The organism is Rhodoblastus sphagnicola, from assembly GCF_002937075.1.
Classification (GTDB): domain Bacteria; phylum Pseudomonadota; class Alphaproteobacteria; order Rhizobiales; family Beijerinckiaceae; genus Rhodoblastus; species Rhodoblastus sphagnicola.
Window position 1 is genome coordinate 1 of the sequence record NZ_NHSJ01000112.1, and the last position, 50,779, is coordinate 50,779.

The 50,779-nt window shown below is 62.5% G+C and carries 53 protein-coding genes and 3 pseudogenes; 13 read left to right on the forward strand and 43 right to left on the reverse strand.

From position 1 onward, the window contains the following. Positions 1–367: 367 nt before the first annotated feature. From CCR94_RS18165 to CCR94_RS18190, 6 genes are all read right to left on the reverse strand, one after another. Positions 368–553, reverse strand: a complete 186-nt coding sequence (locus CCR94_RS18165; protein WP_104469724.1) for a light-harvesting protein — start codon at positions 551–553, stop codon at positions 368–370. A gap of 12 nt (positions 554–565) precedes the next feature. Beyond that, on the reverse strand, positions 566–691 hold the full coding sequence (locus CCR94_RS18170; protein ID WP_104509251.1) for a light-harvesting protein: 126 nt from the start codon (positions 689–691) through the stop codon (positions 566–568). 221 nt (positions 692–912) lie between these two features. Continuing rightward, positions 913–1,617: a hypothetical protein gene (locus CCR94_RS18175; protein ID WP_184421929.1), complete on the reverse strand. Its 705-nt coding sequence runs from the start codon at positions 1,615–1,617 to the stop codon at positions 913–915. Then, a complete protein-coding gene (locus tag CCR94_RS18180; protein WP_104509252.1) occupies positions 1,617–2,126 on the reverse strand; it encodes a hypothetical protein in 510 nt (169 codons plus the stop codon). Before CCR94_RS18180 ends, CCR94_RS18175 begins: the two co-directional genes overlap by 1 nt. 32 nt (positions 2,127–2,158) lie before the next feature. Then, complete coding sequence (locus tag CCR94_RS18185; protein WP_104509253.1) at positions 2,159–7,249, reverse strand: N-6 DNA methylase; 5,091 nt, start codon at positions 7,247–7,249, stop codon at positions 2,159–2,161. A gap of 111 nt (positions 7,250–7,360) precedes the next feature. Next, complete coding sequence (locus tag CCR94_RS18190) at positions 7,361–8,314, reverse strand: ArdC family protein (RefSeq protein WP_104509254.1); 954 nt, start codon at positions 8,312–8,314, stop codon at positions 7,361–7,363. Positions 8,315–8,846: 532 nt separating this feature from the next. Between CCR94_RS18190 and CCR94_RS18195 the strand changes: the two genes are divergently transcribed. Both CCR94_RS18195 and CCR94_RS18200 read left to right on the forward strand, forming a co-directional pair. Next, entirely contained in the window at positions 8,847–9,326 is a 480-nt protein-coding gene (locus CCR94_RS18195; RefSeq protein WP_104509255.1) for a Ros/MucR family transcriptional regulator, read from the forward strand. A gap of 721 nt (positions 9,327–10,047) precedes the next feature. After that, complete coding sequence (locus tag CCR94_RS18200) at positions 10,048–13,434, forward strand: bifunctional diguanylate cyclase/phosphodiesterase (RefSeq protein WP_158254826.1); 3,387 nt, start codon at positions 10,048–10,050, stop codon at positions 13,432–13,434. 215 nt (positions 13,435–13,649) lie between these two features. Here the strand turns inward: CCR94_RS18200 and CCR94_RS18205 are convergent, their stop codons facing one another. The 16 genes from CCR94_RS18205 to CCR94_RS18280 all read right to left on the reverse strand — a co-directional run bounded on the left by CCR94_RS18205 (position 13,650) and on the right by CCR94_RS18280 (position 19,186). Then, positions 13,650–14,234 (reverse strand): DUF7007 domain-containing protein, encoded by a 585-nt coding sequence (locus CCR94_RS18205; RefSeq protein WP_104509257.1) that lies wholly within the window; start codon positions 14,232–14,234, stop codon positions 13,650–13,652. 28 nt (positions 14,235–14,262) lie between these two features. Continuing rightward, on the reverse strand, positions 14,263–14,487 hold the full coding sequence (locus tag CCR94_RS18210; protein ID WP_104509258.1) for a hypothetical protein: 225 nt from the start codon (positions 14,485–14,487) through the stop codon (positions 14,263–14,265). A 30-nt stretch (positions 14,488–14,517) separates the two neighbouring features. Beyond that, positions 14,518–14,769 carry a hypothetical protein gene (locus tag CCR94_RS18215; protein ID WP_104509259.1) on the reverse strand — a complete coding sequence of 84 codons (252 nt, stop codon included), beginning with the start codon at positions 14,767–14,769 and terminating at the stop codon, positions 14,518–14,520. A gap of 5 nt (positions 14,770–14,774) precedes the next feature. Further along, entirely contained in the window at positions 14,775–15,095 is a 321-nt protein-coding gene (locus CCR94_RS18220) for a hypothetical protein (protein WP_104509260.1), read from the reverse strand. Between the two features lie 3 nt (positions 15,096–15,098). Continuing rightward, positions 15,099–15,722: a hypothetical protein gene (locus CCR94_RS18225; protein WP_104509261.1), complete on the reverse strand. Its 624-nt coding sequence runs from the start codon at positions 15,720–15,722 to the stop codon at positions 15,099–15,101. 2 nt (positions 15,723–15,724) lie between these two features. Beyond that, complete coding sequence (locus CCR94_RS18230; protein ID WP_104509262.1) at positions 15,725–15,937, reverse strand: hypothetical protein; 213 nt, start codon at positions 15,935–15,937, stop codon at positions 15,725–15,727. Continuing rightward, positions 15,934–16,173, reverse strand: coding sequence for a hypothetical protein (locus CCR94_RS18235; protein WP_104509263.1), 240 nt, complete (start codon positions 16,171–16,173; stop codon positions 15,934–15,936). The genes CCR94_RS18230 and CCR94_RS18235 overlap by 4 nt, the downstream gene beginning before the upstream one ends. After that, a complete protein-coding gene (locus tag CCR94_RS18240) occupies positions 16,170–16,430 on the reverse strand; it encodes a hypothetical protein (RefSeq protein ID WP_104509264.1) in 261 nt (86 codons plus the stop codon). The genes CCR94_RS18235 and CCR94_RS18240 overlap by 4 nt, the downstream gene beginning before the upstream one ends. Next, entirely contained in the window at positions 16,427–16,699 is a 273-nt protein-coding gene (locus CCR94_RS18245; protein WP_104509265.1) for a hypothetical protein, read from the reverse strand. Before CCR94_RS18245 ends, CCR94_RS18240 begins: the two co-directional genes overlap by 4 nt. A gap of 106 nt (positions 16,700–16,805) precedes the next feature. Continuing rightward, a complete protein-coding gene (locus CCR94_RS18250) occupies positions 16,806–17,237 on the reverse strand; it encodes a hypothetical protein (RefSeq protein ID WP_104509266.1) in 432 nt (143 codons plus the stop codon). Between the two features lie 191 nt (positions 17,238–17,428). Further along, positions 17,429–17,818, reverse strand: a complete 390-nt coding sequence (locus tag CCR94_RS18255; protein WP_104509267.1) for a hypothetical protein — start codon at positions 17,816–17,818, stop codon at positions 17,429–17,431. A 54-nt stretch (positions 17,819–17,872) separates the two neighbouring features. Then, positions 17,873–18,100, reverse strand: coding sequence for a hypothetical protein (locus tag CCR94_RS18260; RefSeq protein WP_104509268.1), 228 nt, complete (start codon positions 18,098–18,100; stop codon positions 17,873–17,875). A gap of 3 nt (positions 18,101–18,103) precedes the next feature. Further along, positions 18,104–18,346, reverse strand: a complete 243-nt coding sequence (locus CCR94_RS18265) for a hypothetical protein (RefSeq protein WP_104509269.1) — start codon at positions 18,344–18,346, stop codon at positions 18,104–18,106. A 2-nt stretch (positions 18,347–18,348) separates the two neighbouring features. Further along, entirely contained in the window at positions 18,349–18,711 is a 363-nt protein-coding gene (locus CCR94_RS18270; protein ID WP_104509270.1) for a hypothetical protein, read from the reverse strand. 2 nt (positions 18,712–18,713) lie between these two features. Beyond that, a complete protein-coding gene (locus CCR94_RS18275; protein ID WP_104509271.1) occupies positions 18,714–18,908 on the reverse strand; it encodes a hypothetical protein in 195 nt (64 codons plus the stop codon). A 2-nt stretch (positions 18,909–18,910) separates the two neighbouring features. After that, positions 18,911–19,186 carry a hypothetical protein gene (locus CCR94_RS18280; RefSeq protein WP_146090090.1) on the reverse strand — a complete coding sequence of 92 codons (276 nt, stop codon included), beginning with the start codon at positions 19,184–19,186 and terminating at the stop codon, positions 18,911–18,913. 225 nt (positions 19,187–19,411) lie between these two features. On the opposite strand from CCR94_RS18280, the gene CCR94_RS18285 reads away from it, so the two are divergent. Together CCR94_RS18285 and CCR94_RS18290 are read left to right on the forward strand one after the other, a co-directional pair. Further along, entirely contained in the window at positions 19,412–19,687 is a 276-nt protein-coding gene (locus CCR94_RS18285) for a prevent-host-death protein (RefSeq protein ID WP_104509273.1), read from the forward strand. Between the two features lie 9 nt (positions 19,688–19,696). Continuing rightward, the gene (locus CCR94_RS18290) at positions 19,697–20,131 is read left to right on the forward strand and encodes a type II toxin-antitoxin system PemK/MazF family toxin (protein ID WP_104509274.1); all 435 of its coding nucleotides are present in this window, start codon (positions 19,697–19,699) and stop codon (positions 20,129–20,131) included. A 69-nt stretch (positions 20,132–20,200) separates the two neighbouring features. Here CCR94_RS18290 and CCR94_RS18295 read toward each other — a convergent pair whose 3' ends face one another. From CCR94_RS18295 to CCR94_RS26135, 12 genes and pseudogenes are all read right to left on the reverse strand, one after another. Continuing rightward, on the reverse strand, positions 20,201–21,112 hold the full coding sequence (locus tag CCR94_RS18295; protein ID WP_104509275.1) for a DUF5983 family protein: 912 nt from the start codon (positions 21,110–21,112) through the stop codon (positions 20,201–20,203). 61 nt (positions 21,113–21,173) lie between these two features. Then, on the reverse strand, positions 21,174–21,431 hold the full coding sequence (locus tag CCR94_RS18300) for a hypothetical protein (RefSeq protein WP_104509276.1): 258 nt from the start codon (positions 21,429–21,431) through the stop codon (positions 21,174–21,176). A 65-nt stretch (positions 21,432–21,496) separates the two neighbouring features. Next, positions 21,497–21,880: a hypothetical protein gene (locus CCR94_RS18305; protein WP_104509277.1), complete on the reverse strand. Its 384-nt coding sequence runs from the start codon at positions 21,878–21,880 to the stop codon at positions 21,497–21,499. Positions 21,881–21,985: 105 nt separating this feature from the next. Continuing rightward, complete coding sequence (locus CCR94_RS18310) at positions 21,986–22,534, reverse strand: hypothetical protein (protein ID WP_146090091.1); 549 nt, start codon at positions 22,532–22,534, stop codon at positions 21,986–21,988. 371 nt (positions 22,535–22,905) lie between these two features. Then, positions 22,906–23,465 (reverse strand): annotated as a pseudogene (locus tag CCR94_RS26470) (divalent metal cation transporter). Further along, the gene (locus CCR94_RS18320; protein WP_104509296.1) at positions 23,384–24,535 is read right to left on the reverse strand and encodes a GGDEF domain-containing protein; all 1,152 of its coding nucleotides are present in this window, start codon (positions 24,533–24,535) and stop codon (positions 23,384–23,386) included. Before CCR94_RS18320 ends, CCR94_RS26470 begins: the two are co-directional and overlap by 82 nt. A gap of 344 nt (positions 24,536–24,879) precedes the next feature. Next, positions 24,880–25,236: pseudogene (locus tag CCR94_RS18325) on the reverse strand (TSCPD domain-containing protein); the annotation flags it as partial. A 103-nt stretch (positions 25,237–25,339) separates the two neighbouring features. Beyond that, the gene (locus tag CCR94_RS18330) at positions 25,340–27,460 is read right to left on the reverse strand and encodes an ATP-dependent helicase (protein ID WP_244594127.1); all 2,121 of its coding nucleotides are present in this window, start codon (positions 27,458–27,460) and stop codon (positions 25,340–25,342) included. A gap of 14 nt (positions 27,461–27,474) precedes the next feature. Further along, a complete protein-coding gene (locus CCR94_RS18335; RefSeq protein WP_184421931.1) occupies positions 27,475–28,167 on the reverse strand; it encodes a phosphohydrolase in 693 nt (230 codons plus the stop codon). Then, the gene (locus CCR94_RS18340) at positions 28,164–29,102 is read right to left on the reverse strand and encodes a DUF3991 and TOPRIM domain-containing protein (RefSeq protein WP_104509279.1); all 939 of its coding nucleotides are present in this window, start codon (positions 29,100–29,102) and stop codon (positions 28,164–28,166) included. Before CCR94_RS18340 ends, CCR94_RS18335 begins: the two co-directional genes overlap by 4 nt. Before the next feature lie 245 nt (positions 29,103–29,347). Further along, positions 29,348–29,890, reverse strand: a complete 543-nt coding sequence (locus CCR94_RS26130) for a helix-turn-helix domain-containing protein (protein ID WP_338053007.1) — start codon at positions 29,888–29,890, stop codon at positions 29,348–29,350. Positions 29,891–29,894: 4 nt separating this feature from the next. Further along, positions 29,895–30,599, reverse strand: a complete 705-nt coding sequence (locus CCR94_RS26135) for a methyltransferase (RefSeq protein WP_244594128.1) — start codon at positions 30,597–30,599, stop codon at positions 29,895–29,897. Positions 30,600–30,912: 313 nt separating this feature from the next. Here CCR94_RS26135 and CCR94_RS18350 point away from each other — a divergent pair, with 313 nt between their 5' ends. Beyond that, positions 30,913–31,707: a DUF1186 domain-containing protein gene (locus tag CCR94_RS18350; protein WP_146090092.1), complete on the forward strand. Its 795-nt coding sequence runs from the start codon at positions 30,913–30,915 to the stop codon at positions 31,705–31,707. Between the two features lie 85 nt (positions 31,708–31,792). On the opposite strand, the gene CCR94_RS18355 is transcribed toward CCR94_RS18350, so the two are convergent. Further along, a complete protein-coding gene (locus CCR94_RS18355) occupies positions 31,793–32,254 on the reverse strand; it encodes a hypothetical protein (RefSeq protein WP_146090093.1) in 462 nt (153 codons plus the stop codon). A gap of 472 nt (positions 32,255–32,726) precedes the next feature. Between CCR94_RS18355 and CCR94_RS18360 the strand changes: the two genes are divergently transcribed. The 6 genes and pseudogenes from CCR94_RS18360 (at position 32,727) to CCR94_RS18385 (ending at position 36,163) form a co-directional block, all read left to right on the forward strand. Beyond that, positions 32,727–33,110, forward strand: coding sequence for a type II toxin-antitoxin system RelE/ParE family toxin (locus CCR94_RS18360; RefSeq protein ID WP_104509283.1), 384 nt, complete (start codon positions 32,727–32,729; stop codon positions 33,108–33,110). Further along, a complete protein-coding gene (locus CCR94_RS18365; RefSeq protein ID WP_104509284.1) occupies positions 33,094–33,444 on the forward strand; it encodes a helix-turn-helix domain-containing protein in 351 nt (116 codons plus the stop codon). The genes CCR94_RS18360 and CCR94_RS18365 overlap by 17 nt, the downstream gene beginning before the upstream one ends. A 117-nt stretch (positions 33,445–33,561) precedes the next feature. Next, positions 33,562–34,014: pseudogene (locus CCR94_RS18370) on the forward strand (transposase); the annotation flags it as partial. Between the two features lie 60 nt (positions 34,015–34,074). Next, positions 34,075–34,392, forward strand: coding sequence for a nucleotidyltransferase domain-containing protein (locus tag CCR94_RS18375; protein ID WP_104509285.1), 318 nt, complete (start codon positions 34,075–34,077; stop codon positions 34,390–34,392). Further along, positions 34,389–34,775 carry a HEPN domain-containing protein gene (locus CCR94_RS18380; RefSeq protein ID WP_104509286.1) on the forward strand — a complete coding sequence of 129 codons (387 nt, stop codon included), beginning with the start codon at positions 34,389–34,391 and terminating at the stop codon, positions 34,773–34,775. The genes CCR94_RS18375 and CCR94_RS18380 overlap by 4 nt, the downstream gene beginning before the upstream one ends. A 227-nt stretch (positions 34,776–35,002) precedes the next feature. Next, entirely contained in the window at positions 35,003–36,163 is a 1,161-nt protein-coding gene (locus CCR94_RS18385) for an IS110 family RNA-guided transposase (RefSeq protein ID WP_104509287.1), read from the forward strand. 610 nt (positions 36,164–36,773) lie between these two features. Here the strand turns inward: CCR94_RS18385 and CCR94_RS18395 are convergent. Both CCR94_RS18395 and CCR94_RS18400 read right to left on the reverse strand, forming a co-directional pair. Continuing rightward, the gene (locus tag CCR94_RS18395) at positions 36,774–37,979 is read right to left on the reverse strand and encodes an IS91 family transposase (protein ID WP_104509289.1); all 1,206 of its coding nucleotides are present in this window, start codon (positions 37,977–37,979) and stop codon (positions 36,774–36,776) included. 10 nt (positions 37,980–37,989) lie between these two features. Next, positions 37,990–38,862 (reverse strand): tyrosine-type recombinase/integrase, encoded by an 873-nt coding sequence (locus CCR94_RS18400; RefSeq protein ID WP_104509290.1) that lies wholly within the window; start codon positions 38,860–38,862, stop codon positions 37,990–37,992. A gap of 604 nt (positions 38,863–39,466) precedes the next feature. Between CCR94_RS18400 and ltrA the strand changes: the two genes are divergently transcribed. Further along, positions 39,467–40,858: a group II intron reverse transcriptase/maturase gene (gene ltrA / locus CCR94_RS18405; RefSeq protein ID WP_244594129.1), complete on the forward strand. Its 1,392-nt coding sequence runs from the start codon at positions 39,467–39,469 to the stop codon at positions 40,856–40,858. Positions 40,859–41,167: 309 nt separating this feature from the next. Here ltrA and CCR94_RS18410 read toward each other — a convergent pair whose 3' ends face one another. The 4 genes from CCR94_RS18410 to CCR94_RS18425 form a co-directional block, all read right to left on the reverse strand. Further along, complete coding sequence (locus CCR94_RS18410) at positions 41,168–44,425, reverse strand: efflux RND transporter permease subunit (RefSeq protein WP_104509291.1); 3,258 nt, start codon at positions 44,423–44,425, stop codon at positions 41,168–41,170. Positions 44,426–44,432: 7 nt separating this feature from the next. Next, complete coding sequence (locus tag CCR94_RS18415; RefSeq protein ID WP_104509292.1) at positions 44,433–45,611, reverse strand: efflux RND transporter periplasmic adaptor subunit; 1,179 nt, start codon at positions 45,609–45,611, stop codon at positions 44,433–44,435. Positions 45,612–46,469: 858 nt separating this feature from the next. Continuing rightward, positions 46,470–46,874 carry a hypothetical protein gene (locus tag CCR94_RS18420; RefSeq protein ID WP_146090094.1) on the reverse strand — a complete coding sequence of 135 codons (405 nt, stop codon included), beginning with the start codon at positions 46,872–46,874 and terminating at the stop codon, positions 46,470–46,472. Positions 46,875–46,991: 117 nt separating this feature from the next. Continuing rightward, positions 46,992–47,417, reverse strand: coding sequence for a MerR family transcriptional regulator (locus tag CCR94_RS18425; RefSeq protein WP_104509294.1), 426 nt, complete (start codon positions 47,415–47,417; stop codon positions 46,992–46,994). A 63-nt stretch (positions 47,418–47,480) separates the two neighbouring features. On the opposite strand from CCR94_RS18425, the gene CCR94_RS18430 reads away from it, so the two are divergent. Further along, positions 47,481–49,715 carry a heavy metal translocating P-type ATPase gene (locus CCR94_RS18430; RefSeq protein ID WP_104509299.1) on the forward strand — a complete coding sequence of 745 codons (2,235 nt, stop codon included), beginning with the start codon at positions 47,481–47,483 and terminating at the stop codon, positions 49,713–49,715. A 278-nt stretch (positions 49,716–49,993) separates the two neighbouring features. Here the strand turns inward: CCR94_RS18430 and CCR94_RS18435 are convergent, their stop codons facing one another. Beyond that, the gene (locus tag CCR94_RS18435; protein ID WP_104509295.1) at positions 49,994–50,560 is read right to left on the reverse strand and encodes a recombinase family protein; all 567 of its coding nucleotides are present in this window, start codon (positions 50,558–50,560) and stop codon (positions 49,994–49,996) included. A gap of 36 nt (positions 50,561–50,596) precedes the next feature. Next, a partial coding sequence (locus tag CCR94_RS25730) for a hypothetical protein (RefSeq protein WP_206605859.1) occupies positions 50,597–50,779 on the reverse strand: 183 nt, incomplete at its 5' end.

Below are 50,779 nucleotides of genomic sequence, written 5' to 3' on the forward strand. Positions count from 1 at the left end.
TGTGGTGTCGTAGTCAATGGTGGACGGCGTGGTTCCCGAGGCTTGAGACATCTTCCTTCTCCTTGAGGTCATTCGACGGCCCAAGGATACTCGACCTTGGCCACCTTTGGCCCTCATAGGATCTTCACGAGAGCAGCCCTGTTTTATCTAACAGATCCACTACTTAACCGTGACAATTCGGCGTGTTGGCGCAGGACTGCAAGCGCTTGCGGTGCTTGCGGAGGGATCGGACAGCGCGCGCTCGTGAGCGTCGAGCGGCGCGCTAGGCGTCAAACGCAAAAAGACCGGCGTCCCACTGGGATACCGGTCGCAAAGGCTTGCTTCACATGCTGCGCAGAGGCGTCACATGCTCAAGCGATGTCGGGCATTAGCCGACGATCGAGGTCTCGATCGCAGCGGCCTTCTTCAGGCCACCCTGCCAGTAGCCCGGGAACCACGTGGTGTGCGACAGGATCGCAACGTGGACCAGGATGGCGATGACAGTGACGGAGCCCAGCAGCAGCGGGAGGCCGACGCTCGGGGACACAACGGTCCAGATCTTGCCTTGGTTCATATCAGAAGCTCCTCAATGCAGCCAGGGAGAGAAAGCGAACGCGAGAACGTGCGCGAAGATCGCGAGCACGAAGAACACGCGGGTGCCGTCGATGACGTGCTTGTGAAGTTCTTCAGATTCGGCAACGGTCAAAGCCATTGTACACCTCTCAAAGTGAACCACGTTTTATTCGTGCTATACCCGCACGCGGGTCGCCCGTGGCATGGCGTCGTTTGCTTATGGTGAGACCGAATGCGATCTCGCCGCTGCAGCGCTGAAGCCAATATACATGGACAAATTGTAATGTCAAATTAACTTGACGGGTTCGCCTGATCCGACGGCCGCGCGCCGCCGCTCTCTGCCGATAGGCGCGCATATTTCTATGCCGCCTCCTGATTTTCCAGGGCATTGCCGATTTCGGCGCCGCGCCGGCGCGCGACAACGCGGTCGGCGCGGTCAGCTTGGGCGAGGCGCTCAATCAGGGTGAGTTCGTGGTCGGAACAGGGGCCGGTGACTTCAAGATCGACGAAGTTGGCTGGATCGGGCGTCGCGCGCAGAAACAGGATGCCCGAGCCGAGATTGCCGCAATAGATCGTGGTGAGCCTTGGGGCGGTCGGAGAGGCCGGCGGTTTGCCGATTTGCTTGAAGGCCTCCGCGAATTTCGCCGGGTTGGGCGTTGTGCGCGCACGTATGGCGGGATGGAAAACCCAAGACGGGCGGTAGGGATCTTCTTTGCCGATTTGGATCTGCCGCAAGAGGTCAGAAAAATAGGCGTGATCCGGGGGATAGGGACAGTCGCGCCAAATCCGTCTGATTTGAAGCCGCACGGGCTCTGGAAACGAGAACAATCGTGCGCGCGTCTCCCGCCATTTCAAGGCATGATAATCGCGTTTGCTCTGTTCAACGCGATCCCAGGTGACGGCGCGCCGATCCATTTCTTCATCCGCGCTGTGTTGGTTTTCGGCGATTTCGTTCGCGTAAAGCGGCAGGGCTTCGCGTTCGAGGCGCTGTTTGCGGGTGAAGGCCGCGCGTTTGCGTGGCGTGTCTTCGTAAGGCGTAGGGCGGGGCCAACGGCGGAAACGCATCACTGGCCTCCTTCCAGCAGCGAGAAAAGGGAAGGTGAGGGCGTCGAAGACGTCGCCACCGGCTCGTGCCGCGCTTTGAGCTTGGCGAACAAGGCGAGATCGGTCTGGCGCTGTTCGATTGTCGTCTGCGATTGCAGCAGCGTGAGGACGTTGGAGGTCCTGAGACGTCCGATCACCGCGCGCTCGACGTCGCAATAGGTGTAGGTTGGATCGCCGAAACAGGGCCAGTTCACGCATTGTTCCAGAAACGCGATCTTGCCTTTCGCGGTCAAAAAGAAGGTCTCGTAGAAGCCTGTCCGATCGCAGTGCGCTATGTGGCCGAATGTGCTGGAAAGCCGGTTGTACATGGCGTTGTGGAATTTCGTGCGGGGAAAGTCCTGCGCGATGAATTTCAGCAAGGCATTGGCGAAGTCCGCCTTATCCTTGGCGGAATCCCATTTGGTCGGCGTGAAATCGCCAGCGGTGAAAGCTGGCGTGGTCAAGGCGCGCGTGAGGGCTGCGGAAAGCATCGCGATGTTCCTCATTTTAGAGTGGAAAGAATTCAAGCCGCCTCGGCGGCGGGCTCGATCGCGTCGGTCTCGGCGGTCGTGGCGGCGAGCGAAGCGTTCAATTCGCTCAGTTCGGCCCGCTTGTCGGCCAGCTCGTCGTTGAACTGGAACCGGGCGCCGATGCGCGAAACCAGCGAGGGCAGCCAGGCGTCGGCCTGGGCGATGGTCGCGTTCTCGTCCCGCAGATCGGTTTCAAACCGCGAGAGCACATGCTCGATGCGCGAAACCAGGCCGAGCGGCGTGAGGTCGCCGTCGGTCTCGATCGTTTCGTTCAATCCGGTGCGCGCGAGGACGAGGATCGGATAGCCGAACAGGCCCTTGGTGAACCGCAGGTCGAAGCCGCCGATGGCTCCGATCCGGTGCGGGCTGAAGCCTTTGGCGGCGCGGTTCTTGAGGACGTGCTTCAGCAGCAGCGATCCGGCGTCCTTGCGGTCGGTGAAGTTCCGCTCGTCGATGGTCATCGCGAAGGCCTCTCCGCGCGTCGAGCGGCGTTTGGCGATGTCGGCTTCAATCTGGGTGATGCGCAGCCGCGCGCGCTCGGCGTTGTTGCGCATGCGATCGATCTTGCCGCGCAGCATGATCTGCTCGTCGAAATGGTTGTCGCGCAGGCGCTCCAGACGGGCGATCTCCGCCTCGACACCGGCCTTGCGCATCAGCCGCTCGTCGCCGGATGCGATCGCCTTGGCGAGGCCGAACTGATTGGCCTGGGCGCCGACATCCTCGATGCGGCGGATCGAACGGTCGCCGGACATGGCCATTTCGATGAACCGGGCCTTGCGTTCGAGCGTTTGCCAGCCGGTGGCGTCGACGCTGCCCCTGGTCGCATAGGCGTAGAGTTCGATCTCGTCATTCTGGTTGCCCTGGCGCTCGATGCGGCCTTCGCGCTGTTCGACCTGAGAGGGGAGCCAGGGGACGTCCAGATGGTGCAGCGCGACGAGGCGCTGCTGAGCGTTGACGCCGGTGCCCATGGTTTCCGACGAGCCGATCAGGATGCGCTTTCTGCCGCTGTTCATGTCGTTGAACAGCCGCTGCTTGGCCGCCGAGCGCTTGAAGTCCTGCATGAAGGCGATTTCGGACGCCGGAACGCCGCGCGCGATCAGGGATTCCCTGATCCACAAATAGGCGGAAAACCCGCGCGATTCCGCGACGGACGGCGTGCCGAGGTCGGAGAAGATCATCTGGGTCGCGCCGGGGATCGGGTCGGATGTTCCGTCTGGCCGGAGATAGCGCCGCTCCGAGGAGTCGCGCCAGATCGCAAAGACCTTGTCGATCATCGAATTGAGCTTGTTTTCCGGCTCGTTGGGATGATCGGGGTCGGTGAAGCGCAGGTCGATCGCGGCGTGGCGGCCATCGGTGATGACCGACAGAAGGATGTCGTCGCCCTTCTTCGGGCGGCCGGTGCGGCCTTCGATCGCCTTGATGCGCTTGGCCAGCACCTTCTGATAGGTCTTGAACGAAGTTGTCGCCGGCGCGGTGATGATCTGGCGCTGGCCGGTGGCGATGCGCGGCAGTTTCAGGTTTTCACGCAGGTCGGATTTGAGCACGACATCGGCAAAGTCGCGGAACATCGAGATCAGTTCGGGAATGTTCACGAATTCCGCAAAGCGCGTGACCGGCTTGTAGAGACCGGACGGCTGCAATTCGAGGTCGGTTGTCGTTTCGCCGAAGGACGCAGCCCAGGCGTCGAATTCCTGAATGGAGCGTTCCTCGAGCATGTCCGGTTGGAAGAAGCGCTGGATCGTGTACATCTCGCCGAGCGTGTTGGTGATCGGCGTGCCCGACGCCGCGATCAACGCACGTTCGGTGCGGCGGTTCAGCGCCAGGAAGCGGGTTTTCACATAGAGGTCCCAGGCGCGCTGCGATCCGTCCGGGTCGATGCCTTTCAGCGTGCTCTGGTTGGTGGTGAACGTGAGTTTGCGAAACTCCTGCATCTCGTCGACAAGAATTTGATCGACGCCGAGTTCGGCGATGGTCAGCATGTCGTCCTTGCGGCTCTTGAGGGCTTCGAGCTTGGCCTCGATGCCCTCCTTCATGCGCTCCAGCCGCTTGATCGAAATCCGGTCTTCCTTGTCGATGCGGCTGATGAGCTCGGCGTAGGAGGCGAGCTGGTCGGCGATCAAGCCCTCCTCGAATTTCGCGGGGGTGGCGATGAACTTGAACGCCGAATGGGTGATTATGATGCAGTCCCAATTCGCCGTCGCGGCGCGGGCCAGGAAGCGCTGGCGCTTGTCCTTGGCGAAATTGGTCTCGTCCGCCACCAGGATGCGGGCGGTCGGGTAGAGCTGCAGGAATTCGCGCGCCGCCTGCGCCAGGCAATGGCCGGGCACGGTCAGCATCGGCTTGGTGATCAGGCCGAGCCGCTTCTGCTCCATCACGGCGGCGGCGAGCGTGAAGGTTTTGCCAGCGCCAACAGCATGGGCGAGATAAGTCGATCCGGCGGATAGAATGCGCCAGATGCCGCGTTTCTGGTGCCGGTAGAATTTGATCACGCTGGAGGCGCCGGGGATCGTCAAATGCGATCCGTCGAAGCAGCGCGGCACGAGATTGTTGAAGCGCTCGTTGTAAAGCTTCGCCAAGGTTTCCGCGCGCTCGGCATCGGTCCAGATCCAGTTCTCGAACGCCTGCTTGATTTTGGTGAGCTTGTCCTTGGCGGCCTCGGTGTCGGCGGCGTTGAGGACGCGCTTCTTGACGCCGTCTTCCTCGAATTCGTCGTAAATCTGGGGGATGCGGGAATTGAGCGCGTCGGTGACGAGTTCGCCGGCGTGGCGGCGCAGTGTGCCCCAATCGGACGTCGAGGCCGGGTTTTGCTGGAAGGCGCTGGCGGTGATGGTCCAGCAGGCGATTTCGACCGTGTGATACACCTGCGTTTTGACGCCGAGGATTTCCTCGCAGAATTTGGCGATGACGTCGGCGGGGATCCACGGCGCGCCGAGGCGGGCGGTGATCTCGGAGGGCTTGAGGTCCTCCGGCAGCGCTTCCTTCAAAGCCTCGACGTTGCGCTGAAAGCGGGGATGCTCAATCGCGGCTTCGGTGGCGATCGCCAGGCGTTTGCGGATGTCGCCGGACAGATAGGCGTCGGCGGTGCGCCAAAGTTCTTTTTTTGTTCCGCTCGCAGCAGGATCGAGGAAAATGCGGTCGCCCAGGTCGGCGATTGCCGTCTCGCGGGTGACGCCCAAGAGTTCGGCGATCCGGTCGACGTCGACCATGCCGGTTTCGTGCAGCACGACGGCGAGCGCGTCGGCCGCGCTGGTGATTTCCGGCGTGGTCGGCGGATGCAGCACGCGCTGGCTGAAGATCGGACCTTGGCTGGCGTGGCCGCTTTCCACGTCATAGTCTTCGATCGAGGCGACCAGCCAGACGTCGGGATCGTCGAGGAAAGGCTGGAGATTGGGGCGGCGCACGGTTTCCCGGACCTCGCCCTCGGCGGTGGTGGTCTCGGAAATCGTCGTCAGGTTGATCGGCCCGAAGTCGCGCTTGAAATGGGCATAGGCGGAGCGCAGCCGCACCTGGGCGACGCCCCAGGGCAGATCGGCGGCCTGCGCGCGCAAAACCTCGCGCACGGCGTCACGGACCTGGATCAGGCCGCGAATGATGCGGGCGTGTTTGGCCGGAATGCCTTCCGTGCCCTTGCCCTGGCGAATCGCGATCGGGACCGGCCTGCCATTGACGATCTGCGCCAGACTGTTCTTGACGACGAGATAGCTGCCCTCCTTGATCGTGGCGCCCTCGGCGGCGGTTCCGACGTCGACCGTTTCGCTGTCCAGGTCGAGCAGGTCGTTCAGCTCTTTCGGGAGCTGCGGCCGTGGCGCGTAGATTGCGGGCGGAACAATGTAGAGCGCCTCGATCAGGCGGCGGAACAGCGCCGGTTCGTTGGCATGGGTGGGCAGACAGGTGTAGGTCGGGCCATAGGCGCTGGTGGTGCGCGCATGCTTGCCGAGCGCCATGGCGGGATGCGCCACGAAATATTGGTTGATGCGCAACTCGTTCTCGCCGTCCTCGGCCGGCAGGACCGCATCGAGTTCGATCCAATTCTCGGCTTTGGCCGGCTGGTCCGCCTCGCGCTTCTGGAAGATCAGCACGTCTACCACGACATCGGTCCCCGCGCCGGCGCGCATGGCGCCTTCCGGCAGGCGGACGGCGCACAGCAGGTCGGCCATGGAGGCGATGAAGGACCGCGCCGTGGCGTCGGTCTTGTCCATGGTCCAGCGGCTCGTGACGAAGGCCGCGACGCCGCCGGGGCGCAGGCGTTCGATCGACCGCGCGATGAAGTAGTCGTGCAGCGACAGATTGAGCGCGCCGACGGGGTCGCTGCCCCGCACGGTGCGGGTGCTGAACGGGGGATTGCCGATCACCAGGTCATAGGCGTCGGGAAGGCGCGCCTTGGTGAAATCCTCGTTGCGGATTTGGGCGTTCGGAAAGAGGAGTTTCGTGATCCGCGCCGTGATTGGATCGAGTTCGACGCCGGTCAGGGTGGTCTTGTCGGCGAGCGCCTCGGGCAGGAGGGAGAAGAACAGTCCGGAGCCGCAACCGGGCTCGAGCACGCGGCCTTCGGAAAAGCCCATGCGGCGCAGCGCCTTCCACATGGCGCGAACGATGAATTCCGGCGTGAAATGCGCGTATTGGGTGACGCGCGCGAGGCTCGCGAGTTCCGCCGGCGAAACCAGTTGCTCGAGCTCCTGGCCGATAGTCTCCCAGCCTTTCGGCAGGGCATCGTCGGCCGAACGGCGGAAAAGATTGTTCGCGAGATCGCCGGCGCCGAACGAAATGAACCGCGCCAACTGGCTTTGTTCGTCGGGCGTCGCGTTCCGCGCTTCCCCCTCGATCTGCTGCATCAGGCGGATGGCCGCGAGATTGTCGGCGGCGCGGGACTTCCAGTCGGAGGCGAGAGGCCGCAGGCCACGCAGCCGGAAGTTTCGCGCGCGCGTGGTCACTGGCGCGGGGCTGGTGGCTTCATCTTCTGCTTCGGGCTCGGCGACGTCGGTGGCTTCGCCGAGCGACAGGCCGGAATAGAGGCCGAACGCGCCGGTGCTGAGCGAAGTGGTGTCGAACAGTGGCAGGGTCATTTGATCAATGGATTTTTTCATCGGTCCGAGGCCTTTCGAATGCGTGTGATCGCGCGGCGCCGCTGGGCGCCGTCGCGATGTGTCTGGGTTGGGGGGGTGAGCTTGAGGGCCGGCGCGGTCTGCTTGGCGCGATCAGGCGGCCAGAGCCTCATCGGAGGCTTGGGCTGGCAGGGCGTCGTCCGTCGCATTCTGGTCGTCGTCGCCGGCGGCGTGGTCAGGATGGTGCGACAGCATCCATTCGGCGATGCGGTTGGCGTCTGCGGCGGCGCGGAAAATCTCGCGCTTGTCGTCCTTCAGCACTTTGACCCAGGACTCGATGTAGCTGGCGTGATTGGGCACGTCGCAGGGCAAGTCGAGAGTGTTGCCGACGAAAAGGCTTGCCAATTCCGCGCGCAATTCCTCGCGCGAGTAGGCCGAACTGCCGAACCGGCCGGTGAGGTCGCGGTCGAGCCGATGTTTTGCGCCCGAAGCATGAGCGAGCTCATGGATCACGGTAGCCGCCCAGGCCGGCATGTCTTCAAAGGCCTGTTCCGGGGGCATTTGGATATGGTCGGTTGATGGACGATAGAACGCCCGGTCGCCGCCGATCTCAATGCGGACGCCGCTGTCCCTGAGGATCGTATCGACGTCGGTGATGCGTTCGATGACGGGCTTGGCCGCTTCGGGTAAAACGAAGTCGGGGATGCCGTCGATCTGCGAGGCGTGGAATACGGTGTAGGCGCGCAGCAATGGAATCGTGCGGTCTTCCTCGTTTTCTCCTTTGATGTTCAGCTTCTTGTAGAAGAAGACGATCGTGCCCTTTTCGCCCTTGCGCACCTGCCAGCCGCGTCCCTCAGCTTGCTTATAGGAGCACCAGCGCGGATCGCCGGATGTGAAGGTGTGCGGCGATATGGCGAGCGCCAGGGCGTTGATGCCGCGATAGGAGCGCCCCGTCGTCGGGTTCATGGGGCTGTTGGCTGAAGCGCATTTCGACGCGTCCCACGGCTTGCGCCACGGCAGGACGCCGCTCTCCAGCTTCGCGATGATGGTCTGGGTGAGTTCTTCGTAATGGTCGCGGCGAACGCTCGCGCTCCTGAACTTGCTCATCGGGCTGTCCTTTCCATATTCTGGTCCGAAAACAGCCTCTTGCGCCCCGCATCCCGGAGCCCGCCGCAAGGGCGCGAAGCGCCGGGCTTGACCCTTGCGACGGGCGACGGTGATGCGGTAGCGGGATTATTCTTCTTCTTTTTTGTTCAATTTCCTTATTCCTTCGAATCGTTCCGACGGCTCATCATTGCCCACGTCGTTCGCGCAGTGGTGGCGAAGTCGAGCTGGCAAAACACTGCCCTCAGCCGAAGGAATCAATACGCACCCGGGAAGCGGAAAAGGCGCTGGAGTCCCGGCGATATCATGAGAAACCCCGTTCACACTAAGTTGCTATTTCGCTTCGCGAGACTTTGATCGATTGACAGTTGGAACGCCGCCTCCTCGCTCGGTGACTGTCACCCGTTCAAAAACTCCTCCATTTGCTGCGAGGCTTTCGCTATATGATAATCCAGAAAACACTCATCAATTGAACATTCAACTATAAAACGTTAATTGAGTTCTGATACATAAATGTGATTCGGAGGAATCCAAAATGGCCGAAAATGAGAATACGCCGCTGGTAGCGCAAATTATTTCGTCTTATCTATCCAATAATACGGTCGCCCCGGCAGACCTCATGTCTGTGATCGAGACGGTCAAGAACGCCTTCGGTGTAGCCGGCGGAAAGGCAGTCGCGGCTGAGGCTGAAGAGCCGAAGAAAATGGAGCCGGCGGTTTCAGTCAAGAAGTCCATCAGCCCGGATGCGTTGACGTGCCTGTGTTGTGGTAAGCCGTTCAAATCCTTGAAACGTCATCTCCAATCGGAACACAACCTGTCTCCAAACGAATATCGCGCGACCTTTGGCTTGAAGGCCGACTATCCGATCGTGGCGCCGAACTATTCCGCCCAGCGATCCTCTTTGGCCAAGAGCGCCGGGCTGGGACGCAAGGCTGCCGAGGTCGTGAAGGCGACGAAGGGCGTGGAAAAAAAGCCCGTCAGGAAAAAGGCCGCGGTCAAAGCGGCGGCGGAATAACAGGATTCGGCATTCCGGGCTGTTGCCTTGGCGGTCCCGGCGCCAAATTCGTCTGAAACCGCGGCCAAGGTTGGGCGCTACGAACCTGTCTGCGATGCTGGGCGCCGGCAGGTTCGTTGTTGGCTACCAATGTCAACCGACGATAGGAAACGGCTCATTGCGGTCCTGCGACAAGACGGTCCCGCGCGGCGCGCTTTCGCTCGCTTAATAGACGTTTCAATAGCGAAACAGACCAGCGCTTTTGATTTGAAGCCGCAATTGGCTCCATAATCTAGCTTTTTTATTGTTTTGGCACGGAGGAGTTTGGATTCCACCTGTCATAATCACGGTCTGAGAAGTCGCGGGTAATGACCTCAATTCGAGACTTCACCGTGCCGGAGCAATAGGCAAACGTGGCGCCTGGGCCAGAGCGCAACTCCAAGAAGGGGCGCGGATGTGTGGCGCCGTCACAAAAAAAGGAAAAAGTTCAGACCTTAAATTGGACAATGAAACGAATTTTTACCAAATTCAGCAACTTATGGTTGCAGCATCTCCCGGCGCCCCCATCCCGCATGGCGACCGAAAACACTCGGCTGGCGTCATGCACATTTTTGGCCATTTCCAATTTCCGAATCCATGGACCCTTTCACTCTTGCGCGCCGCGCGTGTGGAGCTGCGCCCTGGCGTTCGCGCTGGAATGTGGCGGTCGCTCGCTTCGGGCGCGGTGGGGATCGCTATCATTATGGGCGCGACGACCCATCTGCTGCAGCGGCGAGAGGCGGCGCTGCGCGACGCCGAGCGCGAGTTGCAGAACATGGCGCACGTGGTGAGCCATTGGGTGGAGAGCGATGTCCGCGCGATCGAACTGCTCGAATCCAGCGTGACGGAATGGCTGCGCGCCGAGGGCGTCGGCGCGCCGGAGGCGCTGCGCGAACGACTCGCCGGCCGCGAAGCGCACGCGTCGCTGAGCGCCCGCGTCGCCGCCTTGCCGCAGGTCCGGAAGCTGTCGGTGGTCGACGCGGAGGGTCAGGCAGCCGCCAGTTCGAGCGCCTGGCCCGCTGAACCCATTTCGGTGGCGGCGCGCGACTATTTTCAGGTCCTGCGCGACGACCCCCGACGCGAAACCGTTATCAGCGGCGCGCTGGCGAGCCTGATCGATGGGCGCTGGATCATCAATATCGCCCGCCCCATAAGGACCGCCGATGGCGTTTTTCTCGGCGCCGTCGTCGCCAGCGTCGAACTGGCCTATTTCGAGGACGCCTTCAGCCGTGTCGAAATCGGCCCGCGCAGTTCGGTCACGCTGTACCGCAGCGACGGCTTGATGCTGGCTCGCCACCCGCGACTTGAAGGCCGCATCGGCGCGGTCGTTCCCGAGAATGAAGCATGGCGCCGGGCGCTGGGAACGGCCGATATCGTCCCCCTGCGCCACGTCAGTCCGCTGGACGGGGTCGACCGGATGTTGGGCGTCCGCGTGCTTGATGAATATCCCCTTTACCTCATCGCGGCCCGAGCGGTCGATGACATCCTCGCGCCCTGGCGTCGGGACGTCACCCGCTGGGTGATTGGTGTGCTGCTGCTGGAGTGCCTGCTTGGCGCGGGAGTCGTGCTGACCGGCCGCCAAGCCGCATCCAGGGAGAGCGAACGCGCGGCGCGCATCCACGAGCACCAGATGGCGCTCAACGCCGTCTTCGACAATGGCGCGACCGGACTGGTCGAGATCGAGGCGCCCTCGAGGAAACTCCTGCGCGCCAACGACCGCTTTTGCGAAATGACGGGACGAACGGCGGCCGAGTTGCTCCAGTTCACCCCCGGCGACATCGCCCATCCGGATGACCGGGATCAACTGGTCGAGTACTGGCGCAAAGCGGTCGAAGGCGCCGCCCGGGCCGATGTGGTGGTGCGCTGCGTCAAGCCCGATGGAACCGTGACCTGGTGCCGCGTCAGCATGGCCGTCTCCGCACGCGATGACCGGGGGCGCGCGACGCGCGGCCTGGCCATCGTGCAAGACGTCACCGAAACGCGGGAAGCGTTGGAGCGACTGCGCGCCAACGAAGCATTGCTGCGACTCGGCCTTCAAATCGGCCGCATCGGCGCCTTCCGGCACGACATGGTCACCGACCTGGTGGACTGCAGCGCCGAGGCCCGGGCCATGTATGGCATGCCCCCGGGCGAGGCGTTGCTCACGGCGGCGGAATGGTGGGGGGCGATTCTGCCCGAGGACCTCCAACGCCTGCGCTCCAGGATTGAAGCCAACAGCGCCGTCAAGACAGCCGACGAAGTCGCCACGTTCCGGGTTCGCCACATGGCCACCGGCGCCCTGCGCCATTTCGAGTCGCGGGTGCGCCGCGAGTACGCCGCCGACGGACGTCCGCTCGGCGCGCTGGGGGTCATCATCGACGTCACCGACGCCCGCCAGGCCGACGCGCTGCGGCAAATGAGTCTGGAGGTCGGCCGCATCGGCACGTTCCGCCTCGATTTCGTCAGCGGGCTCGTGGATTGCAGCCCGGAAACCCGCGCGATGTATGGTTTTCCCCAGGATGGCGAAAAGCTCGCGATCGAACAATGGTGGGCTCCCCTCCTGCGCGAGGATCGCGAGCGCCTCCACGCCAAAATCGAAGCCGGCGCGCTGGACCGCGGCGATGTTGGAACCGACACCTTCCGCATTCATCATCTCGAAGATGGCGGCCTGCGCCATTTCGAAGCCCGCACGCGCCGGGAGTATGGCGCCGACGGACAACACCTGGCCTCGCTGGGGGTGGTGATCGACGTGACCGAACGCCACGAGGCCGAGGCGCGCATCGCGCATCTCGCCCACCACGACGGCCTGACGGGGCTGCCCAACCGGACCTTGTTCCGCGAACGACTGGAAGCGGAGCTGGCCCGGGCGCACCGCGGGCGCGGCTTCGCCGTGCTGCTGATCGACCTCGACCGCTTCAAGGACGTGAACGACACGCTCGGCCACCCGGTCGGCGATGCGCTTCTACGCGAAGTCGCCGCGCGGCTGAAGGCGGAACTGCGCGATACCGATACGCTCGCGCGCCTCGGCGGCGACGAATTCGTCATTGTCGAGGCCGACACCGACGAGCCTCACAACGCAACCGCGCTGGCGCAACGGATCATCGCCGCCATCGAAAGGCCATTCGATCTCGAGGGCCATCAGGTCTGCGTCGGCGCCAGCGTCGGCATTGCCGTCGCTCCGTCCGACGGCCTGGACCCGGACGCCCTTGTGAAGGCGGCCGACATGGCCCTCTACCGCGCCAAGGCCGACGGTCGCGGCTGCCTCCGCTTCTTCGAGCCGGAGATGGACGCGCGCATGCAATTGCGCCGCGCCCTGGAGTCCGACCTGCGCCGGGCCCTGGCTGCGCAGGAATTCGACGTCTTCTTCCAGCCGATCGTCTCGGTCAGTTCACGTCGGGTGTCGTGCCTGGAGGCGCTGGTGCGGTGGCGCCATCCCGAACGCGGCCTGATCCCGCCCGACGCCTTCATTCCCCTTGCGGAGGAGATCGGCCTGATCGTCCCGCTTGGCGAATGGGTCCTGAACCGGGCCTGCGCCGAAGCCATGACTTGGCCCAGCGGTCCCAGGGTCGCTGTGAACCTGTCGCCTGTCCAGTTCGCCCACCGCGGCCTTGTCGACGGGGTCGCGGCGGCGCTGGCGAAGTCCGGACTTGAACCTGACCGACTTGAGTTGGAAATCACCGAGACGGTGATGCTGCAGGACACCGAGGCGACGCTGGCGACACTGAGACAGTTGAAAGCGCTTGGCGTTCGGATCGCGATGGACGATTTCGGCACGGGGTATTCATCGCTGAGCTATCTGCAGAGCTTCCCGTTCGACAAGGTGAAAATCGACCGCGCCTTCACCATTGGGCTTGGCGAATTGCCCCAGAGCGAAGCCATCATCCGCGCAGTGACGGCGATGTGTGCCGCGCTCGCGATGACTTCCACCGCCGAAGGCGTGGAAACGGAAGGGCAGTTCGCGGCGCTTTCCCGAGAAGGATGCGGCGAGGCTCAGGGTTACCTGTTCAGCAAGCCCCTCCCCGCCGCGGACATTCCGGCCTTGCTGGCGCGGTTGGAGCGCGGAGCTTCCGCCCAGTTGGAAGCCGCCATCGCCACCGCCATGGTCGCTTGATCCGGCTTGCGCTGGAAGTATCTGCGGGCGTGGAGCCTCCCCACGTTCCCGGCGGGAGGTGAACACTTCCGAGGCAATCGGTGTCGCCCGCCAAGCGGGGCGCTTCTTTGTCAGGGAGCCATGCGCGAGGGTCGTGGCCACACCACGTGTGCGCCATCTCCCAAGCTCAACCGCCGGCCTTCGCGTTGGGCCAGCCAATTGGCAGACGGGAGAAATCAGACTGCTTCTCGGGGACTGGGGTCCACGTAGGAGACGTCATCCCAAAGCGGCCTGGGACCGTCAAAATAAGGATATGTTCCGTTGGGAACGACGAAGCCGAACTGACCGGGCTTGTATTCCTCGCTGGGGATCAGGAATCGGCGTTCGGGACCGTGGCTTCCCTGGCCGCCCTTGATGGCGATGCAATCGACCATGCCGGGTCGGGTCTTCGATGATAGGGCGGCGACGACAACCCAATCGTCGGCGTGCTTTTTGGCGAAGAGTTGCCGCTGCAGGACGAAGGAGTCTTTCGGCTCAAGCGTTTCGCCGGTCACAGCCATGTAGGCGTGCGGATGCCACGCTTTGGCGGTGTTCCTGGCGCTCTCGACGTGCTCGGCGTCGAACAAGTCGGGAAACGTCATGGCGACGATCGCCCAATCGCAATCTTCTTCGTACCATCCGTCCTCACGACGCCAGGCGGTATGGATTTTTGCATTCTGGTCGGGAAGCACATGAAAGCCGCCGTGGGACGGCGTCTGGTAGAATGTGATTCCTTTGGCATAGGTTTGCTGTTCTTCGGATTCTCCCCAGGGCGTGTGCATCGGGGTCAACTCTTGTGCCTGGGTTTTGTTAATTCCGGTGGGTTTCGCAGGTGGATTCGAGGATTTCGAAGCCGGGGTGCGGCGGAACGCCGGGGTCGAGAAATTGGATGAGCGCCGCCTTGACGCCGTCGATCAGTTTGATGGCCTCTCTTGCGGTCATGGCGTTGGCGCGCATCGCATGGCGACGAGCGCCCTTGATGAGCGCGCGTTCGTCATTGATCCGGGCAAACAGCGAGAATTCGGCGGTGTGCATGGTCAGGTGTCCATCGTTCCAAATGGGTGATTATTCTTCGACGTCGGCTTCTTGAATGGTGAAGTGTTCGAAGTCGCGCTCCTCCATGTGATCCCAGTAAGCGGCGGCCGCCTCATTCGGGTTGTCGGGCTTCGGCTTTATGCTGGAGAGTTCGTGCTCCCACCATTTGAGCGCGATGGCGGTGCGCCAACGATGAGCGCCGGCCTCGCTCGTGAACACGCGTGTGTCGGAGCCGTGTTTGTGCTCGTAGGTCGCGACGACAACTTTGTCTCCGGTTTGCATGACCGTCACTCCCTCGAAAAACAGCGTTGGAATTCGTCGAAGATTGCGGTCATCGCTGGATTGTCGGTGTGATCGCTGATCAGCTCGTCGGGCGCGTTGCCGAACACCAGATCAATCATGCCGGCCGTCGCTCCGTCGCCGCCGCGCAGGCGCAACAGCGCCTCGCTGACGGCGGACGCCGCCTCGCAAATCTCGGGGATGTCGGTCGATCGTTTCACCGGCCAATCGCCGCCGTCATTCACCGAGATGGAATAGTCCTGCGCGATGATGATCGTGACAAGCGCTTGAAGCGCCTCTTGGTCGTTGCTGGGTTTGGTCAGGCGCATCGGTCAGGCCTCCACCGCGCTGGGCCAGCCGATCGGCAGGGCGGAAAGCTTGGAAAGCTCGGCGGCGACGGCTTCCGCCTCGGCCTTGGTCTTGCAATCGGTGATCGCCTCGCCGCTGTCGGGCTCCTTGTGCCGGGCATAGACGGTCCAGAATTCCGCTTCCTCGTCGGAGCACAGCCCGAGCGTGTGGCCGGGATCGTCGGGGTCGTCCTTGCAGCCGCCGATGGTGATGAACGAGAACTGCGACCAATCGGGGGGCAGACAGTTCGTGCAGCAATTGAACAGGCGGTTGCGTCGGTCCATGAGACGTGTCTGCTCGACTTCGGCGTTTTCCTCGGCGATCAGCGGCCCGATCAGGCCGCCAGGGGCGTCGGCCGCACGCACCCACCATCCCGCTTCGAGATAGCCGTGACCGGAGGCGTCGAAGACGTAGATCGAGGGATCCTGGCCCCTCTTGATCCAATCGGGGGCGTCAAATTCGCTGCCACAATCGTCGCAGGTGGTGTTGTCGTGGGTGCTGGAAAGCTCCCATTCTTGCTTTTCGTCCGACCAGCGCGCGGCGGCGTCGAACACGATGTCGTGGCTTCCGCAATGCGGACAGATCGGCGTCTTTTGTTGCTCGGTCATGGTCAATCCTCCCTGGGAGTGGAGCGCGGAACCGCGCGAACGGAAACCGCCTGAGTGAAGACCTCTTCGTAATTCGGGCCGTGGCAGAGGAAGCCGGATTGCTCGTTGATCAGCCACATCGGGCCGGCGTAGAGGTCGATCAGCGGCTTCTTGCCGCCGCCGGTCTTCACGCCGGAGCACGAAATGAGGACGAGGACGTCGCAGGGGCGGATCATCGCCGGCCTCTGCTCACCAAAGGTGTGGCGGCCACGCGGGCGGCGCGAACCTTTGGCAGAATGTCCGTGGTGACGTGGGCGTAATCGTTGTCCGCGCCGTGAAATTTCGGGCTGGCGAGATAGACTTCGATCTCGATCAGGAGAGCGCGAACATCGTCCAATTGGTCGGCGTAGGTGTCGCGTTCGGCGGTCATGCGCGCGGCGAAAGTGACGCGGGGCGTTGGGCTGGCGTTCATGTCTCGACTCCCTCTTGGCAATGGGCATAGAGCGCGCCGATCTCGGTATGGACGTTGGTGAGCGGGGCGACCCGCGTGCGGTGCTCGGCGAGCGCGGCGCGGAAGGCGTCATCGTCTTGCGGGTAATAGTCGCTCCCATGCGGATGGGTGGCGGCCAGCGCCGTCAGCGCGGCGCCAAGCGCAGCATAAGCCGCGCGATATTCGTCTCGGAGCGCAGCGGCGGACGAGCCGTTCAGGTGGAAGGTCGGGAGCTTCATTCTCCGGCCCTCCGGAAGATTGGGCCGGACTGCCGGTCGAGCCAGTCGGCGGCGTCACGAGCCAGGCGCGCCATGTGTCCGGCGCGGGCGGCTTCGCGCTGCTTGGCTGCGGCGAATGCGCGGAGCGAGTTTTGCCCGCTCTGTCCGCCCTGAAGCAGGATGTCCACCTTTCGGCCGTCGCCGGTGGTGATGCAGGCATAGGCGCTGGCGCCGATCAGATACAGGACGTGCGTGATCTCGTCCTCGGGCTGTGGAGTTGCTGTGTTCATGATTGGGTGTTCCTTCAGGCTTGCTGGCGAAGGGTCGAACGCGAGTGCGCCCTGGCGACGGGTCTGCGTCGGCCAGAGCGTGTCTTTGGCGCGTTGAAGGCTGGGGTTATCGCCCGTTGGCGGCGGCGGCCTTGGCGGCGATCGTTTCGGTGGGTGCGGATCTGCGGTCGACGAAGGTGAAGCACTTTTCGCCTATGGCGACGTGCCACTGCACCAGGTCGTGCGAAAGCCCTTCGGAAATATGGAACATTTCGACGCCGCGATAGCGTTGCCAGCGGCACGGCGGCAGGCAGTCGAGCGCATAGGTGAAGTCGGCCAGCGTCTCTTCGGTCGGCTCCGTGATCTGGCGCTCCGTCCAGGTCACGAGCATTGCGTCGAGTTCGGCGTCATTCACCACGCGAATGGGGAAGCCGCGTTCGACGCCATATTGTTCGGGGGTCAGGTCGCCATCGGCATAGGCCACAAAGCCGTCGGGCCTGATGTAGGATTGCACGTGGCCGGCGAACGGCGTGTCGGTGCGGATGATGTATTGCATCATTGGGCTGTCCTTCCATTTTTTGGACCTTGAACAGCCACTTGCGTTGCGCATCCCGAGCCCGCCGCAAGGGCGCGAAGCGCCGGGCTTGACCCTTGCGGCGGGCGACGGCGATGCGGTAGCGAAATTTTATTTTCTTTTTTTGTTCTATTTCTTCCGTCGGCCCAGGCTGGGGCGTGGCCGTTGTCACCCGTTCAGTATTCGGCCACGGTGAATTGCGCGGCTTCGCCGAATTCCTCGGCGACACGCGTGTAAATGTCGCTCAAGTTGATGCTGAAACTCTCGCCATTCGCGTGAATGGCGATGGCCGATCCGGCAATGTACCGGGCGGCTTCCGCTCCCGAAGCCATGATGACACAGACCTGGTCGTCGGCGAGGTGCGCGGCGATTTCGCTGTCGATGTCGATGGCGTCATCATCGTCGCAGCGGTGAGGAACGCCACCGGATTCGTCGTCCGAGACGAAGCCGAAAAGGTTGCCGCGCGTGATCAGCGTCACCTCGTATTGGGCGATCCACGCTTTGAACGTATCCTCGTCCTTCACCGCGAAATAGTTTGAACGACAATTGCCGTAAAAATTGGCCATTGTTTTTCTCCCGCGAAGCGCCGGCCGCCTGGGACGGCTCGGCGGTTGCTTGCTTTATTTCAGCAGGCCCATGAGCGCGATTTCCTCGGCGCCATAGACCGTGTCGTGTTCGCAGGACACGCAGCGATATTTCCGCGCGTCCGGCTCGCAGCACTCCCGCTCGGCTCCGCAGGCGAGGCAGAGGCCGTAATTGTTGGCGTTGGCCTCTTCGATCTCCTCGAGCGTGAACCGCTTGGCGATGATTTTGCCGGTGGTGGGGTTGTGTTCGATTTGGTGCATCATGGCTCACGCCTTCAATGTGGTGGGGGGGCCGATCAGGTTGCGGGCTTCGGCGGGAATGTGGTCGCGCACGACGTCTGTTTTCGTCGCCTTGCGCTCCGCGAAATCCATGGTCTCGCGGTAGCGCACGAAATGTCGCCGGCGATGCTCGATGACATGCGCGAACCAGTGTGCGACGAACATGCGCGGCCCCATGGGGTCGCGCGGGTCGATTGAGCAGAACTCGACTGTGACTTCGCAGGCGGGCATGGTCAGGCCACCGCCACTTCGCGGTAGCGGGCGACTTCCGCCAGCTTTTGCTTGATCTGTCTGTTGATCTTGTCGGCGCCATGCTGGGCGATGAGCGCGTCGATCAGCCATTTGGCTGCGTCCCGGTCGGTCGGCGCGCCGCCGCCGCGCGAACACATCATGCGAACAGCGGCGTCGTTGACGTCGCCGACGATCAGGCCGGTTTCGACGTGAACGAGCGAGGTCTGGCTATTGTGGACCTGGATTGCGAAGCGATGCTGGTAATTGCCGATGTAAAGCCTGATCGGCGTGCCCAGGCGGGGTTCGAACCTGATGACGCCGTTCTTGTCGGCGCAGGGGACGGAATAAGAGATGGGGCGCGCCATGGTCACTCGTGCTCCTCGCTCGGCGTCGAGGTGACATCACGCCCGGTGCGCAGGTTAATGATACGCTCGCCGTCGTAGCGTTCGGCGTTTGCCGCTTTCGCCGTTGGATAATGCCGAGCGAGATCAAGCTCGCTGGAAAAGCGCCCCTCGGTGGTCTGGAACGTGAGGGTGTCGATGTTCCGGATCACGAAGGACATGGTCAGCCCTCCGGTGTGATGATGATGAAGGAGGCGCCGTTTTCAAACAGCAACGCGTGGATGGCGCGCTCCGGCGTCGGGAAGGACTTTCCGCACCCGAAGTTGGGCGCGCTGGCCGACCAACCGTCGAAGCGGTCGAAGTGCAGGCGATAATTGGTTTCGCAATTCTCGCGGAACGGCGCGTTTTTGAGTTGCCAGCGCTCATCGCGGTGCGAGCAGGAAACACTGAATTTGTTCATCAGGCTGTCCTTTCCATTTTCTGGTCCGATAACAGCCACTTGCGCTTCGCATCCCGAGCCCGCCGCAAGGGCGCGAAGCGCCGGGCTTGACCCTTGCGGCGGGTGACGGCGATGCGGTGGCGAAAATCTCATTCTCTTTTGTTCGTCTTTTGTTGTTTCGCGATGCCCTGATGAGGATCCGCCTCATCCGCACATTTAGCGTAAGTCGCGCAAGTTGCGTTTTTCACGCAACTCATGTATATTTTTCTTTGAAAGGGAGACCTTATGGCTAAGATCGAAGCCGTTCCCGCTGCGGAATTCACGCGCAATTTCGGCCGCTATCGAATGCAAGCGCAGCGGGCTGCTGTCCCGGTGTCGAGCCACGGTTCGATCACGGGCTATTTTGTCGGCCCAACCGAATATGAAGAATTCCAGCGCTTTAAACAGCTCCGCCGCAGCTTCGCGACTGCGGAGCTGCCTGATGACAAAGTTGCTGAAATCAGCCGGTCGCGCATGGATGAGCGCCATGCTCATCTCAATGCTCTGTTAGATCAGAAATAACGGGGGCACATGCCCATCCCTTTGCCCGAGCCGGGCCTTGTAATCTCCTTTGCGTATCTCTGGCGCTACGAACATGAAAAAGGCCAAGACGAAGGGCGGAAAAACCGGCCCAGCGTGATCGTTTTGGCGGTCGAACGCGGAGAGAACGACGCAACCGAAGTTACAGTCCTCCCAATCACCCACACGCCTCCTGCCGACGAAGCCGGCGCCATTGAAATTCCACCGGCCTTGAAACGGCATCTGGGTCTTGATGATGAGCGCTCATGGGTTGTTGTCGTGGAAGGCAATCAGTTCGATTGGCCGGGCTACGACCTCAGAAAAGTGCCCGGCAAAAACGACCGTTACGACTACGGCTTCTTGCCTCCGGTCTTCTTTGAAAAAATCATAAAGGCATTCTCGGCGTGGCATGCGACGCATAAATCAAGAATGGTTCTTCGCGATTGATGGCGAGGCTGTCGCCGGTGAGCGCAGTCTCTTCGAGAGCCTCCATCACCGATCTGAATTGGGCGACTTTCATGCGTGGCGCCTGCTTTCGTGGATCAGATCCTCGCGGCGCTTCGCCGAAAGCACTGCGAGCTTCTCGATGGTCCACGGCAGAAGCGCGCCGGTTTCCGCGTCTCGGCCGATAAGGTCGCGCCAGGCGTCGCGGAACATTTCAGTCTCGATGGCGGCGGCTTGATTGTCATGGGCTTTTGGAAAGATGAGCGTGACGCCGTCCGACAGAACCACGGCGTCGTTGCGCGCGCCGGTCTCGATCCGCGCGTCGGCCATGCCGATCGCGCTTTCATTGTCCTGCTCGGTGAAGTCGATCAGGTTCGGCAGGATCTCTTCCACCTGGTCGAACAGGATGTAGTCGGCGCCTCTGCTTTTGGCGACGATGATGCAGGCCCAAAGATCGGCGGGAAGCTCGTGGATCTCTTCCGGGCAATGGACGAAATAGCCGTATTCCGTCACGCCGCCGAGGATCGGCCAGTCGTCAGCCGGTCGATCGGACAACCATTCGCGCGTCTCTGCGCACAAATGGCCCGTCGAGAGCGGCATCAGCTTGTAGAAGAAGGGTTTGTTGCGCTTCGCCGTGAGGTATTCGGCTTTCGCCCGCGACCATGCCGCGTTCCAAATGGTCATTTGCTCTACCACGACCTCCTCGCTGGCGCCCTCGCAGATGAGCACCGGCGCTTCACCGAGATTGATCTTATGCCAATTGGCCGCGTCGGATTCCGCCTCGAGGCCGTGCCCCAAACGCCGGGCGCGCTCGCCCTTGAGGATGTTGAACGCCAAGCGCGCGATCGCCGCGATGCCGGCGCCGGCCGCGCGGGCGGCGGACTCGGCGAAGATGCTGGTGGGTTCGGAATTGCAGGTGACGCCGCTGGCGCGGTCGCCACAAATGAATGCGCCGTCCTCGGCGATGATCCAGGCGGGGACCATGTCACTCTCCCGTTTTCGTAATGCAGGGGCGAAAGGGCGCGCGCTCGCGCGCCCTGGTCGGTTATTCGTGCGCGCCGGCGTTGATCCTGCGCCAGTTGCGGGCGTCGTATTCCGCCTCGCGCTCGCAGCCGACGCGCGACCTGGTCGCGGTGTCGATGACGCGGACGGCGAACTTCTTGACCGCCGGAATGCCTCGCCGCGCGAGGCGCTTGGCCTTTTCCGCGTTCGGGCTGGTCGGGTAGCTGTAGGAGGTCACGCGGCTATCAAAATCGCCGCAGATGAACGCGCCGTCGTCGGTGATGGTCCAACACAGGTTCATGATTGCGTCCTTTCCTGTTTGAGGGCGATTGCGAGCGCCCAAGCCTCTCGCTCGGGCGCGCGAACTCAAATTTTGGGGAGACCAGAGAGGCCGCAGTAGCCGCGCCGCTTGGCGTTGGTGGCTGCCTCGGGTTCGCGCCAGCAGGCGCTGGTGTCTTCAGCGGCTGGGCAGAATTCCCAATCGGCGGGAACATCGGGCGGGCGTCCGTCGGTATCGGCTTCGGTCTCGGCCCAGGGGTTGCCGAGCACGTTGCGGATCGCCGATTTGGTGATGAACTCGTCGAACCAGCGCCAGGCCATGCAGCGGGCGCCGATGCACTGGCAATGTTTGGGCGAAAGCTGTGTGGTGTTCACGCTGTCCCAACGATTTGCGGCGGAATCGTTATTGCCGAAGACAAATCTGGTGTGGGGACACCATTTTTCGGTGGCCTGGGTTTCAGTTAAAAGCATCTCTGTGGCCCTCGATTGAAAGGCGAACGGGCGCGTCCAGGCGGGAGACCAGCGCGCATGGTTTCTGGTGAAGAGGTATTCGGGAGTGGCTAGCGTGGTCGCGTCTCAGGCGGCGCCGGCGTGCGCCGGTTCGATCCAGACCTTGGTCGTTCCGCGCGCGGGGAGATGGCGCTTCTTCAACCGGCCCTGGACGAAAGCTTCCCGGAAGGTTTTCGCGGTGGCTTCAGCGGCCTCCCGCTTGGCGTTGGTATGGATGTCGAGGATCGACCACATCAGGCGAAAGCGCGTGTCGGAATCCATTTGCTCGAAGGCGTTGACCGTTCGGCGCGAATAGCCGAGATCGACGCGCTCAATGCCGCTGCCATGCTGGACGATCAGCGCGTAATTGCCGACGCGCGGCTTGACGATCTTGAAGCTGTGGCTGCGGCAGTCGGTTCCGCTGACACCCTCATGGACCGAAGGCAGGATGCGGCCGGGCTCGTGAAACAGAAGCTCGTCGTCATCGGCCATCGGCGGTTGACGCCAGGCTTCGCGTCCATGATTGCTGGCATCGAAAACGGCGGGCGACCAACCAAATCCGGGGTCTTCCAGTTTGCCGTTGCGCGTGGCGGCGGACGGAGCGCCCGCGCAATCGGTCTTTGCCTCGATGGTCATCATCTCAGGAGTTCCTCTTATCTCTTCGAGATAAATCCTGAGCCCGCCGACAGCGGCGGTCGGGGCAAGGGCGCGTCAGCGCACGGCCCGACCCTTGCGGCGACCGCCGCGCGTCGGCGAATCGTCCCTTCTTTCTCTTTTCTTTCTTCCGTACCTAGCGCGCATACAACCACTGCAATTAGAGCGGTCGCGCGCGCTTGGTGGACGTCGGCGGGATGAAGTGTGAGAGGACGCCCAACCGTCGGTCAAGGCGGCTGGGCGGTGCCCCGCACGGCTATTCCAGGTTCATCGTGGCCTGACGCACTGCGCCACGATGAAAGCCGGAGGACGTCACGGGCGACGCTCGATCTCGCTTCGCTCTCTAGGTTTGGTCAAGACCGCCAGGTCGCAAACATCAGGCCCACCGCGACCGTCATTGCGCCAGTGCACAGCCACCCCATGGCCCACAAAGCACGCGGAAGCACAAAGCGACCCATCACGTCGCGTCGCATCGCCATCAGCATGATGGTGACCATCAGCGGCGCCGCCACCACGCCGTTGATCACCGCCGACCAGAACAGCGCCTTGATCGGATCAAGTCCGACGAAATTGATGAGAACGCCGATCAGCGTGGACACCGCGATCGTGCCATAGAACGCCTTGGCGTCGAGCGGCTTGCGTCAAGGCCGGTCGTCCAGCCCAGCGCCTCGCCAAGGGCGTAGGCGCCGGAACCGGCGAGCACAGGCGCCGCAAGCAGCCCGATGCCGATGATGCCGACCGCGAAAAGCGCGAACGTCAACACGCCCGCGATCGGTCGCAGCGCCTCAGCCGCTTGAGCGGAGGTTTGAATATCGGTGACGCCGTGCGCATTCAAGGTGGCTGCGGTGCTGACGATGATGAACAGGCTGACGACGTTCGAGTAGTGCTGCTCGTCTCTGCAGTAAGGCGACAAGCAGCGCAGTCAGACGATGAGATAATCGGAATTTGCGAGCCCGCGTGCTGAGCAACTCGGGCTTTTCGGCACCCTGGCGCATCGTCATAGGCAGCTACGCGGTTCCGACCGGCCTCCTTGGCGCGATAAAGGGCGATATCTGCAAAACAGACGAGTTTTTCGATGGGATGCGACGACAATGCCTCGATGGAGGTCACGCCAATGCTCGCAGTCACTTTTCCGAAGCCTTGGGGTGCAGGATTCGGCAGTCCCAGCTTTTCGATCGCCGTGCGAATGCGCTCCGCAACCTCGAAGGCCCCAATTGCATCAGTATCGGGAAGAATCACAGCAAATTCTTCACCGCCGTAGCGTGCGGCGACGTCGCCGGCGCGAAAAAGCTGGCCTACGATGGTGGCGGCGATAAGGCGCAAGCAGTCGTCGCCACGTTGATGACCGAAAGCATCATTATATTGTTTAAAGAAGTCGATATCGAGCAGCAACACCGACATCGAGGATCCATTGCGGCGCCCTCGTCGCCACTCGTCTTCAAGGCGACTGTCGAAGAAGCGGCGGTTACCGATCGCAGTCAGCCCGTCGCTTGAGGCAAGGGCTTGAAGCTCGGCTTCGGCGACTTTTTGCGCGGTAATATCGCGCAAAGATTCGACCACGGCGATGATTTCGCCCGAGTCGTCGAAGATGAGCCCGGCGTCGATCGCCAGATAGAGCCGTCTCGCGGCCCCCGGCATAACGCACCAGTTTTCCGCCGATAGCCCATTGCGGGCGCCGACTACGTCGGAATGTGCGGCGTAAAGAGAGACGGCTTCCGCTTCCTGATTTCTAAGCAGCAGATCAACAAGGCAAGGCCGCTCCACGTCATAGAAAGCTCGCCAGTGCTCGCGCGTTCCCAATACATCTATTGCCAATACGCCCGTCAGGCGTTCGCAGGCTTTATTCCAGATGATGACCCGCCCGTCGCGGTCAATCACAAAGGTTGGTACGACTAGATGCTCCATCAAGCGGACAGCAAAGCTTCGATCACTGTTGGAGGTCGACGATGCTTCGCCCGGTTGCGCCTCCAGAATTGCTACCATGTCCCGTCCCTGATGAGAGAGCGTCAACATTCCAAGTGCAGAGAATATTCTCCAAATAATTGAAGAAGCTATAATTTTTCAATCTAAGGTTGCGGCGCTGCCGGTCGTCGATTCTCACGCCCGTTTTTCAATAGTCACGAGCGCCGATTCATTTCGCTATCGGAACGTCCGTTGAGCATGCGACTCCCGCCGGTGGACTTTCATGTCATAGGACCGCTTCGAGCCGGACCCGGTCGATCATGCCGCCTCAATCTGGCTCGCCGCCCCTCTACATGTAATGCATGCCTTGACCGGATAGGCACGCTTTCGTCTACTCAAAGCGCTGACAGGTCCGCGTCGGACTTCAGGTCGTCGCGACCGAGATAGGAAATGGCGAGTTCGCGAAAGATGTAGTCGATGACCGAGGTGGCGCTGGTGATGGCGTCGTTGCCCTCGACGACGCCAGCCGGCTCGAAACGGGTCGAAACGAACGCGTCGACGAATTCCTCCAACGGCACGCCAAATTGCAGGCCTATGGAAACCGCGATGGCGAAACTGTTCATCAGGCCGCGAAACGCCGAGCCTTCCTTGTGCATGTCGATGAAGATTTCGCCGAGGCGGCCGTCAGGATATTCTCCGACCTGCAGATAGAGCTTGTGCCCGGCGATCCGAGCTTTCTGGGTATAATTTGTGCGGCGCGTGGGCAGGCCCTCGCGCAGGATCAGGCGTTCAACCTGGCGCGGCGCCGCGTCATCCGGCGCCGCGGCGATCTCCTGGATTTCTGGCAATCGTTCCATTGCGGGCTCCTGTTCGAACGGATCGGGATCAAAGGCTGCGCAGACGGGCGCCGAGCGCGCGCAACGCGTTGGCCCTTTGCGGCGAAAGGTGGGACCGTCCAGCTTGATCGGACGGACGCTTGGCGTGCGCCTTGGCGTTGGCGGGAATGTCCTCGATGAAGATCGACGGCTGGCTCGGACCGCGCCGGAATTGCGCTGAGGAAATCGTCACATGGCGCTTGCCGCGCGTGAGCGCGACATAGGCGAGACGCCGTTCCTCGGCGGCGTCGCCATAGGTCGACGGGATAATGCCGTTCTCGAAAGCGGGCAGGAACACCTGCTCGAATTCCAGGCCCTTGGCGCGGTGCATGGTCATCAAACGAACGGCGGGCGCCGCGCCTTCGCTGGCGCGGTTGGTGGCGAGCGCTGCGTGATCGAGGAGCTCGCGCGCGGAATGGAAGCTCGAAGCCAGCGAGACCAGTTCTTCCAGATTTTCCAGTCGGCCGGCGGCGTCTTCGGCCTTGCTGGCGCGCAACAACTGGCGATAGCCGCACGCGTCGAGCAATAGAGAAATCTGATCGGCGAGCGAATGGCTCCGGTGAGCGCCGATGCGGCGGACCTGGTCGGCCATTTTCAGGCCTTCGCCGCGGGCTTTCGGAGGAAGAGTGGCCGTGTCGAGCGCGCAGAGCAGCGACACCTTGCGGAACGCGGCTTCCTCCTCAACGATCGCGAGGGTTTGCGGACCGAACCCCCGGCGCGGTTCGTTGATCACGCGACGGAACGCTTCGTCGGATTGGCGATCGTCGGGATGGGTGGCGAGGCGTAGATAGGCGAGCGCGATCTTGATCTCCTGGCGCGCGTAAAAGCCGACGTCACCCACGATCTCGTAAGGGATTTTGGCGCGCATCAGCGCTTCCTCGAAAGCGCGCGACAGCACGTTGGTGCGATAGAGCACGGCCATATGGTCCCAGGGCAGGCCCTCGCCATGGCGCGCGTTGATGGCGGCCGCGAGATTGAGCGCCTCGGCCTCGGCGTCGCGATAGGTTGCGATCGTGATCGGCTGGCCGTCGCCCAGATTGGTGTAGAGCGTCTTGCCCAGGCGCTTCTTGTCGCCGGCGATAACGCCGTTGGCGGCGGCGAGGATATGGCCGGTCGAGCGGAAATTCTCTTCGAGGCGGAATTCGCCGGCGTCGGGAAAGTCGCGGGTGAATCTGCGTATGAGTCCTACATCAGCCCCTCTCCAGCCGTAGATCGATTGGTCATCATCGCCCACGGCAAAGAGGCGATTGCAATGGCTCGCCATGGCCTTCAGCCAGGAGTGCTGTGCGTAATTGACGTCCTGAAATTCGTCCGCCAACACGGCGTCGAAGCGCTCGGCCCATTGCCGGCGATATTGCCTGTCGTTCATCAGCGCCAGGGTCGGCCAAAGCAGGAGATCGCCGAAATCGGCGGCGTTGGCCTCGCGCAGGCGCTGCTGGTAGAGCGCATAGATCTTGGCGGCGTTGCGGAACGTCATGCTTTCGATCGGTTCGCCCTTTCTTTCGGCGGCGGCGATCATGGCCTCGATCCGGGACGAGGCCGTTTCCGGGGTGATCAACTGGTCCTTGAACGACGAAATTTTGTTGGCGATCGTCTTGACCGGATCGCGACCTCCGGCGCTCTCCGGGTTATTGGCGATGTTCAGCGCCTTCATGATGCGCTTGATCAGGAGATGGGCGTCGCCGGCGTCCAGAATGTCGAAATCCTTGCGCAGGCCAGCAATCTCCGGGGAGGTGCGCAACTGTCTGGCGCCCAGGCCATGGAACGTTCCGAGCCAGTTGGGCGCGGCGTGTTCGCCCAGAGCGGCGCGGATGCGCTCGGCCATTTCGGCCGCCGCCTTGTTGGTGAAGGTGGACACGAGAATGCGGGAGGCCGGGATTTCCTCGATTTCGATCTTGTAAACCACCGAGGCGGTCAGCGTCGAAGTCTTGCCCGTGCCAGCGCCGGCGAGAACGAGCGTCGACCCTGGGTGCATTGCCGCCTCTCGTTGAACCGGCGTTAAGCGTGCGGCAAGCGTTTCCCAAGCGTCGGGCAGAGTTTCGCCGGGCTCGTTGGCCATCATGGATTGCCAGTCGTCCCAGATGTCGGGGCCGCTATCGAGTTCGGGCAGGTATTCATCGGGATCGGACATGATTGTGGCTCCGCTCAGGTGTGATGGGGCATCGACGCGCTTGCGTCGCAGGCGGCGTGAGCCTCCTCGCAACGGGCGGCGTCGAGCAGGCCGTAAAGGCGGTCCAGGAACATCGATTCCGCGACACTGGCGGGCCAAGGCTCCCAGGGCTCGAAGCTCGGATCGGGAGCGGTCAGCGGGTCAATCGACAACGGAGGAACGATGATGCCGAGGGTGTCGCGCAGTTCCTCGCGGCTCCATCCGACGACGTGAAACGCCTCGGATGCCGCAGCCAGTTTGTCAGCCGCTTTGTGGAGCCGGTAGGTTTCCGTTGTCCATTTGGGCAGACGGTAGCGCACGTCGATCAAACCTTGCAGCTTCTCGTCGAGCGCGAGGAATGCGCCGCCGAGATGCGGCTTCAGCGGTCCGGTCGGGTCCCAACCCAAGAGCGCCTCAGACCCATCGTGGCCCAACTCCCTGAGGGCTTCCCGGGCCGTCAGCTGTTGTTGCATCTCGACGATGCGCAGCACGAGCAGACTGTGTTGAGCGACGGAGAGCGGGCGCTTCCATTTGGTCGCGCCGGCCCATCGGGGGATGCGCGCGAGGTTGTATGCGAGGTCTTCGTCGGTCCAGCTGTCGGGGGTGGGATCGAGGAGATTGAATTTGTGGCCGGATCGAAACAGGATGAAGGCGCGCTGTGGCGCCGTGTCGACGTGTTCATGTTTCATGGCGTATCTCCTTGGGATTTGAGGACGTCGTTCCAATCCTCGCCTTCAAGCGGCGGGCGGCGGCGCAGGAAGGGAACGCCCGCCTCCTTGGCGAGCGTCTCGTGGCGCGCCGCATAGCGATCGCCGGCGAGGTTGGCGTCGGTCGCGCTTTCGAACCGCGCGGCGGGCATGGCCGCGATCGAGAGCAAGAGGTTTCTGATGGCGGCGGTCGTTTCCGGACCCATGCCCCCGCCAGTCGCGGCATAAACCGTGTCGTCGCGCAGATTTTCGAGCGCGGCGCGGCTCAGCGCGTCGATCGCGGCCTCCGCCAGGACGAAACGGCTTCGAAGCGCGGCGTCGCGCGGGAACAAAAACAGCGACTTGCAGCCGCCGGTGAGCGAACCTTTGTAGGTCGGGCCTCGGACATCGACATGGGTGACAACGCCGGCGGTGCGATGGGCGAACCAGGCCGAGCCGTAGGGGCCGTCGCGAATGACGTCGCAGCGGGCGGCGGCAAGAAGCACGGTTTCCGGCAAACCGCGGCCCGCAAGATAGAGCCAGGTCTGCGAATGCTTGCGCAACCGGCGCTTTTGCGCCCATCGCTCGGCGATCGGGAGCGACGCGTTGGATCTGGTCCTGATTCGCTCCATGGGCGTGAAGTCCGGCTGGACGCCAGCGAGCGGCCGAAGCGCTTTGCGCACGTGGCCGAAATTCAGCCCAGGCTCCAAATGTTGGACGAGGCCGAACACATCGCCCTTGGCGTCGCTGTTGGGGTCCCACCAGCCGGCGCCATTATGCGTGACGATGACGATCTCGCCGGCGCCACGACGGTATTTCAGGCAATGACGGGTGCTCTCAGCGCGGTCGAGCCGCCAGGGCGGCGTCGCCTGTTCAAGAACGGTCGCGCAACTGACGGCGGCGCGCAGTTCGTCAAGTTCGGTTTGAGGATGTTTCATCTCCTTCTCCTGGATTGTCGCCGGGAGGCTCGTTCCGGCTGGTTTTTTTGCGATTGAGGCCAACCCGATCGCGAGGCGGCGACGTGGCAAGGGCGCGCGGAATCGCGCGGGAGCGAGCGACGCACCCTTGCGGCGACAGACGGCGATAGCGGTAGGGATGAATGTGCGCTTTCCTTCCGGGCCTCTCGATGAGGCATCAAGGGAAGGATCGAATGGCGCGAAGTCGAAGCGGCCTTGTCGGCCTATCAGCAGAAGGTGGTTTTGATGGCTTCCATGAAGGCGCGCAGATCGGCGTCCTGGATGGCCCGTTCTTCAACCCGACGAATGGCGTGAAGGACCGTGGTGTGGTCGCGGTTGAATCGGCGGCCGATGCGGGGCAACGACCAGTTAGTGATCTTCTTCACCGCCCACATGGCCTCTTGTCGCGCAGCGGCGATCGCTGCTGGCTTTTCGTCGCCAAGGATTTCCTTGATGGAGACGCCCGTTCGTTCGGAGACCAGCTTCAGGATCGGCCCGGATTTCTCGTTCGACAGGTCAATCGTCGAGACCAGGCGTGATAGAGTTGTAACGGGCGTCGGGATTGTTGTGGGAACCGTCGCCGGGTCCGTTCCGACCAGCTCGCGGATCGGTGTCTTCATTTTCGGGGTTGTGACGCCTGGTGAATAGAGCCGTTGTCGTGCGGCCCGGTATCTGGCGATAAGCTCGGCGCTCGAATGCGGTTCGCAGGTGGTGGCGAGTTGAAGCGATCTCATGATGTTGGCTTCCTTGAGTTGAGGGTTAGGGGTCATGTCCTCATTCGTCCGGATAATCGCCCGGGCGTTCGAGCCGGTCGCGGCAAGGCGGAATGAATCGGAAGCGCGGATCGCCCCAATCTGTTGGCGCACCGCGCCACCAGACCAGCCAGGAGTAGGACGTCGCGGTGCTTTGTCGCATTCCTCTGGGCGTCGTCGAGGTCGGCTTCCGCTTCCACTTGCGGACTCGGCTTTTGATGATCGGCAGCCGTTGCACGAACTGACATATGAACTGGGGCGGGCTGTCCGCGAAAAGCCCATGGTAGCGTGTCTCGCCCTCCACGAAGGATGAGCGGGTCAGCATCGCGACCAGGCGCCAATCGGGCAGGGCAAGCGCGCGGGTGATGAAGGCCTGGGCCGCCTTGAACGGCGGGTTGGAGATAATGATCTCGGCTGTTGTGGCGACCGTTTCGCCGGCGGCGAGGAAATCGCCCACATGATCTTGCGGGTCGATCGTCTCTGGATCGGGCCGATAGTCGAAAATGTCGGAGGTCGTGACATCAGGCCAATATTCTTTGAGGGGCCGGCTCATGTAGCCGCGGTTCGCGGTCGGCTCGAAAACCCGACCTTCGGGGACGCCGATATCGGTTTGCGCCAGGACTTCCTCGACCAGGGATCGCGTGCCCCAGCAGGGTGTGGGAAAATCATCGAGCGAGGTGCGAGGCTCAACGCGTTGAGCCCGAACCGCGTGGCTGGACATTTTCATCGTCGCCTCTTTTCTTCTGCAGGAATTCTCGCTTTAAACACCAGCGGACATTCGCGGCCGCGCAGGGCAAGGGCGCGCCAGCGCCGGGCTTGACCCTTGCGCAGCGGGGCCGCGAATGGCATTCATTCGGCTCTACGAATGTTATTCTGGCGGCTTTTGGATAGTCTGAAATGTTACGTTCCGCTGTTACGTCTGCTTGCGTGTTTGAACCTTCGGAGTCACAAAGGAAGGTGATCACGAACCGGCGCGAATTCGTTGATAATTCTGTTTCTAGGCGTCTTCACTGGCGTCACGGCGAGGCGAGGACTGGAGAATGACTCCCGAACAAATTATGAAAGAGCTTGCGAAGCGCCATGACGACCTGCCGGTCGACGCGCTGAATGCGGCTCTTGAGCAGCCCGACGCGGTGGCGCCGCTGTTTGAGGCGGAGATCGATCGTCTTATTGGTCAATTCGAAGAGATACTCGAAAACGCCAAGTCCGATCGCCAGTATGCGTCGCTGTGTAAGAAGCTCCTGCGCAAGCCGTCGGCGTTGTTTTATGGATTTTTGCTTGCGGCCGAATGGCGGCGAACGGAGGCCTATCCGCGGTACGCCTCCCTGTTGCAGTGGTCCTGGGCGGGCGAGCCAAATTTGCTGTCGGAAACCGTGTTCAGCGATGTGGGGCCGCGGGTGATGGCGGAAATCTACGACGGAAATCCCGTCCCGTTATTCAATTTGCTGCTTGATCATACCGCGCACGACTCGATCCGCTTTTGGCAGTTCCGGACGCTGATCATCTTGGTGATCAAAGGCGAGCTCGACATGCCGACCTTGAAAGCATTCCTCGTCCGCGCGTTCGACGAACTCGAACAAGAGCCGGAGCAGCATGTTTGGCGCGGCTGGGAGGAAGTGATCATTTATTTCGGTCTGGAGGATCTGATCCCGCTCGTCGAACGCGCGCATAACGTTCAGAGAATCCTGGAAGGGACGATTGAAGAATTTCGCGCGAATTACGCCTACGCCAGGGCGCATCCGGACGAGCCGATCGAGAACGATCCCGTCGTGCCGTTTAAGGGGCTGCAGGAGGAGCTTAATTGGGCGTTTGCGAATCGCGCGAGCCTTGATTGAAGAGGCCGCCGGCGGTCGCCATCCTCGGGGCGCTGTGTGGCGCTTCGCCCTGGCCTCTCAGGCGCGGGCGAAGCGCTGACCGTTGTCAATTGTCGGTCGTCAGAATGCCGTCGAATTCTTTAAAGATGAAACTGCGCGGCTCGGAAGGGCAGCAGGGCTTGTCGTTTTCGCCAAACGTTTTGGCATCGATGTGAATCATGCTGTCGCGCACGCTGACGCTGTCGATCTGGCCGGGCGGCATCGGAAGCATCGGAATGTTTTTGATGCGGCCGTCCTCCATGGTGAGCACTTCGATTTCGGAAGTCTTCGGCGGTTCCGAGGATCCACCGCGTGGATAATCGAGCGAATAGCTGATCACGACGACGTCCTTCAACGCGTTGAGTCCGCCTTCGTAGATTCGTTTATAGTCGATCACCTCGATGCTGGTGTACATCGACTTGAGATAGTCCAGGATGATTTCGTCAGACAGCGCCTGGGCGTGGGAGCCAGGCGCGATGATCGCAAGGCCAAGAGCGACGATTGCGGTTCGGGCGGTTTTGGTCAGCATGGTGTTCACCTCGGCGAATGTCGCGAGCGAGGTCGATCGCGACTTGGGCGCCTTCATGAGTGACACGCACTGGCGCGAATTCGCTCGAGGGCTGTCGCAGCTCGACCACGCGGCCCCCTGCCCCGCGTCCGATCGCCCAAATTTAGGCGCTCCAGGCGAGGCAATCCCTCTAGCCTGTCCGGTTTCCAATTAACAGCGCATCACCGTGAGCCAAGCGCCGTCGCTGGCGATAACCCGCCCCTTATCGATAGAGAAAGCCTGCCCGCAACGCGAGGAGAGCACCCCCGGCTGCCCAGTAACGGCGGCCGGCAGGCCGCTTGAAAACATCAGCGTCAGCGGACGGAAGCCCGAAAGGGCTGAAACCGCCTGCGGGTTCGGTTAACGACAGCCCGCTGGGTCACCGGGACGCCTGGAATTCAATTCCTTTGACTTTTTACCACTCATTGAGCTATAGTTTATTGTAGGGGGGCGCTTGACGCGGATATTTAAGTTGAAGGAATTTGCGCGGTTTCAGCGCAAGGAACGGCTCAGCGACGCGACGCTTTGCAAGGCGATCGGCAGCATTGAGGCGGGACTAATCGACGCTGATCTCGGCGGCGGTTTGGTCAAGCAACGTCTGCCGCGAGCGGGGCAGGGCAAGAGCGGCGGCTATCGGACGGTGATCGCGTTTCGGCGCGGCGATCGGGCAGTGTTTCTATATGGCTTCGGCAAGAACGAGCGCAGCAACATCGACGCCGACGAACTGGATGAATTCAAGCACCTGGCGCGGGGATTCTTGGAGCTGACGGCGCAGCAAATCGCCAGGCTTATCGCGGACGAAGAATTGATGGAGGTGAAAGATGACGAAGGAGCTTGAGACCAAGCCGCGCGGCAAGTCGCGGATGCGCAGCGAGATCGTCGAGGCCATGCGCGGCTTGCACAAGGTCGGCGCGGTGAGCGACGGCGCACTGGAAAAGACGACGCTACGGATGCTCGGCAAAGACGCCTTGCCGAAGGTCGAGGCGATGTCACCGGCAGAAATCGCGGCTGTGCGTGAACGCACGGGGATCAGTCAGGCGGTCCTCGCCGGATTCATGAACGTGGCGGTGAACACGGTGAGCCAATGGGAGCGCGGCGAGCGCCAGCCGACCGGCGCGGCGCTAAAGCTGTTGAACGTCGTCAAGCACAATGGCCTCGACGCGCTGCGGTAGGCCTTTGCAAAAGGTCTACCTTTTGCAAGCGGGCAGGATTCTCAGAACTCACGCAGACCGTGTGAAAAGTTCGACTGACGGGATTCTGTTGGCGTCGGCATCCGGTTAGAATCCGGCATGACGCAAATTTCCGGATTCGAACGCGCGCAACTTCTGCTTTTGCCGGAGGCGATCGACGATTATGCCGGCGCCGATAATCCCGTGCGGTTCATCGACGCCTTCGTCGACGGACGCGATTTGAAGTCCGCTGGCTTTGATCGAGTCGAGGCGAAGGCGATGGGGCGTCCCGGCTACGCTCCTGGCGATCTGCTGAAGCTCTATATTTACGGCTATCTTAACCGGGTGCGGTCGAGCCGGCGGCTTGAGGCTGAGTGTCATCGCAACATAGAAGTCATCTGGCTGCTGCGCACCTTGAAGCCGGACTTCAAAACCATTGCCGACTTCCGGGCCGGCAATCGCAAGGCGTTCCGCGCGGTGTTTCGTGAATTCGTCGTGCTGTGCCGCAAGCTCGACCTGTTCGGACGCGAGCTTTTGGCCGTTGACGGCACGCGCATCAAGGCGGTCAACAACACATGGCCCGCCGGGCATGCAAAAGGTGCAAAATAACGTGGTCTGTGGTATGATTTCCGCATGGGAACGATTGAAACTCCGATCCTGAGCCGGTTCAGGGCCGCGCTTGATGAAGTGTACGGCGAGCAAATCGAGCGCGTGGTGCTGTTCGGCTCACGCGCGCGCGGTGATGCGCGTCCGGATTCCGACTACGATGTCGCCGTGTTTCTCAAGGACCTGACCAGCTTCGACAGGGAAGCCGGGCGTATCGCGGAAATCGGGATCGATATTCTCAATGATACCGGCGCGGTCATCAACGCGATGCCATTCAGCGCCGGGGCTTATGAGCACCGCACGGGATTGATGCGCGAGCTGCGTCGGGAAGGCCTTGATCTGTGACCCCCGAAGCGGCAAATTATCTGTCTAAGGCTCGAAACGATCTCGAAGAGGCCCGCAAAATCGAGGCGATTGGCCTCGCGACGGTCGCGGCGCGCTCCGCCTATTACGCCGCGTTCCACGCGGCCGAAGCGTTCATCATGGAACGCACCGGAAAAATCGTGAAGACGCATTCGGGGGTGCGCACGGAATTCGCGCGGCTCGCGAAAGACACGCCTGGCATCGATCGCAGGTTCACCAACTTTCTGGCGAAAGCCTATATGTACAAGGAAATCGGAGATTATGCCGTCGGCCCGGACGCGACCGTGACGCCCGACGCCGCAAAAGCGGCCATTGTCGTCGCTGAAGAATTCATCGATTGCATCGCGGCGGTGCTGACGAAATAAGCCCCACTGAACAGACGCTTATGAGATGATCGGCCATTCGCAAAATTCACGAATTTCGAGAAAAGCGACACTCGATTTTCAACAGGTCCGTTCGCCGGTTTTCGGGCTAAAATCGGCGGGGTTTATAGAGACGCCGCTTCTACCGCGTCCGTGAAGATCCTATGAGGGCCAAAGGTGGCCAAGGTCGAGTATCCTTGGGCCGTCGAATGACCTCAAGGAGAAGGAAGATGTCTCAAGCCTCGGGAACCACGCCGTCCACCATTGACTACGACACCACAATCATTGGCGCGTTGGAATTGAGCGAGAAGAAATGGGTCTTCGCTGTTCAATTGCCTGGCGTTAGCCGGCATTCGCGACATGTGCTGGAAACTTGCGGTGACGGGTTGGCGTCGTTCGTCGAGCGCTTAAAGGCCAAATGCGCGGCGGCGGGCCGCGCGATCACCCGGGTCATACTCACCCATGAAGCTGGGCGCGACGGTTTTTGGCTGGCGCGCTTCCTGACCCGCCGCGGCATCGAGGTCCACGTGATGCAGCCATCAAGCCTTCCGGTGGATCGGCGGGCACGTCGGGCAAAGACGGATATCATCGATGTCGAGATGTTGCTGCGCACTTTGATGGCTTGGCTACGTGGCGAGCCACGGGTTTGTTCGATGGTGCCGATTCCGAGCGAAGCCGACGAGGAAGCGCGGCGTGCGTATCGGGAACGGGAGGATTTGACCGGGGAGCGGCGCTCGATCGTCAACAAGATCGACGGCATTTTGGCGACGCTGGGCATAAAGGGATACAAGGCGTTGCGGCGAGATCGTCGCGAGCAGTTGGATTCCCTGCGCCAGCCGGACGGCGATCCCGTTCCCCAAAAGGCGAAAGCGCGAATCGAACGTCTGCTCGATCGTCTTGATCTCGTTCTGAAGCTGATTGAACAGGTGGAGGCGGCGCGTGACGCCGTTCTCAAAAAGGACACGCCGGCAGATGAAGCGGAAAGGATGATCCGGTCGCTGACGGCATTGCGGTCCATCGGCGCGGACTTCGCCACACTTCTTGTGCGTGAGGCATTCGTGCGGCAGTTTCGAAACCGACGCGCGCTTGGCGGATATGTTGGGCTTGGCGGAACGCCGTTCTCCAGCGGAGGCAGCGAGCGTGAGCAAGGGATCGGAAAAGACGGCAACCGAAGATTGCGCGCCGCGATGGTGGAACTCGCCTGGATGTGGTTGCGCTGGCAGCCGGACAGCGCCTTGTCCATTTGGTTCCGTGCTCGCGTCGGCGCAACGGGAGGAGGACGGGTCAAGAAAATCATGGTCGTGGCGCTGGCTCGCAAGCTGCTCGTCGCATTGTGGCGCTACGTGAAGGATGGCGTCATTCCCGACGGAGCGACAATGAAACCGGCGTAAGATCAGCTTTCATTTTTTACGCCAAGAGAGGTCGATGGTTGGCGGTCGCCGCAGAAACCCGAGGGCCCGTCAGGGCGCCGATGTGAAGATTGGACCCGCCGCAAGCAACTCCTTCTCCCGGATGCTGGGATCGTGGTTAGGGATCAAACGATCCCACCGGATACGAGGTTGGCAGGAAGTTCACCCTGTCTCACAAATCGGAGTTCACCGAGACCAAAAATGGCGATTGACTCGCGGGCCCTCATACGAGGGTTTCGGTCGTCGGCCCCCACACGCGTGATGGGGTCGCCGCCGCGCGGGGCCGGCGCCCGAAAGCCTCCGTTGGAGGAAACCGCGGGACGGAAGGGCTCCGTTTTCCGCGGGGCTCGCTATGGGGATTTGAATACGGCGGTCAGCGCAGGCCGGCGCCTGTTTCGAGGGTCGGCGCCAGGATCGGATGCTTCGGCTTTCGGCGAGGAGGCTGATCGGCTGAGTTGCGTGGGGATTTTTCCCAAGACCGGGAGGCCGGAACGGGTTCGGGCGGGCATTTTGGACGCGGCGGCCCGGCGCCAGGACGAAGTCGGCGGCGGAGACGAGCAGAACTTGGAAGTGGAAAACTGCGCCATGCTGGTCATGAGGTGTCGATCCTGATCCGACGGGGCGACGGCGGTCGCGCTGGGCAGACGCCTTCGAACGTCTCGATGATGATCATCCGGCCGCCGCAACAGGGGCATTTCCGCGCTGCATCCATGGGATCAACGCCATCATTCCTTTCGGGCTGTTGCTGCGGTGAGGCCTCGGCGGTCGGCAACAGCGCGCGGATGCGCTCGATGTTGCGGACGCGCGCCGCGCTGGCGAACAGGCCGTAATGGCGGATGCGGTGGAAACCGCTTGGCAGCACGTGCATGAGGAACCGGCGGATGAACTCGGCGGCGTCGAGCGTCATGGTCTTGTATCGATCGGGTCCGTCGATCCGATAATCTTTCCATTTGAAAGTGACGCCATCTTCGTCGAGCGCGACGAACCGGGAGTTCGAGATGGCGACGCGGTGGGTGTAGCGCGACAGATAGGCGAGCACAGCCTTCGGCCCGGCGAACGGGCGCTTGGCGTAGACGACCCACTCGGAGCGACGCAAAGGCGCGAGGGTGGCGGCGAAAGCCTCGTCGTCGGCGAGCGGCTCCAGATCACCGAAGAAGGCCAGGCGGTCGGCGGCCTTGAGCGCAAGGAGACCTTCGAGAAACAGCCTCCGGAACAGCCGCGACAGCACGCGCACCGACAGGAAGAAGCCTGGCTTGCAGGCGATCCAGCGCGATCCGTCCGGCGACAGGCCGCCGCCGGGAACGATGATGTGGACATGGGGATGATGGGTCAGCGCCGATCCCCAGGTGTGCAGCACGGCAGTCATGCCGATGCGGGCGCCGAGATGTTTGGGATCGGCGGCGATGGTCGTCAGCGTCTCGGCCGCCGCCTTGAACAGCAGGTCATAGACGGCGGTCTTGTTCTGGAATGCGATCGTCGCAATCGCCCCCGGGACGGTGAAGACAACGTGGAAGTAGGAGACCGGCAGCAAGTCAGCTTCGCGGTCCTCCAGCCATTTTCGCGCCGCGGCGGCCTGACACTTCGGGCAGTGCCGATTGCGGCAGGAGTTGTAGAAAATGCGCGTGTGCGCGCAGTCCTCGCAGCGCTCGACATGGCCGCCGAGCGCCGAGGTGCGGCAATGTTCGATCGCCGACATCACCTTCAACTGGGCGAGGCTGACGTGGCCAGCGTTGGCCTTGCGCCAGTCCGCGCCATGGGCGTGAAAAATGTCGGCGACCTCGATGTGAGGCCGCGCCATGCGGCGCGCGTCAGACGGGCGGGCGCCCGGCGAGGTTGGCGGTGAGTTTTTCCAGCGGGCTGGTGACGTCGCGGATCGTGTTGACGGCGACTTGGGTGTAGAGCGCCGTCGTCTCCAGCTTCGCGTGGCCGAGCAGGACCTGGATCACGCGGATGTCGACGTTCTGTTCGAGCAGGTGCGTGGCGAAGCTGTGCCGCAGGGTGTGCGGCGACACGCGCTTGGCGATCCCAGCCGTCCGCGCCGTTTCGCGCACCACGCGGCTCAACTGCCGCGCCGACATCGGATTGACCGGGTTCTGTCCGGGAAACAGCCAGGCCTGCGGCCGCGCCGCCCGCCACCAGTCGCGCAGCCATTCCAGCAGTTGCGGCGACAGCATGACATAACGATCGCGCTGGCCCTTGCCTTGTTCGACCCGCAGCGTCATGCGCTTGCTGTCGATGTCCGAAACCTTCAGGGCGACGACCTCGGAGACGCGCAAGCCCGCGCCATAGGCGACGCCGAACGCGGCCTTGTACTTCAGACCGGGCGCGGCTTCGAGCAGGCGCGCCATCTCCTCCTGGTTCAGCACCACCGGCGCCCTGCGCGGCTTGTGCAGGCTGGTGAGATGGCGCGCGAGTTCAGGCCGCTCCAGGGTGACATTGAAGAAGAAGCGCAGCGCGACCACGGCCACATTGACGGTCGGCGCGCCGAAGTGCTGCTTGGCCAGATGCAGTTGATAGAGCCTGACGTCCTCGACCGTGGCGGTGTCAGGCGAACGGCCAAGAAAGACGGCAAAACGCGAAATATGGAGGAGATAACTCTTCTGAACCTTCTCCGTGTAGCGGCGAGCCGTCATGTCTTCGATCATGCGCTGGCGCAACGGGCTGGTGGGCTTGTCGATCATCGCGAAAGCTCCTGTCTCGCATGGGGTTGAACCCCATGATTTTGAGACAGGTCAGCCTCGGCGTATCTGGCCTTGCACGATCACGGATCGACCCGCTTCTCGCCGCAGATACCGCGTAGCGGTTTAGTCGTGTGCCGGGCATGTTCGGTAGCTTGGAGGTGAAAGTCCTCTACCCAACCTGATGGAGGTGAAGGGTTAGCAATGCGCAAGGGCTATCGCCGCGAGGCGGGGTCTGAAGGAAGCGCGGAGCAAAAGTGCGAGTTGATGGACAAAAACCGGATATGAGGCGCGAGCGTCGGACGAGCGGGCGACAAGCCGCGAAGTCCATATCCATCAAGGATGCGGAGCGTAGATCCGGCAACTGTGCACGGAAGGCGACTGAACTTACCCCGGGAGGTCTGCTCCGCGTTCCGAGTTCGGAACTGAGGGCGTCGTAAGGTGCCCCGACCGCGGTGCAGAAGTCAGCAGAGGGCGTAGTAGGCCAAGCAGTCGGCGAGGCTATTGAGGCACTCCAAGGCCGAAAGGCGGAGAAACAGATAGGCTGAGCCGGGAACGAGGGTTGAAGGCCCGAACGATTGAGAGAGGCGAATAGGACTGGCGACTCATGACTGGAACGCGGCAGAAAATTCCCGGCAAGCAATTGTCTCAGACCTTGACTGCGTCGGCTCGGGGTGAAGCCCTGAACGGCGCGTCCAAGGATGCCGAACCAGTGATGGCGAAGCCAGCGCCCGAAAGCCCGGCCTTGGCGGAAAAATTGATGGAGGAGGTGTGCGACCGAGAGAATCTCGAAATAGCGTGGAAGCGCGTTCGAGGCAATAAGGGCGGCCCTGGCGTGGATGGGATGACCATCGACGCCGCCAAGGGCCACCTACGTGAGCACTGGCCAAACATTCGGGCTCAACTGCTGGAGGGAACCTACCAGCCGCAACCGGTCAAGCGGGTCGAAATACCCAAACCGGACGGCGGGGTCAGAAAACTCGGCGTTCCTTGCGTCGTCGACAGACTGATCCAGCAAGCGATGCTGCAAGTTCTCCAAGAGCGGTGGGACCCAACGTTCTCCGAGCACAGCTATGGATTCCGACCGGGGCGCTCCGCCCATCAAGCTGTAGCCCAAGCGCAAAAATACATTGCCGAGGGTTACGGCGTCGTCGTTGATCTTGATCTGGAAAAATTTTTCGATCGAGTCAATCATGACAGCCTGATGGCGCGCGTCGCCGCACGGGTGTCCGACAAGCGCGTGCTCAAACTCATCCGGGCCTTTCTCAACGCCGGGGTGATGGAAGACGGTTTGGTCTGTCCCGTGGATGAGGGCACGCCGCAGGGCGGCCCGCTTTCGCCAATCCTAAGCAACCTCGTGCTTGACGACCTCGACAAGGAACTGACTCGACGAGGACACCTCTTTTGCCGCTATGCCGACGACTGCAACATTTATGTCCGCAGCCGTCGTGCCGGCGAAAGGGTCATGGCCTCGGTGAGCCGATTCCTGACCAACAAGCTGCGGCTGAAGGTCAACGAGGCGAAAAGCGCGGTGGCGCGGCCGGAGGAGCGCAAGTTCCTGGGGTTCAGCATCTCGAATGACGGGAGCGAGCGGCGCATCGCGCCGAAAGCCCTCGACAAGTTCAGGGCGCGGCTTCGGGACATGACATGCCGGACATCGGGGAAAAGTTTGGAACAGCTGATCAAGGCGCTGAAGCCATACATCGTTGGATGGCGCGGCTACTTTGGCTTCTGTCAAACCCCTCGGGTGCTCACAAACCTTGAAGCGTGGATTCGCCGAAGATTACGAATGTATCTTTGGCGGCAATGGCGAACCGGGCAAAACCGCTTCAAGGAACTGCGCCGACGCGGCGTATCAAAGTTCCCCGCTGCGGTCGCGGCCGGATCGCCGACGCGGTTATGGAGAATGTCGGGACATCCCGCCATTCAACAGGCGCTGCGCAACGCCTATTTCGACTCGCTTGGTCTTCCCCGAATCTATGTTCCCGCCGAAGCATAACTTGGTCGAACCGCCGTGGTACGGACCCGTATGCCCGGTGGTGTGGGAGGGGCGGCGCTGCGAGGCGTCCCCCTATCCCGATCAGCGGCGGATTCCCGTCGTTCGCAGGCGGTGCCGGAAACGGCGGCTCAGCGCCATAAGTGGGAATTCATGATCGATATGCCATGTCGAACACACGCGTCCGTCATTGATCTGGCAGTCGATGGTGAGCGGTTCGATCCGCGCTTTGCTGCAAGCTGCTCGGACTGCCGTAGGAGGTCAGGCAAGCCAGCGCCCATGCTGCGAAACGCGCGTTTGCTAGAGGCGATTTCATGACGAACTTCGCTCGGTTGCAATTTCAAGCGCGGCCTTTTTCTTCGCCCGTTCCTCACCCCGAACATCTTCGCGCTCCCTCCCGCCGAAAAGCAGGTACAGCGCCGGCAGCACAAGCAGGGTCAGCAAGGTCGCGCTGATCAGGCCACCGATCACCACAATGGCGAGCGGCTTCTGCACTTCGGCGCCGGTCCCGGTCGCCAACGCCATGGGCACGAACCCCAGCGCCGCGACCAGAGCGGTCATCGCCACTGGACGCAGGCGTGTGAGCGCGCCTTGGCGGAGCGCTTGCCGAAGTGACATGCCTTCCGCCCGCAACTGCTTCACATAGGTGAGCAACACCAGGCCATTGAGGACGGCGATGCCGGACAAGGCGATAAAGCCGACTGCGGCCGAGACCGAAAAAGGCAGGCCCGCGCTCCATAGCGCCGCGATGCCGCCGGTCAGCGCGAGGGGAACGGCGCTGAACACCAGCAGCGCGTCGCGCATCCGACCGAGGGCCGCGAACAGCAGGAACAGGATCATCGCGAAACAGGCGGGCGTGACCACCATCAGGCGGGACTTGGCGGCGAGCAGGTTTTCGTATTGCCCGCCCCATTGCAGCCAGTAGCCCGGCGGAACGGTGACCTCGGCGCGCGTGCGATTCTGGATTTCGCTTACGACCGACGCCACGTCGCGGCCGCGCACGTTGGCGGTGACGACCACGCGCCGCTTGCCGTTCTCGCGCGAAATCTGGTTGGGCCCGTCGCGCTCCTCGAAACGGGCGATCTGCTTCATCAGCACCACCGGGCTGTTCGCTCCCGCTCCGGGCAACGGCACGGGAAGGTTTTTGAGTGCGTCGATGTCCGAGCGTAGGTTTTCGCCGAGACGAATGGTGAGCGCGAAGCGCCGGTCGCCTTCGAACACATAACCGGCCTCGCGGCCGCCGACAGCGGCGCCAATCACGTCCTGCACCGCCGCGACGTTGAGGCCGAACCGCGCCGCCGCCTCCTTGTCGATCGAGATTTCGAGGAAAGGCAGACCGTTGATCTGCTCGACCTTCACGTCCTGCGCGCCGTTGGTCGCGCGCACGACGCCCGCGATCTGGTTGGCGACGCGGAGCATCGGCTCGAACTCGTCGCCGAACACTTTTATCGCGACATCGCCGCGCACGCCGGCGAGCAGTTCGTTGAAGCGCATCTGGATCGGCTGCGAGAATTCGTAGACGTTGCCGGGCAGCGCCGCCACCGCCTCCGCCATCCGGCCTTGCAGCGACTCCTTGCTCTCGTTCGGGTCGGGCCATTCCGCTTGCGGCTTAAGGATAATGAACGTGTCGGAACTGTTGACGGGCATGGGGTCGGAGGCGACCTCGGCCGTGCCCGTTTTGGAGAAGACCAGCTTGACCTCGGGAAAGGCGGCGATGGCCTTTTCGACCTGCGCCTGCATTGCCTGCGACTGGTTCAGCGAGGCGCTGGGGATGCGCAGCGCGTTCATGGCGATGTTCTTTTCGTCCAACGTGGGGATGAACTCCTGGCCAAGACGTCCGAACAGCACCAGCGCCAACAGGAATAGAACCGCTGCGCCCGCCACCATCCGCAGCGGCGCCTTCATGGCGAAGGCGAGCGTCGGCTCGTAGAGGCGACGCAACGCGCGAACAATCCAATTGTCCTCCTCGCTCTTGGGCGCGGGAACGGCGATGGCGATCAGCGCCGGAACCAGCGTCAGCGACAGAACGAAAGCCGCGACCAGCGCCATGATGACGGTGAGCGCCATCGGCTGGAACATTTTTCCTTCCACGCCGGTAAAACTGAGCAGCGGCACATAGACCAGCATAATGATCGCTTGGCCGAACAGCGACGGGCGGATCATTTCCTGCGACGCGCCGATCACCACGCTCATACGCTCGGGCTGTCGCAGGGCGCGCCCCAGCGCGTGACGGCGTTCGGCGAGACGGCGCAAGGCGTTCTCGGTGACGATCACCGCGCCATCGACGATCAGGCCAAAATCCAGCGCGCCCAAGCTCATTAGATTGGCGCTGACCCTGGTCTCGACCATGCCGGTGAAGGTCATGAGCATGGCGAAGGGTATGACCAGCGCGCTGATCAGCGCCGCGCGCAGATTGCCGAGCAACAGGAACAGCACGGCGATCACCAGCAACGCGCCCTCGGCGAGGTTCTTGGCCACGGTCTGCACGGTGGCGTCGACGAGTTGCATGCGGTTGAGCACCGGCGTCAGCGCGATATCCGGGGGCATGTTGCGCGCGATCTCACCGATCTTGGCGTCGACTGCGGCGGCGGCGGTGCGGCTGTTGCCGCCGATCAGCATCAGCGCGGTGCCGACCACCACTTCGCGACCGTTGGCGCTGGCGCTGCCGGTGCGAAGGTCAGCGCCGACCGAAACCTGGGCCACGTTCTTGACGCGGATGGGAACTCCGCCGCGCGACGCGATCACCACGTTCTCGATGTCCCCAAGCGATTCAAGTCGCCCGACCGCGCGCACGACATAGGCTTCGCCGTTTCTCTCGATGTAACCCGCGCCGCGGTTGGCGTTGTTGGCTTCGAGCGCGCCGGCGAGATCGGCGAAGGAAACGCCGGCGGCAATGAGCCGGTTGGGCTCAGGCTGCACCTGATAGAGTTTTTCGAAGCCGCCAATCGAATCGACGCCGGCTATGCCAGGGACCATCTTGACCTGAGGCCGCACGATCCAGTTCTGCACCGTGCGGAGATAGGCGGCCTGTTCGATGTCCGTGCGCAGGCGCTGGCCTTCCGGCGTCAGATAGGCGCCGTCCCTCTGCCAGCCCGTCGGCGGATTGGTTTCAATCGCTTCCGGCCTCGGCTTGTAGGACAGCGTCCACATGTAGATTTCGCCCAAGCCCGTCGAGATCGGCCCCATGCGCGGCTCGACGCCGCCGGGCAGCGACGACTTGGCCTCGCGCAGTCTTTCGTTGACCTGCTGGCGCGCGAAGTAGATGTCGGTCTTCTCGGAAAAGACCGCCGTCACCTGCGAGAAACCGTTGCGCGACAGCGAGCGGGTGTATTCGAGGCCGGTCGCGCCGGCGAGCGCGGTCTCGACCTGGAACGTGACCTGTTTCTCGATGTCCTGAGGCGAGAGCCAGGTCGCGACCGTGTTGATCTGCACCTGGTTGTTGGTGACGTCGGGAACGGCGTCGATCGGCAGCTTCTGCAAGGCGAACACGCCGAAAGCCGCCGCCATCAGGCTGAGGAAGACGACGACCCAGCGTTGATGCACGGAGAATTCGAGGATGCGCGAGATCATGGTCGCCTCAATCGTCGTGGGCGGCTTCGGCCTTGCCGAGTTCCGCCTTGAGAATGAAGGAATTGGCGGCGGCGATGGTCTCGCCAGCCATCAGGCCCTCGGTGATTTCGACAAATTGCGCATCCGAGCGGCCCAGCGCGACGTTGCGCGCGACGAATCCTTTGTCATTGCGCACGAACAGACTGGTCTTGCCCTCGATGGTCTGGAGCGCCGCCTTTGGCGCTCGCAGCGCCACACGCGTTTCCCTGACGGCGATGGTGGCGGTGACGAAGCCGCCGGGCCGCAGCGCAAGCCCGGGATTGTCCAAGGCAGCCAGCACCCGCGCCGAGCGCGTCTCGGGATTAAGCACCGGCCCGATGAAGATGATTTGGCCGGAGAGGATTTCATCATTGGGCGCGCGAATAGTCACCTTCTGTCCTTCGCGGATCGCGTTCAATTCGCTGGCGGGGATGGACAGATCAATCCAGACCCGACTCAGGTCGGCGATGGCGTAGAGCTCCGATGGGTCATTGTTGCCGCCGACAGCGGCGCCGACATCGACCTTGCGTTCAATCACCCGTCCGGCAATCGGCGCACGCACGGGATAAAGGCCGAGGTTGGCCGAATTGTCGTTGGAACGTAGGGCGTCGATCTCGCTGTCGCTGACGCCGAGCGCGCGCAGCTTTTGACGCGCGAGGTTCACGCGCAATTGCGCCATGGCCACCGTGGTCTTCGCCTGGAGATAGACCTGTTCGGCGCTGATGCGCTTGGCCCAGAGTTTTTCGGCGCGCTCGAACAGGGTCTTCTGCAAGTCGTAATTGACCAGGGCCGCCTGCCATTCGCTCTTGGCGTCTGCGACCTCGCGGCTGTCGAGCATGGCGACGATTTCGCCCTTGGCGACGATTTCGCCGAGCCGCTTGCGCAATTCGGCCACGGAGCCGATGACCCTCGCCGGCACGCGGGCGATGTGATCCTGATCGGCGATGATGACGCCTGGCGCGGAAAATTGCTCCGCGATGACGCCGGGTTCGACCTGGGTCAGCACAACGCCAGCCTTGTCGATCTGCTCCGCGGCCAGTGAAATTTCGCCATGGGCAGAGCTTTCCTCATGAGCTTCCTGCGCTTCTCCCGGCTTGGCGAGGGAAATGGCAGGCGACAGGGAGATAGCCAGCGCCAGCAAGGCAGGCCGCAGTAAAGAGCTGGGCATTCATCGTCTCCGATCATTCAGTCGGCGCCGCGACGCCATGTGATGGTTGGATCGGGGTCGCAGGAGCCGCCCCGGAGGTTGCCGTAATGGTCGGGCGCCTCAGCGCACGGTGGACGCGGCTGTGCCGCGGCTCATGCATTGGCTATAAGTCGTGGCGCAGTGGGTAATTTCATGCGGCCGCCGGGGTGCGGGGCCGACATCCTGCAAACAGATCCATTTTCTCTTTTCGCAGCTCTGGACATGAGCCGCGCGGCTTGGGTGGTCGCACTCGTCGAGCAGGGAAATCCGTTGCGCGGCGCCCGCTTCGGAGGCGAGGACGGAGGTCAGAACGACTGACAAGGCAAGGGTAGTGCGGCACATGATGAACTCCCGATACGACTCGCCATGCGCAAGTTTGCGCGGCGGCGTTGGCGCCTGAGGCGCTTGAGATCAATTTCAAGAGTGGATGCAAACCCAGCTGCGACTGCCGCCGGGCTTGCGGGCGACTTCAGCGCGAGACTGGAGCCTCATCGGCGCCGCGGCTCATGCATTGGTCAAAGCTGATGCGGCAATGGGTCAGCCCATGCTGCGCCTGGGAAGACGGGCCGAATTTTTGCGAGCAGGCCCATCTGTTCTTCTCGCAGCTTTGAACGTGGCCTGAGCGGGTGGGATGGCCGCAATCGTCGGGTAGCGAAAAACGTGCGGCTCTCGCCTCCGAGGCGAGGACGACGGTCAGAACGGCAGCGAAGACAAGGGTAGAGCGGCTCATGAACATGAACTCCAACGCCGCGCGATGCGCCTATGCGCAGCGACGTTCGCGCCAATGGCGCTTGAGGATCGAAGACATGGGAGATGCGGCGCGTTACGCCGCGCGCAGATTCAGGTCGTGAGCCGAGGCGGCCTGAACAACGAATCCGGGCGCAGACCCGAAAGCAAAGCATGCTGTGGTGTGAAGAGAGGTTCGGAAAAAATCGTCGGCGGAGGCGTGAAACCGTCGCTGTGACGCCAAAGCGCCGTCGAGCAGCAGCCGCAGCCGGAAAAACAGCAGCCGCAGCCTGTCTCGTCGTTCGCGCCGCCGGTCGGCAGGGACGCCGAGGGTGGGGAGAGTTTTGTCGGGTTGGAGATGGAAGCCGCGGCGATTTCCGCGTTGGGCTGCACCGTGCCTGTCCAGGCGAGGCTCAGCCCTGCTTGCCCATGGTCGTGGCGCGACTTGCCATAGACATGCCCAAACGCCGCAAGCGCGACCAGAATGGAAGCGAGCGCAATACGGGCAAATCGGAACAAGGACGCACGAATCATACGTCGATTTTACACCTGAATATTAACCAAAACTTTATCGCAAAAGAATGAGCCGGAATCTGGGCGAGCCTCCCATCGACGCTCTTTACGCGGCGTTCAACGCTAATGTTCGCTATGAGCGCACTTGCAGTGAGCGGCCAGCACTTCGATCACGCGGCAGCCGGCGACGCGCCCATGGCTGCATCCCTCGACCATCGCTTCCAGTTCAACCTTGAGGGCTTGCAGGCTGCGGATGCGCTGCTCCACCTCCGCCAACCTCGCCTTGGCGATGGCGTCGGCGGTCGCACATGGCTGGTCTGGATCGTCCTGCAAGGTGAGAAGCGCCCGGATCGCGTCAATCTCGAACCCCAGTTCGCGCGCGTGGCGGATGAACGCCAGGCGGCGCAGGTCGATGTCGCCATAGGAGCGACGGTTGCCCTCGCTGCGCGGCGGCGGCGGCAACAGGCCGATCTGCTCATAATAGCGGATCGTCGGGGCCTTGACACCGGTGCGGCGCGTGGCTTCGCCGATCGGAAAATATTCTGTCATCCCGCTTGCTCCTCTAGTGACTAGAGGATGTAGCCTCGCTGGCAAGATGGCAAGGAATCGATGATGACCGAGACGACACAAGCCCGCTACCGGGTTGAGGGCATGGATTGCCCAAGTTGCGCCCGCAAGATCGACACCGCTGTGCGGCGGATGCCGGGCGTCGCCGAGGTGTCCGTGTCGGCTACCGCCGGAACCATGGTCGTCCACCACGATGGCGCATGCGACCTTGCCGCGATTGAAAAACAGGTGATTGGCCTTGGCTTCGGCGTCAATCCCATCGCCGGAAGCTCACCCGCATCCCGGAAAGACGCGTGTTGCGGGCATGACCATGGCGATCATGACCGTGACGGAAATCACACCCATGCCGACGACGGCGGCCCTGCCGCTAGCCCACATGGACATGAGCACGCCCCATCCAGCGGCCCGTGGTGGCGGAGCAGGAAGGGGCTGATGACGATCGCCTGCGGCGGCGCCCTGGTCGTCGCCTACGGCATCGGCAAGCTCGCGCCTGCTGTCGCCACCGGCGCCTTTGTCGCGGCCATGCTGGTCGGCTTGGCGCCGATCGCGCAGCGCGCCTTCATGGCGGCGCGCGCCGGAACACCGTTTTCGATTGAAACGCTGATGACCATCGCCGCCGTCGGCGCGGTGTTCATCGACGCCGCCGAAGAAGCGGCTGCGGTGGTGTTCCTGTTTCTGGTCGGGGAAATGCTGGAAGGCGTCGCGGCGGGCAAGGCCCGAGCAGGCATCCAGTCGCTGACAAAGCTCGTTCCCAAGACGGCATGGCTGGAACAAGACGGACAGACCCTCGAAATTCAAGCCGAACGTCTCGCAATAGGGTCGCTTATTTTGGTGCGGCCGGGAGACCGGATTCCGGCGGACGGGTTGATCGTCTCGGGTGAAAGCGCGATCGACGAAGCCCCGGTGACCGGCGAAAGCAAGGGGGTGCGCAAGGGCGTCGACGCCCAGGTGTTCGCGGGGACCATCAACGGCGACGCCGCCTTGCGCGTCCGGGTCACGGCCAGCGCCGAAGACAACACCATCGCCCGCGTGGTGAAACTGGTCGAAGAGGCGCAGGATTCCAAGGCCCCGACCGAGCGGTTCATCGACCATTTCTCGCGCTATTACACGCCCGGCGTGCTGGGGGTGGCGACGCTGGTGGCGACCGTCCCGCCGCTGCTGTTCGGCGGCGCCTGGGGCGTATGGATCTACAAGGGTCTCGCTATCTTGCTGATCGGCTGCCCCTGCGCCCTGGTCATCTCGACGCCCGCCGCGATTGCGGCCTCGCTGTCGGCGGGGGCCCGGCGCGGCCTGCTGCTCAAGGGCGGCGCGGTGCTGGAAAACCTCGGCAAGGTGACGGCAGTGGCCTTTGACAAGACCGGCACGCTGACCGACGGCAAGCCCAAGGTCACGGATGTGATCGGCTTCGGCTTGAGCCAAGCGGACGTTCTGAAATTCGCGGCCGCGCTGGAAGTGGGGTCAAGTCACCCTCTGGCGTCGGCGATCCTGGCCAAAGCCGATGCCGAGAAAATCGCTCCGCCCCACACGATTGACGTTTCGGCGCTCGGCGGCAAGGGCGTCGCAGCGACCGTCGACGGCAAGGCTGTGTTTCTCGGCTCATTGCAAGCGGCGCAGGACCGCGCGCCGCTCTCGGACGACCAGAAGGCCCGTGTGAGGGCCATGCACGACGAGGGCAAGACGGTATCGTTGTTGATCATCGACGGAGCGTTGGCGGGGGCGCTGGCCATGCGGGACGAGCCGCGGCCCGACGCGCTCGCGGGCCTGAAGGCGCTTACAGACGCCGGCGTTAGGACTGTGATGCTCACCGGCGATAACCGGCGCACGGCAGCGGCGATTGGCCACAAGCTCGGCATAGAAGTGCGGGCCGAGTTGTTGCCGGAGGACAAGCAGGACATCATCCGCGAATTGCAGGGAATGGGGCTGAAAGTCGCCAAGGTCGGCGACGGCATCAATGACGCGCCCGCCCTCGCCTTGGCCGATGTCGGCATCGCCATGGGCGGCGGAACCGACGTGGCGCTCGAAACAGCCGATGCGGCGGTGCTGCATGGCCGCGTCGGCGACGTCGCCGAAATGATCGCCCTGTCGAAGCGCACCATGGGCAACATTCACCAGAACATCACGATCGCGCTCGGACTGAAGGGAGTGTTTCTGGTCACGACGCTTGTGGGGCTCACTGGCTTGTGGCCCGCCATTCTCGCCGATACCGGCGCCACCGTGCTGGTGACAGTCAACGCATTGCGGCTACTGTCGTCGCCAAAACAACGCGCCGACGTCCCGTGAGGCGCAGCTTGCCCGTGGCGACAGCCGACGGCAATCCGAATCGCCGTTCCGATGCGATCGACGTTCGTCCGTCGCAGGTGGCATGTTCAGTACTGCGTTGTTCGATTCTACCCGTGACGCCTGAGGCCGTAGCACAATCCGCCGCAACTCTCTTAAATTCGGCGAAATACAGATCGCTCGGTGACTGACCGGTTCGGGTCAACACAAGACGGTCGCAGGCCTCGTCGGGAAGGTCGGGAATGAGCCGAGGGCCGTCGTTCCCGCCGCACACTCAAACCTCATGCCGTCGCTCGGTAAATCGCGGCGGCGCTGACGCCGTAGGAACGGGCAAGGTCGGCGACGGATTCGCCGTCTTTCCGTCTGCACCGCGCTTCTTGCTTCTGCGCTGCCGTCATTTTCGCCGGTCGCCCCATGTGCTGGCCGCGCGCCTTGGCGCGGGCGCGGCCTTCGCCGGTGCGCGTGCGGATTAAATCGCGCTCCACGTCCGCCAGGCCGCCAAGCACGGCAATCATGAGCCTGCCGGTGCTGGTCGATGTGTCCGCCCACGGCTCGGCAAGGCTGAGAAATTGCCCGCCCGCGTCGATGATCTTTTTGACGATGGCGAAAAGCTCGAACACGGATCGCGCCAAGCGGTCGATGCGCGTGACCACCACTTGATCGCCCGCAGTGATCGCTTTCAGGAGCTTGCCAAGTTCCTTGCGATCGACCTTCGCGCCGGAAACCTTCTCGCGATAGACGCGCGAACAGCCAGCCTCCTTGAGCTGGTTGAGTTGCGCTTCAAGGGTTTGCCCGACGGTCGAGACGCGGGCGTAACCAAGGCGATTTGGGGCTGGGTTATCGGACATATCTTTCGAGAAGCGTAAGACCTTGCGGCACAAGGATCAACGGAATTTCTCAAAAGTCTTGAGACCGACATACGCGACGCGACCGCCGTCCGGACTTTCCTCGATCTGGCTCCCGCAGACATCGCAGAGACGCTGGGCATTCGGCGCTTTCGTTTGGATTTGTAACATATTTGAAGGATTTACCCAGATAATTGACGCAGCGGAAATTGAAAAGCGACT

Excerpts from the sequence above, each read along its gene's own strand:
- CCR94_RS18300 (WP_104509276.1), bottom strand. The coding sequence starts at position 21,431 with ATGAACCTGTGTTGGACCATCACCGACGACGGCGCGTTCATCTGCGGC.
- CCR94_RS18205 (WP_104509257.1), bottom strand. The coding sequence starts at position 14,234 with ATGCACACGCCCTGGGGAGAATCCGAAGAACAGCAAACCTATGCCAAA.
- CCR94_RS26135 (WP_244594128.1), bottom strand. The coding sequence starts at position 30,599 with ATGAAAATGTCCAGCCACGCGGTTCGGGCTCAACGCGTTGAGCCTCGC.
- CCR94_RS18305 (WP_104509277.1), bottom strand. The coding sequence starts at position 21,880 with ATGCTTTTAACTGAAACCCAGGCCACCGAAAAATGGTGTCCCCACACC.
- CCR94_RS18320 (WP_104509296.1), bottom strand. The coding sequence starts at position 24,535 with ATGGTAGCAATTCTGGAGGCGCAACCGGGCGAAGCATCGTCGACCTCC.
- CCR94_RS18250 (WP_104509266.1), bottom strand. The coding sequence starts at position 17,237 with ATGATGCAATACATCATCCGCACCGACACGCCGTTCGCCGGCCACGTG.
- CCR94_RS18230 (WP_104509262.1), bottom strand. The coding sequence starts at position 15,937 with ATGATCCGCCCCTGCGACGTCCTCGTCCTCATTTCGTGCTCCGGCGTG.
- CCR94_RS18175 (WP_184421929.1), bottom strand. The coding sequence starts at position 1,617 with ATGCGTTTCCGCCGTTGGCCCCGCCCTACGCCTTACGAAGACACGCCA.
- CCR94_RS18285 (WP_104509273.1), top strand. The coding sequence starts at position 19,412 with ATGGCTAAGATCGAAGCCGTTCCCGCTGCGGAATTCACGCGCAATTTC.
- CCR94_RS18430 (WP_104509299.1), top strand. The coding sequence starts at position 47,481 with ATGACCGAGACGACACAAGCCCGCTACCGGGTTGAGGGCATGGATTGC.
- CCR94_RS18255 (WP_104509267.1), bottom strand. The coding sequence starts at position 17,818 with ATGGCCAATTTTTACGGCAATTGTCGTTCAAACTATTTCGCGGTGAAG.
- CCR94_RS18220 (WP_104509260.1), bottom strand. The coding sequence starts at position 15,095 with ATGCGCCTGACCAAACCCAGCAACGACCAAGAGGCGCTTCAAGCGCTT.
- CCR94_RS18215 (WP_104509259.1), bottom strand. The coding sequence starts at position 14,769 with ATGCAAACCGGAGACAAAGTTGTCGTCGCGACCTACGAGCACAAACAC.
- CCR94_RS18200 (WP_158254826.1), top strand. The coding sequence starts at position 10,048 with ATGGGCGCGACGACCCATCTGCTGCAGCGGCGAGAGGCGGCGCTGCGC.
- CCR94_RS18355 (WP_146090093.1), bottom strand. The coding sequence starts at position 32,254 with ATGCTGACCAAAACCGCCCGAACCGCAATCGTCGCTCTTGGCCTTGCG.
- CCR94_RS18240 (WP_104509264.1), bottom strand. The coding sequence starts at position 16,430 with ATGAAGCTCCCGACCTTCCACCTGAACGGCTCGTCCGCCGCTGCGCTC.
- CCR94_RS18185 (WP_104509253.1), bottom strand. The coding sequence starts at position 7,249 with ATGAAAAAATCCATTGATCAAATGACCCTGCCACTGTTCGACACCACT.
- CCR94_RS18425 (WP_104509294.1), bottom strand. The coding sequence starts at position 47,417 with ATGACAGAATATTTTCCGATCGGCGAAGCCACGCGCCGCACCGGTGTC.
- CCR94_RS18275 (WP_104509271.1), bottom strand. The coding sequence starts at position 18,908 with ATGTCCTTCGTGATCCGGAACATCGACACCCTCACGTTCCAGACCACC.
- CCR94_RS18170 (WP_104509251.1), bottom strand. The coding sequence starts at position 691 with ATGGCTTTGACCGTTGCCGAATCTGAAGAACTTCACAAGCACGTCATC.
- CCR94_RS18415 (WP_104509292.1), bottom strand. The coding sequence starts at position 45,611 with ATGCCCAGCTCTTTACTGCGGCCTGCCTTGCTGGCGCTGGCTATCTCC.
- CCR94_RS18180 (WP_104509252.1), bottom strand. The coding sequence starts at position 2,126 with ATGCTTTCCGCAGCCCTCACGCGCGCCTTGACCACGCCAGCTTTCACC.
- CCR94_RS26130 (WP_338053007.1), bottom strand. The coding sequence starts at position 29,890 with ATGACCCCTAACCCTCAACTCAAGGAAGCCAACATCATGAGATCGCTT.
- CCR94_RS18365 (WP_104509284.1), top strand. The coding sequence starts at position 33,094 with ATGACGAAGGAGCTTGAGACCAAGCCGCGCGGCAAGTCGCGGATGCGC.
- CCR94_RS18265 (WP_104509269.1), bottom strand. The coding sequence starts at position 18,346 with ATGCCCGCCTGCGAAGTCACAGTCGAGTTCTGCTCAATCGACCCGCGC.
- CCR94_RS18350 (WP_146090092.1), top strand. The coding sequence starts at position 30,913 with ATGACTCCCGAACAAATTATGAAAGAGCTTGCGAAGCGCCATGACGAC.
- CCR94_RS18295 (WP_104509275.1), bottom strand. The coding sequence starts at position 21,112 with ATGGTCCCCGCCTGGATCATCGCCGAGGACGGCGCATTCATTTGTGGC.
- CCR94_RS18165 (WP_104469724.1), bottom strand. The coding sequence starts at position 553 with ATGAACCAAGGCAAGATCTGGACCGTTGTGTCCCCGAGCGTCGGCCTC.
- CCR94_RS18210 (WP_104509258.1), bottom strand. The coding sequence starts at position 14,487 with ATGCACACCGCCGAATTCTCGCTGTTTGCCCGGATCAATGACGAACGC.
- CCR94_RS18190 (WP_104509254.1), bottom strand. The coding sequence starts at position 8,314 with ATGAGCAAGTTCAGGAGCGCGAGCGTTCGCCGCGACCATTACGAAGAA.
- ltrA (WP_244594129.1), top strand. The coding sequence starts at position 39,467 with ATGACTGGAACGCGGCAGAAAATTCCCGGCAAGCAATTGTCTCAGACC.
- CCR94_RS18375 (WP_104509285.1), top strand. The coding sequence starts at position 34,075 with ATGGGAACGATTGAAACTCCGATCCTGAGCCGGTTCAGGGCCGCGCTT.
- CCR94_RS18245 (WP_104509265.1), bottom strand. The coding sequence starts at position 16,699 with ATGAACACAGCAACTCCACAGCCCGAGGACGAGATCACGCACGTCCTG.
- CCR94_RS18330 (WP_244594127.1), bottom strand. The coding sequence starts at position 27,460 with ATGTCCGATCCCGATGAATACCTGCCCGAACTCGATAGCGGCCCCGAC.
- CCR94_RS18310 (WP_146090091.1), bottom strand. The coding sequence starts at position 22,534 with ATGACCATCGAGGCAAAGACCGATTGCGCGGGCGCTCCGTCCGCCGCC.
- CCR94_RS18290 (WP_104509274.1), top strand. The coding sequence starts at position 19,697 with ATGCCCATCCCTTTGCCCGAGCCGGGCCTTGTAATCTCCTTTGCGTAT.
- CCR94_RS18410 (WP_104509291.1), bottom strand. The coding sequence starts at position 44,425 with ATGATCTCGCGCATCCTCGAATTCTCCGTGCATCAACGCTGGGTCGTC.
- CCR94_RS18235 (WP_104509263.1), bottom strand. The coding sequence starts at position 16,173 with ATGAACGCCAGCCCAACGCCCCGCGTCACTTTCGCCGCGCGCATGACC.
- CCR94_RS18400 (WP_104509290.1), bottom strand. The coding sequence starts at position 38,862 with ATGATCGACAAGCCCACCAGCCCGTTGCGCCAGCGCATGATCGAAGAC.
- CCR94_RS18195 (WP_104509255.1), top strand. The coding sequence starts at position 8,847 with ATGGCCGAAAATGAGAATACGCCGCTGGTAGCGCAAATTATTTCGTCT.
- CCR94_RS18385 (WP_104509287.1), top strand. The coding sequence starts at position 35,003 with ATGTCTCAAGCCTCGGGAACCACGCCGTCCACCATTGACTACGACACC.
- CCR94_RS18335 (WP_184421931.1), bottom strand. The coding sequence starts at position 28,167 with ATGAAACATGAACACGTCGACACGGCGCCACAGCGCGCCTTCATCCTG.
- CCR94_RS18395 (WP_104509289.1), bottom strand. The coding sequence starts at position 37,979 with ATGGCGCGGCCTCACATCGAGGTCGCCGACATTTTTCACGCCCATGGC.
- CCR94_RS18435 (WP_104509295.1), bottom strand. The coding sequence starts at position 50,560 with ATGTCCGATAACCCAGCCCCAAATCGCCTTGGTTACGCCCGCGTCTCG.
- CCR94_RS18260 (WP_104509268.1), bottom strand. The coding sequence starts at position 18,100 with ATGATGCACCAAATCGAACACAACCCCACCACCGGCAAAATCATCGCC.
- CCR94_RS18270 (WP_104509270.1), bottom strand. The coding sequence starts at position 18,711 with ATGGCGCGCCCCATCTCTTATTCCGTCCCCTGCGCCGACAAGAACGGC.
- CCR94_RS18340 (WP_104509279.1), bottom strand. The coding sequence starts at position 29,102 with ATGAAACATCCTCAAACCGAACTTGACGAACTGCGCGCCGCCGTCAGT.
- CCR94_RS18225 (WP_104509261.1), bottom strand. The coding sequence starts at position 15,722 with ATGACCGAGCAACAAAAGACGCCGATCTGTCCGCATTGCGGAAGCCAC.